Source organism: uncultured Streptococcus sp., from assembly GCF_963536705.1.
Classification (GTDB): domain Bacteria; phylum Bacillota; class Bacilli; order Lactobacillales; family Streptococcaceae; genus Streptococcus.
In genome coordinates, this window is sequence record NZ_CAUTAP010000020.1 from 1 (window position 1) to 42,811 (window position 42,811).

At 41.8% G+C, this 42,811-nt stretch carries 43 protein-coding genes, 1 tRNA gene and 1 pseudogene; 7 read left to right on the forward strand and 38 right to left on the reverse strand.

What is annotated here, in order from left to right:
• The 11 genes from fusA to RWX26_RS10200 form a co-directional block, all read right to left on the reverse strand.
• Positions 1-1,901, reverse strand: a 1,901-nt coding sequence (fusA, locus tag RWX26_RS10150) for an elongation factor G (RefSeq protein ID WP_314581442.1), incomplete at its 3' end; no start/stop codon positions are given.
• Positions 1,902-2,142: 241 nt separating this feature from the next.
• Positions 2,143-2,613: a 30S ribosomal protein S7 gene (gene rpsG / locus RWX26_RS10155; RefSeq protein WP_002893865.1), complete on the reverse strand. Its 471-nt coding sequence runs from the start codon at positions 2,611-2,613 to the stop codon at positions 2,143-2,145.
• Between the two features lie 19 nt (positions 2,614-2,632).
• Positions 2,633-3,046, reverse strand: a complete 414-nt coding sequence (gene rpsL, locus RWX26_RS10160; protein WP_002893867.1) for a 30S ribosomal protein S12 — start codon at positions 3,044-3,046, stop codon at positions 2,633-2,635.
• 215 nt (positions 3,047-3,261) lie between these two features.
• Positions 3,262-3,726, reverse strand: coding sequence for a hypothetical protein (locus RWX26_RS10165; RefSeq protein ID WP_314581449.1), 465 nt, complete (start codon positions 3,724-3,726; stop codon positions 3,262-3,264).
• A 21-nt stretch (positions 3,727-3,747) separates the two neighbouring features.
• The gene (gene purR, locus RWX26_RS10170) at positions 3,748-4,563 is read right to left on the reverse strand and encodes a pur operon repressor (protein ID WP_223312124.1); all 816 of its coding nucleotides are present in this window, start codon (positions 4,561-4,563) and stop codon (positions 3,748-3,750) included.
• Positions 4,564-4,655: 92 nt separating this feature from the next.
• Positions 4,656-5,600, reverse strand: a complete 945-nt coding sequence (locus RWX26_RS10175; protein ID WP_314581452.1) for a 3'-5' exoribonuclease YhaM family protein — start codon at positions 5,598-5,600, stop codon at positions 4,656-4,658.
• Positions 5,590-6,846: a DNA recombination protein RmuC gene (gene rmuC / locus RWX26_RS10180; protein WP_011837560.1), complete on the reverse strand. Its 1,257-nt coding sequence runs from the start codon at positions 6,844-6,846 to the stop codon at positions 5,590-5,592. Before rmuC ends, RWX26_RS10175 begins: the two co-directional genes overlap by 11 nt.
• Position 6,847: 1 nt before the next feature.
• The gene (locus RWX26_RS10185) at positions 6,848-7,480 is read right to left on the reverse strand and encodes a thiamine diphosphokinase (RefSeq protein ID WP_314581508.1); all 633 of its coding nucleotides are present in this window, start codon (positions 7,478-7,480) and stop codon (positions 6,848-6,850) included.
• On the reverse strand, positions 7,473-8,132 hold the full coding sequence (rpe, locus tag RWX26_RS10190; protein WP_049552868.1) for a ribulose-phosphate 3-epimerase: 660 nt from the start codon (positions 8,130-8,132) through the stop codon (positions 7,473-7,475). Before rpe ends, RWX26_RS10185 begins: the two co-directional genes overlap by 8 nt.
• Before the next feature lie 11 nt (positions 8,133-8,143).
• Complete coding sequence (gene rsgA, locus RWX26_RS10195) at positions 8,144-9,022, reverse strand: ribosome small subunit-dependent GTPase A (protein ID WP_314581458.1); 879 nt, start codon at positions 9,020-9,022, stop codon at positions 8,144-8,146.
• 234 nt (positions 9,023-9,256) lie between these two features.
• Positions 9,257-13,939 (reverse strand): Cna B-type domain-containing protein, encoded by a 4,683-nt coding sequence (locus tag RWX26_RS10200; protein WP_314581460.1) that lies wholly within the window; start codon positions 13,937-13,939, stop codon positions 9,257-9,259.
• Positions 13,940-14,124: 185 nt separating this feature from the next.
• Between RWX26_RS10200 and RWX26_RS10205 the strand changes: the two genes are divergently transcribed.
• A tRNA-Leu gene (locus RWX26_RS10205) sits at positions 14,125-14,207 on the forward strand.
• Positions 14,208-14,336: 129 nt separating this feature from the next.
• Here the strand turns inward: RWX26_RS10205 and rsmA are convergent.
• The 6 genes from rsmA to RWX26_RS10235 form a co-directional block, all read right to left on the reverse strand.
• Complete coding sequence (gene rsmA, locus RWX26_RS10210) at positions 14,337-15,209, reverse strand: 16S rRNA (adenine(1518)-N(6)/adenine(1519)-N(6))-dimethyltransferase RsmA (protein WP_314581464.1); 873 nt, start codon at positions 15,207-15,209, stop codon at positions 14,337-14,339.
• Positions 15,210-15,221: 12 nt separating this feature from the next.
• Positions 15,222-15,986, reverse strand: a complete 765-nt coding sequence (locus tag RWX26_RS10215) for a hypothetical protein (RefSeq protein ID WP_042763043.1) — start codon at positions 15,984-15,986, stop codon at positions 15,222-15,224.
• The gene (rnmV, locus tag RWX26_RS10220) at positions 15,976-16,560 is read right to left on the reverse strand and encodes a ribonuclease M5 (protein WP_399558539.1); all 585 of its coding nucleotides are present in this window, start codon (positions 16,558-16,560) and stop codon (positions 15,976-15,978) included. Before rnmV ends, RWX26_RS10215 begins: the two co-directional genes overlap by 11 nt.
• Entirely contained in the window at positions 16,553-17,323 is a 771-nt protein-coding gene (locus RWX26_RS10225) for a TatD family hydrolase (RefSeq protein WP_314581469.1), read from the reverse strand. Before RWX26_RS10225 ends, rnmV begins: the two co-directional genes overlap by 8 nt.
• 95 nt (positions 17,324-17,418) lie before the next feature.
• Positions 17,419-18,660, reverse strand: coding sequence for a hypothetical protein (locus RWX26_RS10230; protein WP_314581472.1), 1,242 nt, complete (start codon positions 18,658-18,660; stop codon positions 17,419-17,421).
• 130 nt (positions 18,661-18,790) lie between these two features.
• Positions 18,791-19,873, reverse strand: coding sequence for a winged helix-turn-helix transcriptional regulator (locus tag RWX26_RS10235; RefSeq protein WP_314581474.1), 1,083 nt, complete (start codon positions 19,871-19,873; stop codon positions 18,791-18,793).
• 206 nt (positions 19,874-20,079) lie between these two features.
• On the opposite strand from RWX26_RS10235, the gene RWX26_RS10240 reads away from it, so the two are divergent.
• From RWX26_RS10240 to RWX26_RS10250, 3 genes are read left to right on the forward strand one after another with little or no spacing between them, the layout of a single operon-like run.
• Positions 20,080-20,556, forward strand: coding sequence for a DUF2975 domain-containing protein (locus RWX26_RS10240; protein ID WP_149565810.1), 477 nt, complete (start codon positions 20,080-20,082; stop codon positions 20,554-20,556).
• 8 nt (positions 20,557-20,564) lie between these two features.
• The gene (locus RWX26_RS10245; protein WP_002899126.1) at positions 20,565-20,783 is read left to right on the forward strand and encodes a helix-turn-helix transcriptional regulator; all 219 of its coding nucleotides are present in this window, start codon (positions 20,565-20,567) and stop codon (positions 20,781-20,783) included.
• A gap of 2 nt (positions 20,784-20,785) precedes the next feature.
• The gene (locus RWX26_RS10250) at positions 20,786-22,201 is read left to right on the forward strand and encodes a DUF4153 domain-containing protein (protein WP_314581478.1); all 1,416 of its coding nucleotides are present in this window, start codon (positions 20,786-20,788) and stop codon (positions 22,199-22,201) included.
• 131 nt (positions 22,202-22,332) lie between these two features.
• Here RWX26_RS10250 and RWX26_RS10255 read toward each other — a convergent pair whose 3' ends face one another.
• Both RWX26_RS10255 and RWX26_RS10260 read right to left on the reverse strand, forming a co-directional pair.
• Positions 22,333-22,893: a DNA-3-methyladenine glycosylase I gene (locus tag RWX26_RS10255; protein ID WP_011837569.1), complete on the reverse strand. Its 561-nt coding sequence runs from the start codon at positions 22,891-22,893 to the stop codon at positions 22,333-22,335.
• An 11-nt stretch (positions 22,894-22,904) separates the two neighbouring features.
• Positions 22,905-23,369, reverse strand: a complete 465-nt coding sequence (locus RWX26_RS10260; RefSeq protein WP_314581481.1) for a pyridoxamine 5'-phosphate oxidase family protein — start codon at positions 23,367-23,369, stop codon at positions 22,905-22,907.
• Between the two features lie 23 nt (positions 23,370-23,392).
• Between RWX26_RS10260 and RWX26_RS10265 the strand changes: the two genes are divergently transcribed.
• Positions 23,393-24,010, forward strand: a complete 618-nt coding sequence (locus tag RWX26_RS10265; RefSeq protein ID WP_314581482.1) for an HTH domain-containing protein — start codon at positions 23,393-23,395, stop codon at positions 24,008-24,010.
• A gap of 61 nt (positions 24,011-24,071) precedes the next feature.
• On the opposite strand, the gene rpmH is transcribed toward RWX26_RS10265, so the two are convergent.
• The 14 genes from rpmH to RWX26_RS10335 all read right to left on the reverse strand — a co-directional run bounded on the left by rpmH (position 24,072) and on the right by RWX26_RS10335 (position 36,630).
• Entirely contained in the window at positions 24,072-24,206 is a 135-nt protein-coding gene (rpmH, locus tag RWX26_RS10270; RefSeq protein ID WP_002893904.1) for a 50S ribosomal protein L34, read from the reverse strand.
• 138 nt (positions 24,207-24,344) lie between these two features.
• Positions 24,345-24,977, reverse strand: a complete 633-nt coding sequence (locus RWX26_RS10275) for an HI_0552 family protein (RefSeq protein WP_314581485.1) — start codon at positions 24,975-24,977, stop codon at positions 24,345-24,347.
• Between the two features lie 49 nt (positions 24,978-25,026).
• Entirely contained in the window at positions 25,027-26,052 is a 1,026-nt protein-coding gene (gene jag / locus RWX26_RS10280; protein WP_314581490.1) for an RNA-binding cell elongation regulator Jag/EloR, read from the reverse strand.
• Between the two features lie 21 nt (positions 26,053-26,073).
• A complete protein-coding gene (locus tag RWX26_RS10285; RefSeq protein ID WP_314581493.1) occupies positions 26,074-26,889 on the reverse strand; it encodes a YidC/Oxa1 family membrane protein insertase in 816 nt (271 codons plus the stop codon).
• Positions 26,873-27,232: a ribonuclease P protein component gene (rnpA, locus tag RWX26_RS10290; protein WP_002917781.1), complete on the reverse strand. Its 360-nt coding sequence runs from the start codon at positions 27,230-27,232 to the stop codon at positions 26,873-26,875. The genes RWX26_RS10285 and rnpA overlap by 17 nt, the downstream gene beginning before the upstream one ends.
• Positions 27,233-27,380: 148 nt before the next feature.
• Entirely contained in the window at positions 27,381-28,766 is a 1,386-nt protein-coding gene (argH, locus tag RWX26_RS10295; RefSeq protein ID WP_314581495.1) for an argininosuccinate lyase, read from the reverse strand.
• 14 nt (positions 28,767-28,780) lie between these two features.
• The gene (locus tag RWX26_RS10300; protein WP_314581496.1) at positions 28,781-29,980 is read right to left on the reverse strand and encodes an argininosuccinate synthase; all 1,200 of its coding nucleotides are present in this window, start codon (positions 29,978-29,980) and stop codon (positions 28,781-28,783) included.
• A gap of 176 nt (positions 29,981-30,156) precedes the next feature.
• Positions 30,157-30,792, reverse strand: coding sequence for a DUF6287 domain-containing protein (locus tag RWX26_RS10305; protein ID WP_314581498.1), 636 nt, complete (start codon positions 30,790-30,792; stop codon positions 30,157-30,159).
• Positions 30,793-30,881: 89 nt separating this feature from the next.
• On the reverse strand, positions 30,882-32,498 hold the full coding sequence (gene gltX, locus RWX26_RS10310; protein ID WP_314581500.1) for a glutamate--tRNA ligase: 1,617 nt from the start codon (positions 32,496-32,498) through the stop codon (positions 30,882-30,884).
• A 106-nt stretch (positions 32,499-32,604) separates the two neighbouring features.
• Positions 32,605-33,384, reverse strand: a complete 780-nt coding sequence (locus tag RWX26_RS10315) for an alpha/beta hydrolase family protein (protein WP_002916601.1) — start codon at positions 33,382-33,384, stop codon at positions 32,605-32,607.
• Between the two features lie 74 nt (positions 33,385-33,458).
• The gene (locus tag RWX26_RS10320; RefSeq protein ID WP_124764993.1) at positions 33,459-35,126 is read right to left on the reverse strand and encodes a ribonuclease J; all 1,668 of its coding nucleotides are present in this window, start codon (positions 35,124-35,126) and stop codon (positions 33,459-33,461) included.
• Between the two features lie 264 nt (positions 35,127-35,390).
• Positions 35,391-35,552, reverse strand: a complete 162-nt coding sequence (locus RWX26_RS10325) for a hypothetical protein (protein WP_002908616.1) — start codon at positions 35,550-35,552, stop codon at positions 35,391-35,393.
• Positions 35,553-35,766: 214 nt separating this feature from the next.
• Positions 35,767-35,907, reverse strand: coding sequence for a hypothetical protein (locus RWX26_RS10330; protein WP_172633372.1), 141 nt, complete (start codon positions 35,905-35,907; stop codon positions 35,767-35,769).
• Positions 35,908-35,928: 21 nt separating this feature from the next.
• Positions 35,929-36,630: a hypothetical protein gene (locus RWX26_RS10335; RefSeq protein WP_268697476.1), complete on the reverse strand. Its 702-nt coding sequence runs from the start codon at positions 36,628-36,630 to the stop codon at positions 35,929-35,931.
• A gap of 1,212 nt (positions 36,631-37,842) precedes the next feature.
• On the opposite strand from RWX26_RS10335, the pseudogene RWX26_RS10340 reads away from it, so the two are divergent.
• Positions 37,843-38,905, forward strand: a pseudogene (locus tag RWX26_RS10340) (TIGR00341 family protein).
• 112 nt (positions 38,906-39,017) lie between these two features.
• On the opposite strand, the gene RWX26_RS10345 reads toward RWX26_RS10340, so the two are convergent.
• The 5 genes from RWX26_RS10345 to RWX26_RS10365 form a co-directional block, all read right to left on the reverse strand.
• Positions 39,018-39,221, reverse strand: coding sequence for a CsbD family protein (locus RWX26_RS10345; protein ID WP_002908609.1), 204 nt, complete (start codon positions 39,219-39,221; stop codon positions 39,018-39,020).
• Between the two features lie 76 nt (positions 39,222-39,297).
• Positions 39,298-39,888, reverse strand: a complete 591-nt coding sequence (locus RWX26_RS10350) for an Asp23/Gls24 family envelope stress response protein (RefSeq protein WP_002907890.1) — start codon at positions 39,886-39,888, stop codon at positions 39,298-39,300.
• Positions 39,889-39,905: 17 nt separating this feature from the next.
• Positions 39,906-40,076: a DUF2273 domain-containing protein gene (locus RWX26_RS10355; RefSeq protein ID WP_002899156.1), complete on the reverse strand. Its 171-nt coding sequence runs from the start codon at positions 40,074-40,076 to the stop codon at positions 39,906-39,908.
• A gap of 11 nt (positions 40,077-40,087) precedes the next feature.
• Entirely contained in the window at positions 40,088-40,669 is a 582-nt protein-coding gene (gene amaP, locus RWX26_RS10360; RefSeq protein ID WP_002899157.1) for an alkaline shock response membrane anchor protein AmaP, read from the reverse strand.
• A 55-nt stretch (positions 40,670-40,724) separates the two neighbouring features.
• A complete protein-coding gene (locus RWX26_RS10365) occupies positions 40,725-40,964 on the reverse strand; it encodes a GlsB/YeaQ/YmgE family stress response membrane protein (RefSeq protein WP_002899160.1) in 240 nt (79 codons plus the stop codon).
• 293 nt (positions 40,965-41,257) lie between these two features.
• Here RWX26_RS10365 and RWX26_RS10370 point away from each other — a divergent pair, with 293 nt between their 5' ends.
• The gene (locus tag RWX26_RS10370) at positions 41,258-42,739 is read left to right on the forward strand and encodes a M protein trans-acting positive regulator PRD domain-containing protein (RefSeq protein WP_314581506.1); all 1,482 of its coding nucleotides are present in this window, start codon (positions 41,258-41,260) and stop codon (positions 42,737-42,739) included.
• Positions 42,740-42,811: the final 72 nt, after the last annotated feature.

Genomic DNA, 42,811 nt, shown 5'->3' on the forward strand with positions numbered 1-42,811 from the left:
GCTTCCATACCATCAACACGTCCACGACGAGCTGTTACGTGACCCATAACGTCACCAAGGTTTTCTTCAGGAACAGTGATTGTTACCAACATCATTGGTTCAAGGATAGCTGGTTGTGCAGTCTTAGCAGCTTCTTTCAAAGCAAGTGATGCAGCAACCTTGAAGGCTGTTTCAGATGAGTCGACATCATGGTATGAACCATCGTAAAGTTTCGCTTTCACGTCAACGATTGGGTAACCAGCAAGGACACCGTTCGCCATTGACTCAACCAAACCTTTTTCTACTGCAGGGATGAATTCGCGTGGAACCACACCACCGACAATAGCATTTTCAAACTCGAAACCTTTTCCTTCTTCGTTTGGTGTAAATTCGATCCAAACGTCACCGAATTGACCTTTACCACCAGATTGGCGTTTGAAGAATCCACGAGCTTGAGTAGAAGCGCGGAATGTTTCACGGTAAGATACTTGAGGAGCACCTACGTTTGCTTCAACCTTGAACTCACGACGCATACGGTCAACAAGGACATCCAAGTGAAGCTCACCCATACCAGAGATAACTGTTTCACCAGTTTCAACGTTTGTTTCAACACGGAAAGTTGGATCTTCTTCAGCCAGTTTTTGCAGAGCAACGCCCATCTTGTCTTGGTCAGCCTTAGACTTAGGCTCAACCATCAATTGGATAACTGGTTCTGGAACGTTGATAGACTCAAGGATGATTTTAGCTTTTTCATCTGTCAATGAGTCACCAGTAGTTGTATCTTTCAAACCTACGGCAGCAGCGATATCACCCGCATAAACAGTTTCAATTTCATTACGGCTGTTAGCGTGCATTTGCAGGATACGTCCGATACGCTCACGTTTACCTTTAGAAGTGTTCAATACGTATGAACCGCTGTTCAGAACACCTGAGTAAACACGGAAGAAAGTCAAACGACCTACGAATGGGTCAGTCATGATCTTGAAGGCAAGAGCTGCAAATGGCTCTTCGTCAGATGCTGGACGAGTTTCTTCTTCTTCTGTATCTGGGTTGATACCTTTGATCGCTGGGATGTCAAGCGGGCTTGGCAAGTAATCAATAACTGCATCAAGCATCAACTGAACACCCTTGTTCTTAAAGGCAGAACCACACAATACTGGGAAGAACTCAACGTTGATAGTCGCTTTACGGATAGCAGCTTTCAATTCTTCGTTAGTGATTTCTTCACCTTCAAGGTATTTCATCATCAAATCTTCATCAGTTTCAGCAACTGCTTCCACCAATTTTTCACGGTACTCTTGAGCTTGCTCAAGGTATTCAGCTGGGATATCTTCTTCCAAAATATCTGTACCAAGGTCGTTAGTATAGATTTCAGCCTTCATCTTGATCAAGTCAATAATTCCGCGGAAGTCATCTTCTGAACCAATTGGCAATTGGATTGGATGAGCGTTTGCTTGAAGACGATCATGCAAAGTGCTTACTGAGTAAAGGAAATCAGCACCAATCTTGTCCATCTTGTTGGCAAATACGATACGAGGAACTCCGTACTCAGTTGCTTGGCGCCAAACTGTTTCAGTTTGAGGTTCAACACCTGATTGTGAGTCAAGAACGGTTACCGCACCGTCCAAGACACGAAGAGAACGTTGTACTTCGATTGTGAAGTCCACGTGTCCCGGTGTGTCGATGATGTTTACGCGGTGGTTGTTCCATTGAGCAGTTGTCGCAGCAGATGTGATAGTGATACCACGTTCTTGCTCTTGCTCCATCCAGTCCATTTGTGACGCACCTTCGTGAGTTTCACCGATTTTGTGGATTTTACCAGTGTAGTAAAGAATACGCTCAGTTGTTGTTGTTTTACCAGCATCAACGTGGGCCATGATACCGATATTACGAGTTTTTTCAAGTGAAAATTCGCGAGCCATTTGGTTATTTCTCCTATTAATTTATTTTACAGTTTATTATAACATTATTTAGCAAAAACGGATAGGCAGGACCTACCCGTTCTCAATGTTTATCTTGTTTTTGTTGGTCTCAACTTGTAGATGAGTTGAATTGAACTCGGGCTAAAAGCTCGGAAAATAGATAAGCTTTTCTAGAATCTTTGATTCTGCGTCAAGTTTCCTAATTTTCAGTCGCTTTTTTAACGCCCTTAGTATCTTATTCTTACCAACGGAAGTGTGCGAAGGCACGGTTAGCTTCTGCCATACGGTGAGTGTCTTCACGTTTCTTAACAGCTGCACCAGTGTTGTTAGATGCATCCAAGATTTCTTTTGCAAGGCGGTCAACCATTGTGTGCTCACCACGTTGACGAGCAATCGTTACCAACCAGCGAAGTCCAAGTGTTGTACGGCGTTCTGGACGAACTTCAACCGGAACTTGGTAGTTTGAACCACCGACACGGCGAGCACGAACTTCAAGTACAGGCATGATATTTTCCATAGCTGTTTCAAATACTTCCAGCGCATCGTTCCCAGTTGCTTCTTTGATTTGATCAAAAGCTCCGTAAACGATAGAAGCCGCTGTACCACGCTTACCATCAAGCATAACGCGGTTGATAAGACGAGTAACTAATTTTGAATTGTAAAGCGGATCTGGCAATACTTCGCGCTTAGGCGCTTGGTTTTTACGACTCATTTATCTTTCTCCCCTTTCCTTATGCTTTTGGTTTTTTAGTACCGTATTTAGAACGGCCTTGTTTACGATCAGTAACACCTGCTGTATCAAGTGCACCGCGGACGATATGGTAACGTACCCCTGGAAGGTCTTTTACACGTCCACCACGAAGAAGCACCACGCTGTGCTCTTGCAAGTTGTGTCCGATACCTGGGATGTAAGCAGTAACTTCGATAAGGTTGCTCAAACGTACACGAGCAAATTTACGAAGGGCAGAGTTAGGTTTTTTAGGTGTCATAGTTCCAACACGAGTTGCTACACCACGTTTTTGTGGTGAAGAAACGTTTGTTTGAACTTTTTTATGACTGTTGTAACCAACGTTCAAAGCTGGTGATTTAGATTTTTCTACTTTTGATTTACGCGGTTTGCGAACCAATTGGTTAATTGTAGGCATCTACATTCTCCTGTATTTTTTTAATTTTGGTGATGATACACTTGGTGACAGCTATCATCTGCGTGTACTTTTGCAACATTTGTCAGCACGTCTCTGTACACTTTTGAGAGACCAAAAGTAAAAAGTACCGTCTATCATTATAGCACGACGATACTTTTCTGTCAATACATTTTTTCTATTTTAAGCCTATCTCTGTTTATTAGATTGCTGCTAACTTATTGCTGCGGCTGAGCCACTGCTTCTTCTGATACAGCAGCTGAATTTTCAGAAACAGCTACCTGAGCTGCTTCCGGATCAATCAAGACTGCTATCGCCTGAATACGGCTTTGGAATCTAGCCTTCGTCGCTGCATCCTTGACCTTCTCTACTGTAGTCTTAGCCAGCTGCAAATCTTCCAAAGTTTGCATGGTTTCAAGCTGTTTGACTGCTTCTTCTGCGGCCTGAACTGCTTGCTCCTCTTCCTGAATTTCTTTTTCCTGTGCTTCTTTTTGAGCAGAAGATAGCTGTAAGGAAGAGCTGCTTGATGCGATGCTGGCAGCTGAACTAACTGAATTTCTGGTGGAATTAGACTGACCTTGTACAAAAACCATGCCGGTAATCAGAATTCCAAATAAAATCGACAATACTCCTAAACGAATCCACAGCGGACTGTGGTCAAACTTTTCTAAAACTATTTTCATCTATAATCTCCGCCCTTTTCCCTAATCAAAAATATTTCCAATTTCCACATCAATGGTATTCGCCTTGACATCAATATTGGTTACTTTCAAGAGCGATTTATAGTCCAGATAATCGCGATTGGCCTGCGCGTTGTCCGCAAAGACAGCTACACCTGCCAACTCAGAGTCGAACTCAGATAAGAGACTAATCATCCCTGTAATAGTCCCCCCACCTTTGAGGAAGTCATCCACAATCAAGACGCGACTGCCAGCCTTGAGACTGCGCTTAGACAAGAACATCTTTTCAATACGATCTCCGCTGGAGCCCGATACGTAGTTGACACTGACCGTTGATCCTTCTGTAATCTTTAAATCCCGACGAACGATGACAAAAGGCACATTGAGAACATTGGCTACTGCATTAGCCAAAGGTACTCCCTTAGTCGCAACCGTCATGACAGCATCAATCTGTTGACCTTTAAAGCTTTTGGCAATGATCCGTCCGATATTATTCAAAATGGATGGAGTGCTGAGCAGATCAGATAGGTAAATGTAGCCCCCCGGAAGAATCCGATTGCTTTCAGATAGCTGATCACAAAGACCTTGCACAATGGTCTTAGCTTCTGCATCGGAGATGGACGGGCTGAAAATCACTCCTCCACCGGCACCCGTAATCGTTTCGATGGTCCCAATTTCAATCTCTTCAAAGGCTCGCTTAATAATGACAATATCTTCTGAAATAGAAGATTTGGCAGATTCGTATTTTTCTGCAAATGTATTTAAGCTCGTTAATTCATAAGGATGGTTAATCAAATAATTAGAAATAACCACCATACGCTCACTTCTTCTTAATTTCATTTTTTCACCAATTAAAGTTATTTTATTCATTATACCATAACAGAAACAAAAAAACGAACATTCTTTTCCAAGTAATGTCCATTTTTCGTATTTTACTGTTCAAGTTTTGGTTTGTAGAAGGAACGGCCTTCAAGAGCGAATATTTTATTGCTCATTTGACCTGGATCAACAAGTCCCAAGGCAGCAGTCATCATCATCATTTCCGCATCCAGATTATCAATCATGTGCAGAATTTCTGCCTCCATAATCTTAGGCCGGACAGGACTACCGTATTCCATGAGACCGTGGTGGCTGAGAAGGACATGCCGCAGGACGATTACTTCTTCTTTGCTGTCATCAATTTTCAGCTCCATCAAGGTCTTGGTCAGTTCCTCATCAATCAAAGCGATGTGCCCAATCAGATTGCCTCGCACAGTATACTCGGTATTTTCCGGACCGCTGAGCTCAATAACCTTGGCCAAGTCATGAAGCATAATCCCTGCGAATAACAAGCTTTTATTAAGCTGAGGATAAATGTCTCCGATAGCATCTGCCAGCTTGACCATAGTAGCTGTATGAAAAGCTAGACCAGACTCAAAAGCATGGTGATTGGTCTTAGCTGCTGGATAAGAATAAAACTCTTTGTCATACTTGCTATAAAGCGAACGCACCACGCGCTGCCAGACCGAATTCTCAATCTTAAAAATCATCTGAGATAAATAGTCTCGAATTTCTTTCTGGTCAACTGGCGGTTTTTCCTTGAAATCCGCTGGATCATTGGGCTCTCCAGCCTTAGGAAGACGCAGGGTCAGTTGATTTACCTGGGGTGTGTTATTGTAGACTTCTCGTCGGCCTTGCATGTGCACGACCTTGCCAGCAGTGAATTCTTCAACATTATGTGGCTGAGCATCCCAGAGTTTGCCTTCAATTACCCCTGTATCATCTTGGAACGTAAAGGCCAGATAATTTTTTCCAGCCCTTGTCTGACGGACTTCTGCTGACTTGATCAGATAGAAACCTTCAAACAGTTCATCTTTTTTCATTTGATTAATCTTCATTGTTTTCCCTTTCTTCTGAAAAATCAAGTAAGTTTAAATCGAGGTCTTGGTCAGACAGCTCAATATGGCGTAAGGTTCTTTCGATAGCTCCTGTCCTACGGGTTAAGAGTTCATCAATATTGCCCGAAGCATGCTGCAAGTGTTTTTGTGCCTTGGTCAGAATGCCACCGAACTTGTTAAACTCGGATTTGACAGAACCCAGAACCTTGCTGATGTCGTCGGCACTTTTTTGGATATTGAGCGTTTTAAAGCCGACAGAGAGCGAGTTGAGCAAGGCAGACAAGGTCGATGGACCTGCCACCACAATCTGCTCCTCTCGGCGCAAACTATCAAAAAAGGCTGGATTGCGGACAACTTCCGAATAGAGACCTTCCGTTGGCAGAAACATAATTCCAAAATTGGTCGTAGCTGGTGGTGCCAGATATTTACTCTTAATATCCTTGGCAAAGCGTTTAACACTTGCTAAGAGAGACTTGCGATAGAGCTCAATCTCTTCCTTGCTGCCAGATTCATAAGCATCTTCCAAACGGTAGTAATCAGCCAGAGGGAACTTAGAATCAATGGGCAGATAGACATATTCATGCTCTGTCTGTCCCGGCAGTTTAATGGCATATTCGACCCGCTCACTGGAGCCGGCCACCGTCACAAACTCTCGCTCATACTGACTAGCCGTCATGATGTCCTCGATAATCTGGCCTAGTTGCAACTCGCCTAGAATCCCTCGGGTCTTGGTGTTGGAAAGGACCTTGTTCAAGGTGCCGACATCTCGAGCAACACTCTGCATTTCTCCCAGACCGCGATTGACAGACTCCAACTGCTTAGAGACCGTTTCAAAAGAAGTCTGAAGACGAGTCTGAAGTGTCTTTTCCAGTTTTTCTTCAACAGTCTGTCGCATCTGCTCTAGACGGGTTTCATTGGACTCTTGAATCTGCCGCATACGCTCGTCAGTTTTATCCCGATTCTTGGTCAGGTTGTCACTGATTTCCAAGCGCAGCTCTGTCAAGTTGCGGTGCAAGTCTGTCCTGACCTCGCTTAAGCGATCTCCCAGAGCTAATTCCAGCTCTTTCTGAGCCGTTTGCTTTTTCTGGCTTTCTTGCTCCAAGCGATAGTCCAACTGATCCGATAGATGATCTGCCTGATTTTCCAAGACTTGCTTTAGCGTCTCGGTCTGCTGACTGAGCTTTTGCCATAGGAGAAAAGTCAGCACTAGGTTTCCCAAAAGAATGAGGATAATTATAAACTCCATATCAGCTCCTGTCTTTGCTGTAAATGACGACTGTATAGCCGCTATCAAAGTCCAAATAAATGGGCTTATCTATAAATTCGTTAGAAGCATACACTTTTTTGAAAAAAAAGTTATCTTTATTGAGCGGATATTTGGCGCCCTCAATCGTTAAGGCAGCATCATCCGACGGCAGAAAGGCTAGATAGCGCATACCAGCTACCGGTTTGATTTCATGGCGACCCTTGGGAACATAGGTCAGCAGATTCTGTTCGTCTTCCAGAAAAATCTTCTCCATATATGGTGCAATTTTTTCATTACTGGGCAGGAAGACATTAGCCAAGGCATGATCCAGACGGCCGCCAAAGGCGCCGAAAATGGTCAAACGGGCATCTGGATACCGTTCAAAACAAGCCAGAACAGCTAACTCCAGGTCTGTATCATCCTTTTCAGGATGGGCCTGAACGACTTCCTTGGCACTATCTTTTATACGCAGCAACTCCTCCTTGGTCACAGAGTCAAAATCCCCGACAGCCAAATCAGGACAAACTCCTTGCTCAAGCAGAAAAAGGCTCCCACGGTCTACTCCGACCAACACATCAAAATCTAAGCTAAAATGCTCCAAGTTTCCGCCAGCAAACAGCGCAACCTTAGTCATGTAGGGCATCCCGTAAGGTTTGGACTTGATGATTGACATCACCTTTGAAGACATAGCTGCCTGCTACGAAGACATTGGCACCGGCTTCTTTAGCAATACCAATGGTCTTATCGTCAATACCGCCATCCACTTCAATATCAAAATTCAGCTGATTGACTTCGCGCAGAACGACCAGTTCACGAATCTTATCCATGGTTTCTGGCAGAAAGGCCTGGCCGCCAAAGCCTGGATTAACTGTCATCACAAGGACTTGGTCAACCAGATTTAAAACATTTTTGACTGCTTCGACTGGTGTTCCCGGATTAATCACAACACTAGGCTTAACTCCTGCTGCCCGAATCTTCTGCAGTGCTCCGTGGATATGAGGTGTCGCTTCGGCATGGATGCTGATAATATCTGCACCGGCACGAGCGAATTCTTCGATATGGTGCTCAGGATTGGAAACCATCAGATGGCAGTCAAAGACTAGCTTGCTGTGAGGACGCATACTGGCAACAACCCCAGCTCCAAAGCTGATATTTGGTACAAAATGACCATCCATAATATCGATATGGGCATACTCAGCACCTGTCGCTTCTAATTTCTTCAATTCTGCTTCAAAATTAGCATAGTCCGCACTTAAGATTGAAGGGGCGATTTTGAACGATGTCATAGTTCTTCTCCTTATTTAGAATTTTTTTTGGCAACTTTTTTATAAGTTTCCCGACGATTCTCAATCTCGCTGAGAAACTGCAGATAATTGTCAAAGCGGAAGGACGCTATCTTGCCGGTCTCAACAGCTGGCTTGACTGCACAAGCTGGCTCGTGAGTATGGGTACAAGTACGAAATTTACAGAATTGGCTGAACTCAGCAATCTCAGGAAAAGCTTGATTGAGATCTTCAGCTGTACTCACCTCGTAATCCAAAGACGAAAATCCTGGCGTATCGGCAATCTTACCGCCGTTTAGATTGTAAAAGCTGACGACCCGTGTCGTATGGCGGCCACGACCCAAACTTTCGGAAATCTCTCCTGTTTCCAATTGCAGGTCTGGAGCGATTTTATTGAGCAGAGTGGACTTTCCAACCCCGGTCTGTCCCATAAAAACAGTGATTTTCCCTGTCAGCAGCGGCAGCAACTCTTCAGTAGCCTTAAGGACCTCATAACCGATGGCCTGATAGGTCTGTACATAGACATCCAAGCTCTGCTCATCTTCAAGTAGGTCTAACTTGCTGATGTAGATAATAGGATGAATCTGTTTATGCTCTAAAAGCACCAGAAAACGATCTAACAGATTGGCATTGAAATCCGGCTCCCTAGCACTCATGATAACAACAGCTTGGTCAATATTGACAATCGGAGGGCGTACAAGACTGTTCTTTCGCTCTGCTATTTTTAAAATATAACCTTCCGAGTCTTTTTCAGCTGAAAATTCGACTTCATCACCGACATAAGGTGTCTGCCCTTTTTTGCGAAAATTACCCCGCGCTCTGGTTTGATAAACCTGTCCGTCCGACTCTACATAATAGAAACCAGCCAGAGCCTTAATGATTTTTCCTTGCAAGATTGCTCCTTAAAAGTTAATACACTCATTATAACAAAAAATGCGAGATTTAGCTTGCTTGTTTTGCATAGAAGGCATTTCTTAAGATTGGCTTCTTTTTTCATAGAAAGTAGCTGCTTTAAAATACTTGGGATGAAACTAACATGATAAAAGCGAACAAGTCCAAAAGAACCTGTTCGCTTTTTTATATCGAATGAGATGCCCACTGTAATTTTCAGTAAGTATCAAAACAAATTAGCTGCGTTTCGCCTTAGCCATCAGCATTCCTCCTGCGAGAAGAGCTGTTAAGAAGCCAAGAATAGTAACAAGAAGACTTTCTTCCTGTCCAGTACGAGGAAGAGTTTTCCCTCCGACTTTCGGAGCTTGAACGCCTGGCTTATTATTTACCGCTCCTTCAACAGCATCTTTCTTAGCAGGGATATGACTGAAGGTCAGCTGAGTACCGTTGATCTCAAGCTTGTAGCCATCAACTGGATCAGCCGCAACACTATAGACAATTTCCTTACCGTCCTTGTACTTAGGAAGGTCGCTAAAGTTATACTGCCAACCATTTTCTTCTGACACAACCTCTTCTTTAATTGGTTTGCCATCTGCCAAGAGGCGAACAGTAATTTTGGAAGGTCGTACCTTATCTTGATTTTCAGCATCTGACCATACCGCAGTTCCCTTAACAGCAATCTGTGTTGGTTTATAGCTGTTAGTCAAAGTGAAGCTGCCATCTGTTGTTTGTTCTTGGCTGCTGCTATAACCCTCAACCGTCACTTCTTCAAGGACTGTATAGTTGATTTTCTTGCCCTTCTTATTCTTAGGCAGATCTTTGGACTCAAACTTCCAGTCAGTAGCAGCTGTCACTTCCAGCTCATCTACCACCTTATCTCCGTCCAAAATCTTGACCTTGATAGATGCCGGGCGCTTGCCATCTTGATTATTAGCATCATCCCAAACCTTTTGACCAGAGACTTTAACGGTTTCTGGAGTATAGGAGTTGGTAATGGTGAACTTATCAATCTTAGTTTCATATTGAGCAACTGACACTTCAGAAAGCGTGTAAACAATCTCTTGACCATTTCTATATTTAGGCAGGTCTTTAGATTCAAACTTCCATCCATTAGCAGCTGTTACTTCAAGTGTATCAACAATAGTGCTTCCATCCATTACCTTAACTGTAATAGATGTTGGGCGTTTGCCGTCTTGATCGTCTGCATCATCCCAGACTTTCTGACCAGAAACTTTAACCTGCTCTGGAGTATGAGAGTTAGTGATTGTCTGACCTTCTACTTTCGGACTGTAACCTTTTTCTTTCAAAGCGACTACTGTTGCATCATCCTCTTTGACGGAGTAGGTGATCTTCTGTCCCTTGTCAAACTGAGGCAGATTAGTGAAACTTGCTTTCCATGTGTTGGCATCTGCCTTATCAGCAACTGTCAATGTTAATGTCTTACCTGCGACAGCAACTGGCTCTTCACCATTTACTGAGCTATACAGTTGCACTGTGATAGAAGCTGGACGCTTGCCGTCTTGGTTATCAGCATCATCCCAGACCTTCGTAACAGCATACTCCGTACTTTGAGGAGTGTAAGAATTAGTAATGGTGAACTTATCAATCTTCGTTTGATATTCCGCAACTGCTTCTTCAGTAACAGTGTAGGCAATCTCTTGACCTGCTGCATACTTAGGAAGAGCTTTAGACTCAAACTTCCAATCGTTAGCAGCTGTTACTTCCAGCTCATCTACGATAGTATCGCCATTTTTCACTTTAACCTTAACAGAAGCTGGACGCTTGCCGTCTTGGTTATCAGCGTCATCCCAGACTTTTTGACCGGAAATCTTGATCATCTCTGGTGTATAAGAGTTGGTAACAGTGAAATCTTTGATTTCTTTAGTGTAGCCAGCTACATCATCTTCCTCGATAGAGTAATCAATCTTCTGACCATTTTCATAGACTGGCAGATTTTCAAATTTGGTTTGCCATTGATCAGCAGCCGTCACTTCCTTGCTAGCGACTTCTGTCTTGACACCGCCGACTGTCTTCATCAGCTTAATGCTAATCTTAGTTGGACGCTTGCCGTCTTGATTGTCGCTGTCATTCCAGGTCTTTCTGGCAGTGATTTCTGTCTTTTCTGGTGTATAAGAGTTAGTGATATTGTAGCCGTTGAGATTGGTTGAATAACCCGGTACAGCTTCTTCTGTCACTGTATAGGTGATCCGTTGGCCATCCTTATAGACTGGCAAGCCAGTAAAGTTGTAAGACCAACCTTCTGCCTCACTGACTGTTTGGGTATTGACTTTTTGACCGTCAGCTAGCAGATTAACTGTGATAGAAGCTGGACGTTTGCCATCTTGGTTATCGCCATCCTCCCAAGTCTTGCTTCCAGACACAGTCGTTGTCTCTGGAGTGTAAGAATTAGTGATGTTGTAACCCTCTACCTTGCTAGTATAACCTGGTACAGCTTCCTCACTTACGGTATAAGTGATTTCTTGGCCTGCTGCATATTTAGGTAAAGCCTTAGACTCATACTTCCATTCGTTAGCGGAAGTCACATTTTGCTCATCAACAACCGTATCACCATTCAGAATTTTAACCTTAACAGAAGCTGGACGCTTACCGTCTTGGTTGTCCACATCATCCCATCTCTTCTGACCAGAAATCTTGACCGTTTCTGGAGTGTAAGAGTTGGTGATGTTGTAGCCGTCCACCTTGCTCGTGTAGCCTGAGACAGCTTCTTCTGCAACAGTATAAGCAATTTCTTGGCCTGCTGCATATTTAGGAAGAGGATTAGATTCATATTTCCAACCGTTAGCAGCAGTCACTTCCTGTATATCGACAATATCTTGGCCTTTCAAGATCTTGACTCTAACAGCATTTGGACGCTTGCCGTCTTGGTTTTCCGCATCATCCCACTTCTTCTGACCGGAAATCTTGATGGTTTCTGGCTTGTAAGTGTTGGTCACTACAAAGCCGTCAGCAGCATTGCCAGTTACCTGAGATTGATAGTGAGGGACCGCATCTTCTTCAATAGAATAAACAACTTCTTGTCCCTTTTCATATTTGTTCAAGTTGGTGAACTCGGTTGCCCACTGGTCAGCTTCGGTCAGAGTTCGATTCGCAACTTCTGATTTCTGACCACCAACTTCTTTATAAAGTTTTACAACAACATTGGCAGGACGTTTGCCGTCTTGATTTTCAGCGTCATCCCATTTTTTGCTAGCTTTGATAGCGATTTTCTCTGGCGTACGACTATTGGTAACAGTGAGATTTTCCTGATCTACTTCTGGAGCATCGTAGCCATCAAGCTGATCTTCACCGATTGTATAGGTGATTTTTTGACCATTTGTATCAAAGATTGGTAAATCACTTGTCTGAGCTGTCCACTCCGCATCAGTACTGCCACCAGTTACGGTCACTGTCTTATCAGCCAGTTTTTGACCGTTAGCGTAGACATCTACAGCAATAGAAGCTGGACGCTTGCCATCCTGATTGCTTTCATCTTTCCAAACTTTCTTGACTGTCAGCTTTTTGCTGGCATTTGGATCCACCGTATTCTTGACTGTCTTAACCGCTCCATCAGCCTTGATAGTCACCTTCATCGGATTGCTGTCCAGTACATAGCCTTCCGGAGCTGTTACTTCTTCTACTGTGAATTGACCTTTCTTGATTTCTTCACTTGAGAAAGGCTGTGTAGAAACCCGACCGTTAGCATCTGTCGGCGGCAGAGTAATCTCTTCACCGCTAGGAGTTGTCACCTTAAAGACAGCACCTTCCAGCATTTTGCCAGTCTTAGAATCTTGCTTGTAGAGAACCAGACTGTTGCTGATATCCGCTGTAATGACACCGCCTTCTGTAATCCGGCTGCTACGCTCTACTGTAGAACTCGTCTGACCAGGACGGTCATCTCTGAATGGCAGTTTTTCATTATTAACTTCCATCTCAGCCGTATTGGATACTAAAGAACCATCAGCTGGTGAAGTTGTCATATAGTTCAACATAAAGGCATGGTTGTCTGGATTAAGAATGGTCAGAGTAAACTCTGTATAGGTCTCATTATAAATAACCGTGTAATCTTGACCTTCTTTCAAGATAACAGAATTCGCAATACTTGATAAACTCTGTGTGTACTCCCCTTGGCGAAGGACAAATTGCTCCGGAACGAATTGCATTGGCGCACTGCTATCTGGAATTACATCCTTGATAACAATCGGAGAATTATAAGTCTTTTGCTGAGTATTGATACGAACAGTCCAGTTATGGGAGTAGTCTCCGCTCTTGCCAAGAATAGCCGAATTATATGGCTTCTTAGCAATGACCCCTCCAATCTTAGCGTAGTTTTCACCGGCTGTTGAAAAACTGCTTTGTTTGCGCTCGTTAATGGTTACCTTATGGCTCATCGCGCCTTGAGTTTCCTCGGGATTATAATTCCAGTCCTGATCAGCGCCTACTGTCGTCGCCTGAAAGTCAAAGAAGAAGCTTCCTCTTACGCCAGTAGCAGTTGTTTTAGCCTTGTAATCTGCTAAATTTTGAATAGTGACTGTAATAAGGCCACCCTTGGCTGATCCATTTGAAGTCATCTTGGCTGATCCAAGCTGGACCTGCGTTTCATTATCCGTCAGGGTAAAGGTTGTACCATTAGCAATGGTTGCACCGTTTGGTACTGTAAAGGTAAAGGTGTCCCCATCCTTGAGCTGGCTATCGTAAGCTGACAAATCAAAAACTAGCTCATAACGATAATTTCCCCCTTGAACCAAATTATAAGCACCGTTAACCTTGGTTGCTTCGCGGCCATTAGAATGATCCCAGATTTTAATATCCGTGATGGCATTCTTCAAAACATCTGCTTGAGCCGTTGCTGTAAAGAGCTTTAAATCCAGCAAAAACAGAAGGGGCAGCATCAAAAATAGCAGCCATTTTTTCAGTTTCATAACATTCTCCTTTTTTATTTTGTTACCTAAATAAGTAATTAATCTTATTGTAACAAATACTTACTATAATGGCAATATTATAGAACTATTTTAGTAAAGAAAAAATAGAAGCTTTTTCGTAGTATGAAAAAATTTCACATTCTCTATTGGCATTTTCACAAAAATAAGTTATAATAGAATCTCAAGCGGAGGTGGTGGAACGGCAGACACGCATGCTTCAGGCGCATGTGCCCGTACGGGTGTGAGGGTTCAAATCCCTTCCTCCGCATAAAAAGTAATCCTATCATGATTGATAGGATTTTTTGTTATTATGAAAATAGAAATTGACGTTTCACTTTCATATTTACCTCATTAGCAAAATAGAAGACCAGCTATATAGAGCAGATCTTCTATTTTTTTATAATCCCTCAGACTTCAAAGCGTCTGCCAAGCGAGCAAATTCTTCTAAACTAAGAGCTTCTCCCCGAACACTTGGAGATAATTCAGCTCGTTCTAAAGCTGCTGTCAGTTTGCCTTTAGTCTCCTCTGACTTCCCAAAATAACTGGTTAGGTTATTCCAGAGAGTCTTCCGGCGGTGGACAAAGCTGGCCTTGGAGACCTTGAAAAAGAATTTCTCGTCCTGTACCGCAACTGCAGGCTGGTCTCTGCGAACCATCTTGAGAATAGCTGAATCCACATTTGGCGCTGGCACAAAGACTGTCCGCGGCACGATAAAGGCAACCTTGGCCGTCATGTAATACTGGACCGCAATCGACAAACTACCATAGGCCTTGGTATTCGGCTGAGCCGAAATCCGATCCGCTACTTCTCTCTGCATCATCACGACAAACTCACTAAAAGGAATCCCGCTCTCAATCAAATGCATAAGAATCGGCGTCGTGATGTAGTAGGGCAAGTTTGCCACTACCTTGATAGGCAGGTCTGGATTCTTAAACTCTGCTATGTACTGGGCCAAATCAACCTTGAGAATATCCTGATTGACCACTGTCAAATTATCAAAATCGCGCAGAGTATCCGCCAAAATGGGCACCAGACGATCATCAATCTCAAAGGCCATGACCTCCGCGGCACTTTCGGCCAAAAATTCTGTCAATGCCCCAATACCAGGACCAATTTCGATGACATTGACCTTTTTATCAATCTCGGCTGTATCCACAATCTTCTGGAGGATGTTGGTATCAGTCAGGAAATTCTGACCGAAAGATTTTTTAAAAGTGAAACCGTGACGCTCCAGAATGGCACGGGTCACACTATGGTCTGCAATTCTCATCTTCTCTCTTTTCTATCTCTTAACCATCATATAAAAAATCAACCTAATTACTAGTGCCAATAAAAGCAAATATATGACGCCATTAACTCGCTTGTTCTCTTTTGCATCGACCCCAGTCTCATCAAGCCCTTGATCATCTTCTTGGACTTGTACCAGCTCTTCTTGCCTTTGCTCTTGTTTAGCTTCTTGGCCTTGCATTTTCTTCAACTCATTTTGATATGCAACCGAGTCGAGAATATTGTCTTCTGGCAATAATTCTGAGGCATAATAATCAGGAAACCCCATAGCAAGAGCAATTAAGTCCTTACCTGTTAAAGAAAAATCCAAATCTTTTGCTTCACTTTCCTGAATAGCTCGGATATTTTTTAAAAGTTTATCAGAAGCTATAGACAACTCGTCCATAAAAACAACTTCTAAAACATAGAATCCTAGCATATCACCATCTTTAGCATTTACAAGAATATAGCGAACAAAGTCATCATACAGTTGCAGGGTCTGAGGAGCATACTGTTCTAAAAAAGACCGATTTTGGAGAGCATTTTTCTGGAATTTTTCAATAGGAATTAAGATATCCACATTCTGCTCTTGGTAAAATCTTTCTGCCTCATCATCATCTTCTTCTTCGAGCTGTTCCGCTTTTTCCCATATAGGAATAACTGATTGCAAATCTTCTTCATCCCAAAATAATTGCCAAAAACAAGGAATTGTGTAAACTCCCTCCGTTAGAATACGTGCCTCATCGCCGTTTTTTAAATAAATATAGCTTCTATTTGCCATGTTGTTTCCTTTCATAATCTTTTATTAAAGTTTCCACTTCCGCCAAGGTCACGCCAAACAGTTCCAAACGTTTTAGCAGTTGCTTGCCGTTAGAATAGCCGATACGGAGTTGCTCTCCCAGATACTCTCGGCGCTGACGGCTGTCGCTTCCCATAAGCAGACCTAGTCGCACAAGATCGCTTTTGGTGATATCAAAATTATCCTCATCATCGAAATATCCGACCAGCCCAGCTAACGCCTGCTGTAAATCCTCAAATGAAGCGTGTTCCACTCCGAGCGATTTACCCTTGTTTTTAGACTTGGGAGCCGCCTCATCTCGACGGAGAAAGGCATGTTGAGCAGTTGGCACGGCTTCCATAATCATTCGACGGATACGCTCGCCATTGTAGTCTGGATCAGTAAAGACAATAACCCCACGCAGCTGGTGCAGTTTCTCAATCCGCTCTAGGTCTTCTTCATTGATAGCGGAACCTCTCGTCTCGTAAGTGTCAACTTGGTAAAATCGTTGCAGATTGGCTGTATCATCCTTGCCCTCAACGACGATTACCTGGGGGATTTTTATCTTCTCAGTCAAGCCCAAACACCTTCTTTGCATTGGCATAAGTCGCCTGCGCTACTTCTTCGACAGTCAACTCACGAAGCTCAGCAATTTTCTCTACCACATAGCGGGTATAGGCTGTTTTGTTTTCTCGTCCACGCTTGGGAACGGGCGCCAGATAAGGTGCATCCGTCTCAACGAGGATTTTGTCCAAAGGCAGGCTCTGCGCAGCCTCCTGAATATCCGTCGCTTTCTTAAAGGTCACAACTCCAGAAAAAGAAATCATCATTCCTAGCTCGATAAAGCGCTCTGCCATTTCCAAAGAACCCGAATAAGAGTGCATAATGCCACCTCTTGGTCCCACACCCTCACTCTTGATAATCTCATAAGTGTCTTCTAAAGCATCACGTGTGTGAACGACAAAGGGCAGGTTCAGCTCTTTAGAGAGCTGGATTTGGCGTCGAAACACCCGCTCCTGAACATCCTTGGGCGCAGTCATCCAGTGATAGTCCAGCCCAATCTCGCCCAGAGCCACCACCTTGGGGTGACGAAGCTTGTCCAGCAGATAGGCTTCCACCGCCTCATCATACGTCCCAGCCTCAGTCGGATGCCAGCCAATCGTAGCATAAAGCTGATCATAGCTGTCGGCCAACTCCAAGGCGCGCTTAATGGTCGGTCGGTCAAAACCGACAATATTTATTTTGCTGACGCCCATTTCTGCAGCCAGCTGGAGCTCCTCTGCCTCTCGACCAGCAAATTCTTCCACATTTAAATGCGTGTGTGTATCAAAAATCTTCATGGTTTACTTCCTTGTATTTCCTGTCCTTTATTATACCAAAAATGACCTAAAAAATCAGAAGTCTCTTCAAAGCAGAAAAATAAGATAGCTGCCATTCAACAGCTATCCGAATCTGCCTTCAAGTTCTCCATTGGAATAATTAAGTAGAAAGACAGTGCCAGCATTAACACAAGCGGGAGGAGAATATAAATAACCCCCAAACTGCTAGCAAGAGCTATCAACAGCATAGATAAAACACTCGGAACAGCCATGCTAAATAGATTAATAGCCGACTGGATAGCTCCCATTGCTTTTTCTGGAATCATACTGAATACAGATTTCTGCAATCTAGGACTCAGCAGACCGACTGTAACAGAGCAAGCAAAGCTTGCTATCAGGACAAGTAAAAAGTTTTGCCAGAAAAAACCGCAAAGAATAAAACCTTCACATACTTGGCTACTATACATAGCAAGCTTAGTCGAAAGTTTTTTCAGCAAACTGCCACTCAAAATATTCCCTAAGATCAGACCAGCGGAACTTAGAACAATTAACACGGCAATGGACTGACCAATCTGCAGATTCCAAAAAGGCCTTTTCAGCAATAAAAGAGTCGCCACTGGCGTCAGAATATTCAGAGTGACCTGCCCAAAGGTTGAAACCAATAACAACCTCACAACGTTTTTCAATCCCAGCAAGACTTTAAGAGAATCCAATAAATGCTGCCAATAATTCTCTCTATTTAGCTTCTTTGCATTACCTAGCTCTGGTTCTAATTCCTGTAAATTTTTACTAATATGCCAAAAGCCAAGGTAAGCTAGCAAGAATGTCAGAGCATTCAGACCTGCCAAAGCTCCAATACTCATCCAAGCAATGAGAAAACCGCCAGCTAGATTCCCCAAAATATGAACCAGACTCATACTAGCCTGCCGAAAGCCCATAGCAGAGGTCATATCTTGCTCAATCACCTTTACATAAACTGGGGTCAGCATGGCACCTGAAAAATAACTCAGACTATCCGACAGAAAGTTAATCAAGCAAATCAAAAGCAGAATCAAGAAAGAGAATTCTTGTCCAAGCAGCAAAAACGTTACCAAGCTATATAAAAGCACCTTACTAAACTGTATAAGCAGGTATTTATGAATACGATTCTTCTGAAAGTCCGCCGCAACTCCAGTAAAAACCTGAATTAACTGGGGCAGCGTTTCAGAAAGGGAAATCAATAAAACCGCAAGTGGAGCAAAGGAATAGGCGGAAACATAGTCCATCAAAGCCAAATAAAAAACAATGTCTCCAAAACCTGAAATCCATTGATTGATGAGTAACTGGCGAAAATTTTTGTTTTTTGCAAAAACAATCATACGACATCTCCTTTACTCTTGTTAGATTTTTGTTTAACAAATCATAACAATTAATTAGTCGATTGTCAAATTTTTATTAGATTATTATTTTACAAAAAGAAGACCTAGAATGAATCCAGGTCTTCTGAAACTATGTTAGGTCCTGTTTGAACTTCTCTATAATTTTTTGAATCAGTTCTTTATTGACCGTGTATTTAACCGAATCATCATCCACCACAAGCTCCAGCAAGCCAGAATTTAGGAGCTTTTGCGTATGGAATGAGATAGAGGCTCTTGTAAGCCCCAGTTTTTTAGCTATATCTTTATTCTTGGCATGCGGCTGAATCAATTCAATCAAGACTTTATAGCGGGTTTCATCTCCAAGAGTTTTGAAGGTCAGAGCCAATGTTTCATCGTTAAGCTCCGATTCCGCCTTTGATAACTGGGAACTTCTCGTCGAAAGGACTAAGGAATAGGAGGTGAAACCAGGAACCTTTTCGAGAAAAGAGTCAATAAACATGGGTGACAGAACAAATACTTGTGTGCCCTTTTCAAGGAGCTTGGCATTCTGCTCTTCATCATCCATCACATAAGATAGGTTAAATTCTTGTTCAAAAGCTAGTACTTCCTGCTCAAACTGCTCATAAATAGGCTGATAGAGCTCGAACACTCGTTCCAGCAAGGAAACCAATTTGTCCCGAAGCTTCTCTGGATGCTGAATAGCTTGGTACCAGTACCATTTGTTTTCCGGAGACTTGTCACTATTCTCTATAAAATCCAGCAGATCTTCAGGATATCCCTTGGTAACTTCCCCTTTAGAAAGCTTAAGTGATAAGCAATAGATGATTTGCTCCGCATCTAGTTTTTTCAGACATTCTAACAAGTCATGCGGATTGGCCGGATCTTCTCCTTTTTCTAGTAAGTAGAGGTAGAAGAGCGGAGCCAGTCCCACCGTAGCTCCTTCAAACAAACTAACCGCAACAAGCTCGCTTTTCAAAGGAAGTAAAGCCTGATAGAGCTTATCATAGTGCGGCTGTACATCAAGAAGCAGCTCCTTTTGATTCTGCCGTAAATCCTTCCACATATGTTTATCATCCCTTGAAACGATGGCAGGCACCATGAGAAATTCATATAACTTACTACGATAATGAACAAGCTTTACACCCACAGACTCTTCCCTCCTTACACATACTCCGCTTCTGACCAGAAATAGTATACAATTCCTGTTTTTCATTATACCAAAAATCAGGCGAAATATTCATCGTCTTCTACTCTGTTCATCTCCAGACAAGAAATCCATCTCTATAAAATAAGAACTTTTTTAGAAACTTTCATCTAGTCCTTAAGACCGATTTTATCTTTTTTCGATATTTTCTTATTGATTATCGATAATATTCGTGTTATAGTTACTAAGAAATGAAACGTTAGTCGGAGGAAATTATGACAGACAAAATGAAAAAGACTGCTGAAGATATGAGCATTACTCTTACAAAAATCAGTATCAGCCTTTTATTTATTGCTTCCATTATCCTGATAGCCCTAGGACCTTGGGTCGTCAACCTAGTTATTGAATTTCCCTCTCCTTTCTTTCAAGGAGAGACACGCTTTTGGATCTTGCTGCTGTTTGGCTATGTCCTCGGCTGCCTAGCACTGGCCTGCATTGTCCATCTCTATCGACTCCTGAGCCGCATCGGTAAAAATCAGGTCTTTATCACACAAAATGTTCAGTACATGCGCTACCTTGGCTGGGAAGTGGGTACTGTGGCTCTTATCTCCCTCTTTATGGGACTGACAGCTTATTTCCCTATGCTCTTAGTCACTGTTTCTTGCAGTATCTTGACCCTGATTATCCGTGTCATCCGCAACGCCTTTGGCAAGGCCATTGAGCTGCAGGATCAAGTGGACTACACTATTTAGGAGGTCTTATGATTCAGATAAATTTAGACCTTGTCATGGCGCAAAAGCGCATCAGCGCTGGCCGTTTAGCAGAGTTAATTGACCTAACACCAGCCAATCTATCTATCCTAAAAAATAATCGAGCCAAGGCTGTCCGCTTTTCAACACTCAACGCTCTCTGCCGTGAATTAGACTGCCAGCCTGGCGATATTTTGGAGTATATCCCTGACGATGAGGAGGAGAAATAATTATGGAATATCCAGCACCAGATCAGATGAATGTCCAGCCTTGTCTGCCCGCAGAGGAGGAAAGACAGACCATCTTCACTGGCCTAGAGGACAAGCAACTGCGATTCTTTAAAATCAGCTATCTAATCCTCTATCTTTTAACCTACTTTTACTCTGCAGTATTTTTTAATTATCAAACTGCATCCTTTTTCCCTTTTGCAATCGGCCTTATATTATTAAGCGAGGCCTTAATCAGGAAATTAGCCTATCCATCTCTGCAGATAAAAAATCTTGACAGCAGATTAGAGGCTAGAAGCTTTCTGATCATGACGCTAGCTCAAGCTCTGGCTTTAAGTCTCTGGGGGCTTTATCGTCAGCTAGAATTTTTCCAATTTCTAGCCATCCACATCTCATTCGCCTTCTATATTCTGTCTCGCACCGGCTGGTTAAGCCAGGGGCGTTTGGGGATCCTGGTCTGGTTTGATGCCATTCAAGCCTTCTGCATCCTGCCCTTTAAAAATTTCATTGCTGCCATTCTAGTCTTTATAGAAGGCAAGCAGCAGGACTCTTCCGAAAGCTCTGACAGTCTGTCTTCAAAGAAAGCCCAACAGCTCGCGATTATCGTCAGCAGCTTCTTTGTCGCAGGAATCTTGGTCTACTTTGTCTGGTCCCAACTGAGTCAGGTTTCAGACAGCTTTGCCTCTTTCTTCAGCAATACCGCTGATTTCATTGAGAACCTCCTTGACTCCCTCTTTTCAAGTCTTGATAGCAGCATGATTCTCTTCAAGGCCTGCCTGGCTGTTCCTGTCAGTCTGTACTTGTACGGCCTCCTAGCCGGCAGTCTGTTAGGCAAAAAAGATACTAAACTTAGCTACAAAAAATTCCAAGCAAGCATCCGCCCTTTGCGAGTAGCACCCGCTTTCGCAGCCTACATTATCATCGGCAGCCTCTGCCTGACCTATGCGCTCTTTTTCCTGACGGGTCTGGGGGAACTCGGTCAGCTCCTAAGCGCCGGAACAGTAGCTCAGGCTATTTCTCCCCAGAATGCCTCAACTGTTGCCGTAGCTGGCTTCTGGCAGCTGGTTCGGGTGTCTATCCTTAACTTTGCAGTCCTAGGTGTCTTCTATCTGATTGCCAAAAAACCGCTCTGGGATCAGAAAGGGACGCGATTCGCAGCTACTATTCTCTTTATCTTTACCGGTCTGCTAGCTTTACTAGCTGGCTGGAAATTATTTGGAATCTACATCTATCTCTACGGACCAACACCACTGCGCTTGATTTCAGCTTGGTTCATCCTAGTTCTCTTAGTCTGGTGCATACTGACTCTGATTCGCTTCTACAAACCTATCCAAGCTATCCGCATCGGCATCTTTTACGCCTTGATTAGCTTTACCTTGCTCTGCTATCTGTATCCAATGCTTTTACCAGTGGCAAAATAAGCAACTGTACTTAACTATACACAAAAAACCAGAAAGAAAAACAGTTTCTTTCTGGTTTTATTCTCCTTTTTTACATCATTTACCAGCATTCAATAATAGACCGCTCACCTTTCCAATTCAAAGAAAAATGATTATATCCTAAAATCACAGGTCAGCAAATGATCATTGACCATGCCAATGGACTGCATAAAGGCATATACAGTCGTAGAACCAACAAAAGAAAAACCTTTCTTTTTGAGTTCTTTACTAATTTTATCGGATAGATCTGTTCGAGCGGGCACCTCTTCAATACTGGACCATGAATTAAGAATCGGTTCATTATTTACAAAAGACCAAATATAAGAATCCAAACTACCATATTCTTCTTTTAGTTTTAAATAGACTTTAGCATTTTTTATAACTGCCTTTATTTTCAGCCTATTTCGTATCACTCTTTGATCACTAAGCAATTCTTCAATCTTCTGCTCGTCATAGTTGGAGACTATTTCAGGATCGAAGTTTTCATAAGCCTCTGTCATAGCATCCATTTTTGACAAAATAGTTTGCCAGCTCAAGCCCGCCTGCTGACCTTCCAAAATCAACATTTTAAAGAGTTTATGCTCGTCATGCACAGGTCGCCCCCAGTCATGGTCATGATAATTTCTCTCAAGCTCACTATTTTCAGCCCAATCGCACCTTTTTATCTCAACCATCTATTTTCTCCTTATAGTTTGATTTTCTCAACTTGATTATTATCTAAGACCAAGAAGGCATCAGAAAAAGATACCTCAAAAAGTTGCAAGGAGTTGCTGTGTTGCTCAATAATAGCTTGATAATAAGGATACTTCTGAATAAAAACGCTTTTTATATCCTCAATAGAAAGCTGGCTTTCTTTGACTCTCCCTTGAATCCGGATATACCTCCCATCACCTTTCGGGATTGTTGTAAGAGCAATACGATTATTGATTGCCAGCTCTTGGATTTTATGACTATTTTTAAATGATATAAAGAACAATTTCTTTGTCTCCTCATCATAGTAAAAATTGACAATTCTTACATTTGGGATATCCTTTACAGAAGTAGCTAGAGCCATTTCTGTCTGTTCTGCCAATAAGGCCTTAAAATATTGATTCATATTTGACTCCTTTATTATTTTCTCTAAAACTAGTATAATATAAAAAGGTATCATTTTTTGAAACCATTTAATAAAATATGGAGTTTCTCATGAATAAATCTCAAAGAATTAACGATATGCTTATTTTTCTCAATAAGAAAAGACAATTCAATCTAAAAGATATTATGAATCGATATCATATTTCAAAAAGCACTGCCCTTCGTGATATTGCCAGCCTTGAAACGTTAGGCATTCCAATTTATTCTGACTTAGGCCGGAATGGCAGTTATAAAATTCTTAGCAACGACTTGTTATCTCCTATTATTTTCTCCATAGATGAAATTTCTGCCTTATATTTTTCCATGCTGACTCTGGAAAACTACAATATGTGTCCTTTTGATATAGACCTGCAAAAATTAAAAGAAAAATTTGAAAACTCGATTTCAGAACAGCAGTTAAGCAAGATCACAAAAATTGAGAAAATCCTTCAACCAGAAGTCAGGAAAACAATCAACAACTCTCAGTTGCGAATAATTCTCGATATTTTATTACATAGGCAGGAAGAATTTTTTCCAATTAAGTATGAACAGCAGTCTCTTCAGGTTCAATTTATCAAACTATTTAGCTACAAAGGAGACTGGTATGTAGAAGTCATAAATAAAGACACTGGCCAAAAAGAGGAGCTTTCCTGCCAGTCTATCAACTTTAGTCAATAAATTTAAGGCAAAAAAACCAGCGGTCTCGAGTCTCCGCCGGTTTCTTGATAAATCGTTTGGATTAAGCAGCCAAAACTTTGCGTCCTTTACGACGGCGAGCTGCCAATACACGACGACCGTTTTTAGTTGACATACGGTGGCGGAAACCATGTTTACGCGCACGACGGATTTTACTTGGTTGATAAGTACGTTTCACGATGAATACCTCCTCTTAGATTCTTGTATTCGTTTAGCCGGCTAGTTGTGATCAGTTACTAAACATACTTTACTATTCTATATGATTCCGAGGCTTTTGTCAATACTTACTTAAATAACTTTCTCTTTGTAAACGTAATCATAAAGTCCGAGTCGCTTCATAAAAGGGAATTAAGGCTGTCATGGCCGCCTGCAGCTGGGACAGCACCTGCTCTCTTGAAGCAGCCAGAGAAAGGGGAACATCGTATTTGACTAAGACCTTACGAACTTGACCAACCGTCAGCTGCTGAGTAAGAAGCTGACGATTTTCCTCAGTGCCTTCAAAGCGCTGACTCACACCATCTATCTGAGCAAAATAGTAAGCTGGCGGCTGAATAGGTGGCTCCAAGACCCGATTTTGCTTGCTGAGGCTGTGCTCATCTTTCTTGCGCTCCATGAAGCTCACCTCCAGCGACACTCCGAAATCTTCTGCACTTCCATACAAGCGCAGAGCAAACATTGGTTCTGTGATTTCCCCATAGCCTTTAAGATAATTCCAAAAATGGGGCCGCAGTATCTGCGCTTGATTCATCCACTGGCTGGTTCGCTCCAAGGTCAGCTTAGGATAGAGGCTCTGAAAATCCTTGACCAAGTCAGCAAACTCTTTGCGTGCTGCCTGACCCTTAGCTCTCAACTTCAACATAGACTCACGCAGCTGCCCTGCCTTGTCTGGAGATATATACTTAGCCCCTTGATGAGGCAGATAACTTTCAATAGCTGGAAAAAGTGACATAAAAAATCCTTTCTATATGCAAAAACCAGCATCTCTGCTGGCTTTCTTTTTATTCGCTGTCAATATCCACAACGACATAGCGGTTTGGCTCGTCGCCTTCGGAATAGCTAGTCACGCCATCAATGCGAGAGATGATGCGGTGGATAATTTTGCGCTCGCTGTTAGACATAGGGTCAGTGTGCTGACCGCGTCTATCTTCCAAAGCTCGCTGAGCCAGTTTCTGCGCATAACTTTGCAGCACTTCAGCCCGATGCTCAACATAGTCATTGACATTAATGGAAATATAGAAGCTCTTAGAATATTGGTTATAAAGATAGTTTTGTGCCAATAGCTGCAGAGCTTTCAAGACTTTTCCGTGGTATCCGATCACGCGCCCCGGTTCATTGGTATCAATCTGCATGTTAATGGTACGGCGGTTGTGGCTGCTAGAAATGCCCGCTTCAACATCCATCTCATCAACGATTTTCTGAACATAGTTCGTTACATTCTCAACTACTTCTTCAATATCATAGTCTGCTTCGACTTGGATGCCTAAGTCAGCAAAAGAGCTTTCTTCTGTTTCTGTCGGCTCAGCCTTGTCTTTAGCTGCTTGGTCAAAAGAGATAACCTTGCTATCGTCCGCTTCTGCTTGAGCAATTGACTCATCAATAGCTTGATTGGTCTTGAGAAGATCAATGGTGCCCGTCTCTTCTAAAATCGTATTAGCTTGCTTGTCATTTTTAAGAATTTCAGCCTTGACCTCGTCTGAGATAACTTCGCCTTCTCCTTCGACCTTCTTGATAGCAGCCACCACACGGCCCAAATCAACCGTCGCTTCACTGACAGACTGCACAGGTTCATTCTGAGCGTTAATCTCTTCGGGAACACCTTTTACAGCCTTTTGATTGGCCTTGACAACTGTCGTCTCAGCAATAGGCTCGACATCCACCTGAGCTGGCTTCTTGCCAAACAAGCCTAAAAAGCCTTTTTTCTCACGAGAAATAACAGTAATATGCGCTCTCATCCGTGGAATATCCAACGTTTTTAAACCATTTTGAATGGCTTCTTCAACACTTGCTCCTGTAAAAATAACCATTGCAAGAGTCCTCCTTCTTACTTACTTTTTCTTTTTCTGTGCTTTTTTCAGGGCACGTTTCTTTTTCTGTTCCAATTGACGCTCTGACCGTTCCTTGGCTTCCCGCTCAGCAATGATTTTAAAAGGATTGCTCAACAGCAAAGTCTGAACCACCTGATAAGCATTGGAGACCGCCCAGTAGAGGGCTACCCCGCTCGCCGCATAAAGGGCAAAAAAGAAAATCATCACTGGCATTAGGTACATCATGACTGTCATCCCCCCATTTCTCTCAGGCAAGGCTTTATTTGAAAGCCACGTACTGAAGAAAGTGAAGAGAGCCGCCAACAGCGGAAGAATAAAGGTCGGATCTGTCGCTCCTAGATTGAGCCAGAGGAAGTGACCTGTTTTCATAAAATCAACCCGAGTCAAGGCTTGAAACAGAGCCAAAAGCACTGGCATCTGGATAAAGAGCGGAATGAATGAGGCATAAGGATTGACACCCTTTTCTTTGTAGAGCTTTTGAGTTTCCTCAGCCAAGGCTGTTCTGCTCTCCATATCCTTACCAGGATACTTTTCCTGCAGCTGCTTGATATGGGGCTGTACTTCCTGCAGCTTGCGCGAAGAAGTGGTCTGGAATTGGAAGACAGGCAGGAGAACTGTCCGGATAATCAAGGTAAAGAGAATAATCCCAATTCCCTTGCTTCCACCAAAGGATAGAAACCGAATGGTGTCCGCAAAGAAATAGACCAGCTTCTCCCAAAAGCCATGTGAATCGGCCGTTACTTGACTGGTTCCGCAGGCTGTGAGAAAGAGCAGCGAGACAACCAGCAAAATCCCTAATTTACTTTTCTGTTTCACAAATGAATCCTTCCTGATAAAGTTTAGCAATTTTTAATACATGCAATAAATTTTGTTCAACTTGGTGGTAGTCCAACTCTTCCACTCCTTTACGAGCGATAACGACGAAGTCTGCCTGGACTAACTGTTTCTGATGCTGCATCAAGACATGGCGAATTTTTCTTTTAATACGATTGCGAACCACTGCATTCCCCAGCTTTTTACTGACAGAAATTCCTACTCGAAAATGCTTTTGCTCTTTTTCTAACATGTAAACGACAAATTTTCGATTAGCAAAACTCTGTCCTCTTTTAAAAATCGCATTAAAATCTTTTTCGCTCTTGACGCGATAGTTTTTTCTCAAAACTCAACTCCATCCACCAAAATTATATCTATTATACCATATTTTTCGAAAATGCCAATAAGTCCTGCTATGACGCTGTTTTTGCAAATATTTAAAAGGTCAATTCACTTAAAAAACACCGCAATTCCCTTGCGGTGTTCCCTATATCTTATTTCTTTTCCAGCTGTTTCTTAGCTCTTTCCAACTCCTGACGAATCTGTGCAAATCCTGTCCCGCCAAGGGAATTCCGCTTTTGTACAGCCGTTTGTGATTCAAGCGCTTGATAAATATCCTCCTCAATCAGCGACGATACTTCCTGATAGCGACTCAGCGGAATATCCTGTAGATAATAGCCTACCTTGCTACATTCTAGCACCAACTTCCCGACAATCTCATGGGCTTCCCGGAAAGGCAGTCCTTTCTTGGCCAGATAGTCAGCTAATTCTGTCGCATTGGAGAAATCCTGCTGAGTTGAAACCAGCATTTTTTCTTTGTTTACTGTCATACTAGACAGCATACCCGCCATAATATCCAGCGATTTTTGGATGGTATCTACTGTATCGAACATGCCTTCCTTATCTTCCTGCAGGTCCTTATTATAGGCCAAGGGCAGGGATTTCATAACCGTCAGAAGGCTGAAGAGATGGCCATAGACCCGGCCGCTCTTCCCCCGAATCAGCTCCGCCATGTCCGGATTTTTCTTTTGCGGCATGATAGAAGACCCAGTACTAAAGGTGTCTGACAGACTGACAAAGCCGTATTCATAGCTGCACCAGTTAATCAGCTCCTCACAGAGACGAGACAGATGCATGATGAGAATGCTGCTGTTAGATAGAAACTCCAGAATAAAGTCTCGATCACTGACCGCATCCAAGGAATTGTGGTAAATGCCTTTGAAGCCCAATAATTCAGCCGTCAGCTCCCGGTCAATTGCAAACGTCGTCCCCGCTAGAGCTGCTGCTCCCAAAGGAGACAAATCCGTATGCTCCAGATTAAAGGCAAAGCGCTGACTATCACGGCTGAACATCTGATAATAGGCCAGCAGATGATGGGCAAAGCTAATCGGCTGGGCATGCTGCAGATGGGTATAGCCTGGCATGATAGTCTCTACATGCTCCTCAGCCAAGTCCAGCAGCACCTGGCGCAAATTCAAGAGTTTATCCGCAATCTGGCCGAGCTGATCCTTGAGATAGAGGTGCATGTCTGTCGCCACCTGGTCATTACGGGAGCGAGCCGTATGAAGCTTACCAGCCACTGGCCCAATCTCCTCGGTCAGAAGAGCCTCCATATTCATATGAATATCTTCATTCCGCACATCAAACTCAAGCTCTCCAGATTCATAACGCGCCAACAGCTTTTCCAAGCCTGCCTGAATAGCAGCTGCTTCCTCTAGAGCAATGATTCCTGTCTGACCCAGCATTTTGACATGGGCTAGGCTACCCTGCAGATCATAGGGAGCCAGACGATAGTCAAAGCCAATGCTGGCGCCAAATTCCTCTACCCAGCCTTCCAGAGAGGCTTCAAAACGTCCGCCCCACAGTTTATGATTCGCCATAGGAAATCCCCTTTCTATTTGTCCTTGTGAGCCTGAACCTCTGCGTGAACCTTAGATGGAAGCCCCCATAGCTTGATAAAGCCAATCGCGGCATCCTGGTCAAAGGTATCTGCACTGGTATAGGTAGCCAGACTTTCATCATAGAGAGAATTGTCAGACTTACGCGCTACGACTGTCGCAGACCCCTTATAAAGCTTCACCCTAGCTGTGCCATTGACCACCTGCTGGGTGGACTTGAGATAGGCAATCAGAGCTTCTGTCGCTGGATTAAACCAGAGGCCATTGTAGATGAGATTAGACAGCTCGTTTTCGATAATCGGCTTGAAATGGGCCAGTTCTCTGACTAGAGTCAGATCCTCGATTTCCTTGTGGGCAGCCAAGAGAGTCACTGCCCCAGGGCATTCATAGATTTCCCGAGACTTAATCCCTACCAGACGATTTTCCACATGGTCAATCCGCCCGACTCCGTTCTGTCCTGCCAAGTCATTCAGCTCAAGAATCAAGTCCGCCAGCTTCATCTTTTTGCCATCTAAAGCAACTGGCACGCCAGCCTCAAAGTCAATATTTACATAGACTGGGCTGTCTGGCGCTGCTTCTGGCGCAACTGTCAAATCATAGGCATCTTCCGGGGCTTCATTCCAAGGGTTTTCCAAGACACCACACTCATTGGCTCGTCCCCAAAGGTTTTGATCGACTGAGTAGGGGCTATCCAGATCTGCAGGAATTGGCACACCATTAGCTTTAGCGTAATTGATTTCTTCTTCCCGAGACCATTTCCACTCCCGAACTGGAGCGATGACCTTGAGACTGGGATCTAAGGATGCGATAGCGACTTCAAAACGAACCTGATCATTTCCTTTTCCGGTACAGCCATGGGCAATGGTTGTCGCCCCCGTCTTGTGAGCAATTTCAACCAATTTCTTAGAAATCAAAGGTCGGCTCAGAGCGGACACTAGAGGATATTTTCGTTCGTAGAAGGTGTGTCCTTGCAGAGCAACCAAGACGTAGTCTTCCGCAAACTCGTCTTTAACATCAATAACATGTGATTCGATAGCGCCAACTTTCAGCGCCTTGTCATGAATGAAATCCAGATCATTTCCTTCACCTACGTCCATGCAGACCGCGATTACATCATAATCCTTGTCCAGCCAAGTAATAGCCACCGAAGTGTCCAAGCCGCCGGAATACGCTAAAATGACTTTCTCTTTAACCATGCGATTACCTCTATCCTTCTACATTTTATTTTTAAACATTCTACTGTATGAAAATGCGAATGTCAAGAGGAAATTTAATATTTATTAAAATAAAAGCGTTTTATCAATTTTTATTCAAAATCAATATATTATATACTGGACTCAAAATAAGAAAAAAAAGAGTCTGTCAAGACTCCTTATTTTACGCGGTAAAAAACATCGGGATGTTCGGAAACACTCTGGGTGATGATGAAACGATCTTGACTGATATCAGTCGGATCCGTCCCATTGACAGTCTCCCCAGCTGGCAGACTCTTTCCTGCTGGAATTATAAGAAAGGCAGCACCGGTTTGGTTTTTCCAACGAATCCCTGCTCGGTAAATCCCATTTTCATCTGGCCCAGAGTAATCTCCTGTCTCAAGCTTGGCAACTTCCGACTCGATACCTGATGCATCGAATGTATAACTGTTCCCTTTGGCATCCTGCCAAGTACCAATCATGCTGGAAAAATCCCCAGAAGCAATAGCCTTCATATCCAAACTAGAAGTTGATGCCGTCTCTTTCTCTCCTTTGCTAGTTTCCTTGGCAGACTTTTCAGCTTCAGTTTCCGAATTCTGCTGAGAGCCTGTATCAGAAGTTTCCTGATTGTACGCTTGACCATCAAGTTCGCTCGAATCGGCCCCTCTTTCAGACTTTTTAGAAGATTCAGAGCTAGTCGAACTTACTTTAGAATTGTTGGAAGCAGGATTCGTCTGCTCTTTCTTTTGGTTACAGGTTACTAGTACGAGTAAGGCTACCAGCCCTCCAATCAAGATGATGATCCATTTTTTCATTTTTCTCTCCTTAAGGTATTTTCTTATTACAATTGTGACATAAAAATAAAAATTTGCAAAGTAAAAACCAGCTTGAAAGCTGGTTTATCTTATTGAATTTGATTCAGCATGTTTTCGATATGCTGGATAGATTTTTCGCGGCCTAATAGATAAATGGTATCTGGCAGCTCTGGTCCATGCATTTCACCAGAAACGGCAATCCGAATCGGCATAAAGAGGTTTTTGCCCTTGATCCCTGTCTCTTTTTGGACAGCCTTGATTTGTGGGAAGATATTCTCCGTCACAAAATCTGCATCAGACATCGCTTCTAGCTTTTCTTTGAAGGCTGTCAACACGGTCGGTACCGTTTCACCAGCCATGACCTCACGCTCCGCATCTGTCAACTCTGGAAAGTCCGCAAAGAAGAGGTCTGTCAGCGGCACGATTTCGTCTACAGACTTCATTTGTGGTTTGTAGAGCTCTACAAGCTTTCTTGCTTTCTTAGTAGTCTTAGTCATATCAGTAAGAATTGAATCTGAATCAGGCAGTTCATAATTAAACAATTGATTGACCGACATAAAACCAAGCGTTCCGAATCCAGAATTGTTATTAGCTTGACGCAGTCCTCTATTTTTAGTTTGTGGCAAAGTTTCTGGCTCTTCATAAAGACGTCCTGCTTTTTCAAGGAAAGGCTTAGCCAGTTCAAAGATCCTTTCAAAATCTGCATTCTTGATGTATTCGTTGTTCATCCAGTCCAGCTTCTTCTGGTCAAAAGCAGCAGGGGACTTACTGAGACGTTTTTCATCAAAGAGCTCAATCAACTCTTGGCGAGAGAAAATCTCATGCTCGCCACCAGGATTCCAGCCCAGCAGTGCAATAAAGTTAAAGACTGCTTCTGCTAGGTAGCCCTTCTTGCGATAATCCTCGATAAACTGCAAGGTATTGGTATCGCGCTTGGACAGTTTCTTACCTGTTTCAGAGTTAATAATCAGGGTCATGTGGCCAAATTCTGGAGCTTCCCAGCCCAGAGCTTCATAAACCATGAGTTGCTTAGGTGTGTTGGCAATGTGATCATCCCCCCGAATAACGTGCGAAATTTCCATCAGATGGTCATCAATAACCACAGCAAAGTTGTAGGTTGGGTAGCCGTCTTTCTTCTGGATAACCCAGTCGCCACCGATATTGCCACCCTCGAACTCAATTTCGCCCTTAACCATGTCACTCCACTTGTAGACACCAGCTTCATTGACAGCCAGACGAACCGTTGGAATGATGCCCGCTGCTTCGCGCTCAGCGATGTAGGCTGCCTTCTCGTCCTCTGACATACCTAGAAACTCATTGATATAACGCGGTGTTTCACCAGCTGCCTCCTGACGTTCGCGTTCAGCCGCTAATTCTTCCTCAGTTACATAGGACTTGTAAGCTAATCCTTTGTCCAAGAGTTCATTGACGTATTTTTGGTAAATATCCAAGCGCTCAGACTGACGGTAGTTTTCGTGAGTCTCAGGACTTTCATCCCAGTCAATACCCAGCCAGCGCAGGTTTTCTAGCTGAGAGCGTTCCCCGTCTTCTACATGGCGCTTGCGGTCAGTATCCTCGATACGGATAATGAAGGTTCCACCATGATGACGAGCATAGAGGTAGTTAAAGAGCGCAGTCCGCGCATTTCCGATGTGTAAAAGTCCAGTCGGACTTGGTGCATAACGCACTCGAATCGCTTTTGTCAAAGTTCCATTCTCCTATTTGTATTTCGGGGAATCATTCCCACTCCGATTTTCAAACGTAAACATTATATCATACTCTGAGGGCAGAATACGACTTTTCAGTCTATTTTTACGACAGGCGCTCTTCCAGCTGGAAGTCGATAGGAAGCCAGGCCAGCACATTCTCCAACTGCTTTTCCCAGTAATACCACTCATGCTTACCTGGACTGTGGCTGTAAGTAATCTCCAAGCCCAAGTCTTGCAGGTTTTTCACTGCCTCCTGATTGGCCTTGTAGAGAAAATCCTCTTCGCCACACCAAGCCCAAAGCTTGGTCTTTTTATCAGATTGCTTGGCTATACTTTCCAGCGAGTGAGGGCTGCTAGTCCAGTCTTTATAGTCTCCAAAAACTCCTCGCCAATAGGCTGGCGTTGCCATTTCAGCATTATCCGGACGAGCATCAAGAAAACTCAAAGCGCCAGAAAGACTAGCTGCGTATGAAAAACGGTTAGACTTGAGAGCCAGCTTAAAGGCTCCGTATCCGCCCATGGAAAGACCAGCGATAAAATTCTTCTCCCGCTTATCTGACATATTTGGGAAAAAGCGCTTGAGCACCCGAGGCAGCTCCTCAGCGATGGCTTCGTAATAGTTAAAGCCGTACTGAGTATCGGTGTACCAGCCATTGCTGGTATTAGGCATGACAACAATCAGATTAGTCGAGCGAACCAGACGCTCAATATTTGAGCGTTTGAGCCAGCTATTGTGATTCCCGTTCATACCATGAAGCAGGTACAAAACAGGAATGTCCTTATCATCCGGCTTGTCCACACGAGCTGCGTCCGGATAGAGGACATTGACGCCCCATTCCATCTCCAAAGCCTCAGAATAATACTCTATTTTCATCACTGCCATTCGCATTTCTCCTTCGTATCTTCCTGACAAGAAAAAGCCGAAGCCCGACTTTTCTTGTATTTGTGTTCAGATTTTTACCGCACTTCCATAACAACCGGCAAAATAGCTGGACGACGCTTGGTTTGGTCAAAGAGATATTTGGCCAGACTGTCACGGACAGCACCCTTCAGCTCACCCCAGTCAAAGCTATCCTGCGCCAGATAATCTTCCACTGTTTTATTGATAATGTCAGAGCTTTCACGCAAAATATCTCTGCTCTTCTTGACATAGACAAATCCACGGGTGTGTACTTTAGCCTTGGAAATGATTTTCTTTTCCTTCCGGTTAACCGTGAGTGCCACGATGAAAATACCATCTTCAGACAAGACCTTGCGGTCGCGCAGGACGATATTGCCTACATCACCAATCGCATTTCCATCAATCATGACATCTCCAGCTGATACTGCACCAGCCGGCACAAAATCACCATGGTCGTATTCCATGATGCTGCCACGCTTAGGAATAAAGATATTTTCCGGCAGCATGCCGACTTCCATGGCAGCCTTGGCATGAGCATCCAAGCCGCGGTACTCACCCTGAATCGGGAAGAGGTACTTAGGCTGCAGCAGGTTAATCATGAGCTGCAAATCACGCGCATTTGCGTGACCTGAAACCCGCAGGTTTTGGGTAATCAGCTTGACAATGCCCCCCGCCTGATAAATCATATTTTCCACGCGAGCCACGACCGCTTCCTTGGCAATTGACGGCGTCGTGACGATGTAAATCAAATCGCCTTCCTTGATTTCCACATAGCGGTGGCGGCCGATTGACATCTTACGCAAGCCATTGATAGGCTCACCCATCCGGCCAGTCTCTAAGATAATCAGCTCATGATCTTCAAACTTGGACATTTCCTTAGGCTTGATCAAGAGGCGTTCGTCCACCAAGGACAGCTTCTTGAGCCGGATCGCTGTACGGACGATATTTTCAATGTCAAAACCTGTCAAAACCACTCGGCGGCCAGTCTCAGCAGCTGCATCAAAGACCTGCTGGATACGAGACAAGTTGCTGGCAACCGCCGCAACAATCACGCGGCCATCCCAGTCAGCAATCGTATCTTCGATTTCCTTGCCAACCTCGCTCTCACTAGCCACTTGAACGCTACTGTCCGCATTGGCTGAATCACTGAGCAAGGCCAGAACGCCCTCACGGCCAATCTCAGCCAGACGGCCAAAGTCTGTCGCGTAGGACGGGTTGGCAGACTGATCAAACTTGAAGTCACCTGTATAAACGATGCTGCCTTTTCTGGTCTTGATGACAATTCCCAAACTCTCAGGAATCGAGTGAGTCGTCCGGAAGAAAGAAACCACGGTTTTGCCAAATTCAATCTCGGTATTTTCATCAATCACATGGAAATCATTGAACTTCTTAACTGCATCGTTATTCTTGACAAAGAGCTTAGCCAGCTCAATCGTCAACTCTGATCCAAAAACCGGCACCTTAGCATCTGCCAAAAGATTAGGTAGAGCACCAATCGCATCCGCGTGCCCGTGTGTCAGAAAGACACCCGCAATTCGCTTCTTGTTTTCAAACAAATAGTCCATGTTGGGAACAACATAATCCACGCCCAACTGCTCATTTTCTGGGTACTTCAGCCCAACATCCAATACAAAAATGGAATCATCCACTTCGGCAACGTAGAGGTTTTTACCATTTTCACGTACGCCGCCTAAAGCAATCAGTTTAATATTGCTCTTGCTCATTTTTTCTCCTATTCAATTTTCAGAACCTCACTTTTATCAAAGATTCTTTATTTTATTACTAACGGTCCTTGGCTAGCCAAGTCGAATTACAGTCTTGCAAACCTATGGTTTGCATATCTAACCTATTATAGCATTTTTTCATGTTTTTTCAAAACAAAGAAAAATTGTTTTTCCATTGTCACTTAGAATGAAGCTATTTTTCTAACCACGAAAAAACACACCGACAGCAAAAAAGAAACAGCCGCAAACTGTCCCTTTTTAGGGTTAGGCTTTGCCAGTCAGATTAAAACGGACAAAATAAACCATTATCGCAGCTGTAACCAAGAAAGCCAGCCCGACCGTTGCCAGAGCATGAGCAGAAAAGAACAGCAGGCTAGCTATCAAGCTTAGAATCGGAAGCGCTACCTCTATAAGCAGAAACCTCATTGAAAATCTACGTTCTAGCTTATTACAAGTAGTGTAGGACAGACAGGGGGGAGAAATTTTCATTACCGAAATGCTCGGAAAGCCCAATCAACTTCTACCCAAAAGTGATAATGTCCAAAAGAAACAGCCGCTCAATCAAATGAGGAAAATCGATAGGGCTGAGATCAACCGAGACAAAACTGTGATTGGGATTACTGAGAAAGCCGGGCAGGATTTAGGTCGTCAAAATTCCAATCACTGCTACCCAAAGACCGATATGGCAAGGAAAGATCAGAGGCAGAAAGAGGCAGGCCGTACAAATGACATAGTCGGATTCATAGTCAAACAGTTGGTGGCGGCATTTTTCTTTTTTCATATTCATACTCTTTCATAAATCCTAAAAACGATTCACCCATATAGCCAAGCGCTGGTAGAAAAAGAGCCAGCAGTCTGCAAGAAAATTAAGGCCCAGCACAATGTAGAGGCCGCGAAGATTTTCCTTAGCATAGACCGCGCTAGCGTAAATCAGTTCCTGACCACCTAAGTGATAATTCAACAAGTCCATCTCTTCTAAATAAATAAGCTTACTCCAAAATTCACTGCCTAGATAAATTAACAGAATATAATTTGCTACTCTGATTACTGGATACAGATATGATGCCAAATAGTAATGTGCATGCTTTTGAAGATGCCAGCGTCTCAGCCATTCTCGTCTATCAAGCTGAGGTCCTGCAAGAATAAAAGTGAGGACGGCCGCTGTCTCTACAACATCTTTGAAGGGGTAGAAGCTCCGTTTGAGAATAGGCTCAAAAGAATCAATACCTGTAATCCCGTAGCTTTTAATCACTAAACTATCCAAGAATTGATAATTGAAGATAATGAATAACATTAAAAATAATATTAAAAACAAGAAAAAGAAATAACCTTTTTTCCACCTTAAAAATCTTTTATACTTCCGACTCCGCCGAATCATCTGCAGCTTGAAATTGGGATTATTCGGTATATTCTCCGCAATAGGCTCACCGCAGGCCGGGCAGATGACATAGTCGGCCTCATAGTCAAACAGCTGGTGCCGACATTTTTCTTTTTTCAGCTTCATTTTCTCTTTACCTTTCCAAAAACCCGAATATCAAGCTGTATGATATTCGGGTTTCTCACCTTTTATTGGCTCACATGGTCTTGCAAATTGCTTATCACCAGTCAACACCATAGTATCGGAGCATCCGCTTGCTGACCCGCATGCCATTGTACTGAATCAGCGAAATCCAGCGGTATTTGTCAATCAAATCTTTAGACACCATTCTGCCACTATTCCGCAAAGACAATCTGACTTGGCAAGACACTGTTCAAGGAGAAAAACAGAAGCAAAAGATACACTTGAACTTTTCTTATAATCGGCATAATCATACCCTCCTAACTGCTAATTGTTTTCCAATCATCATCCCTAATATAAATATACAATGAAAACCCTTTCCCGTCAACGGTATCTTATACTTGCAAAGTGCAAGAAAAAAGGCCCCAGAGGGCTCTCACCCCAGATACACGGCATGCCAATCGTAGCAAAAAACGACCTCTAGCTTTACTCGGCTAGAGGTCTGGTTTACTTCGCTGGTATGAGAGCAATCAGTTCATCCAAGGTGTAACTGAATAACAATTTTTTATTTATTGTTTTTATTATTTTTTATAAACTTTTAATTCCTTCAACCGCTAATGATTTTCTTTTTATCTTAGCATTGGAAATCTCTATAACATAATAAAGCACTATTGATTGAATTCTCGAAGTTTGAAAACCATCTAAAAGCTTCTACTTTCTATACTATCGTTACAATCAGGCAAGCTAAGCAGGCCTGTCTGACAATTCAACCAATATGTCAAGTAAAGCAACTACTTATGTATTACAAACAACTATACCAACAAAGTAAACTTAAAAGCGAATGAATTTGGCTTCCTTTCTTTCTATTTCCTTAACTCTATTATAGTACTCTATTTAGATTTTTGCAAGCGTTTACACATTAAAAATACAAAAATATTTTAAGTTTTTTGAAAAAGTAGTTACACAAAGAAAAAAGGCCGTGACAAACTAATGCTGTTTTGTTATTTGGTTAATAATTCAGTATATGTTGCTTTTTTAATCCAGCAAGAATGTTAAGAAACCTCTTCTCAGAAATTAGATTCTAATCGTAATATTTTTATGTTAAAATAAATAGCGGTTATATACCTCTTACGGTATTTTATTTGGAATATTACTTATTTCATTCATTGCTTTGCATGAATTTATAATTTAGAGGACTTTAATAAGGGGAATACTATTATGAGAAAAATTTTAAAAGAGGATAAACTTTATTCTTTAGTTGAATTTAGAGATAGGCTCTACGATGATTTAGATTTATCAAGAAGCGATTTAGCTACCTTGTTATGTGCAATGTTGATTGCATCTATTGGCTTAAACATGGATTCCACTCCAGTTATCATTGGGGCAATGTTGATTTCTCCATTAATGACACCTATTATTGGAATTGGTTTTTCATTAGCAATACTAGATATGAAACTGCTCAGAAAGTCGTTTAAAATTCTTTCTATTCAAGTTTTGTTAAGCCTCTTAGCATCTACGATTTATTTTTTTATTTCTCCAATTTCTTATGCAAGTTCAGAAATTATTGCCAGAACTTCACCAACAATTTGGGATGTAGTTATAGCTTTTGTGGGTGGGGTAGCTGGAGTTATTGGAGCACGAAAAAAAGAAGCAAATAACATTGTACCTGGAGTTGCTATCGCAACAGCTCTTATGCCCCCAGTATGTACTGTCGGCTATGCTATAGCAACAGGAAACTTTGAGTTTATGTTAGGAGCATCCTACTTATTTTTCATTAACTGTAGTTTTATTATGCTTGCTACATACATAGGGACGAGCTTAACTATGGTGAAAAATCATTACATTAAACACAATCAAGAAGCCTATAAAATGCGAAAAATATTAATTCTAGTTTCGCTTATTCTTATTATTCCAAGTTTGGTTTCAGCGACTACCTTAGTGAGAGAGACCTTAATCAATGAATCTATAAATAAATAAATACTTATCTGATCAGTTTAAAGACAACACAATCCTAAAAAAGAACTATGATAAAGAAAATAATACTTTAAAGTTAACTATTTCAGGAAACTATCTTTCAGATGAGGAATTGAAAGAAATTCTTAGTAAACAAAACGATTATGGCTTGAAAAATCTTTCAATTCAAATTTCTCAATTATCCAATGATCGCTTGACCGAAAAAGACATAGTCGAGTATATTATTCAATATAAAAATGACCATGAACTTCAAAAAATTGATAAGGAGAAGGAGAAGAAAGAAACTCCAACTAAAAACAAGGAATAGGAACAATTTTCCTAGCCAAATACACAAAAAAGAGAGAACAGGATTAAATGTTCTCTCTTTTTAGTTACTATAGTTAACAAAGACTTTTTATAAGGAAAATCAACTATTGGTTTTATTTTTCGTCTTTTTTAACCATATTTTTAACGCCTTCGATTGCGCCTTCAACAGCATCTTTGGCATCTACTGCAACTTCTTTAACTTTAGAAACTACTTTTTCAGCAGCTCCTTCTTTTTCTGTTTTTTTATCACCAGTTAATTTGCCAAGGCCTTCTTTAACAGAACCTTTAGCTTGGTTGAATTTTTCTTCTGTAGACATATTTGATACCTCCGTTGTTAGTTTCCATTTTTAAAGCAATGAAAGAATATAAGAATTCCTAATCTTGGTTAGAGAATTAACGAACGCGAGCTTTTTCATTTGATGCAGCATCTTTAACAGCCTCTACACCATCGCCAACTTTTTCTTGAACAGCTGAGAAGCCACCGCTAATGCCAGATTTTGCTTTTTCGAATTGCTCTGAAGCAAATTCACCTGTTGATTCAGCAACATCTGTCACTCGGTCTTGAAGGCTTACTGAATCCGCTTCGTGTTGTTCTTTCGTTTTAATATCAACAACATTGACATTTACTTCAACAACTTCCAAATCAGTCATCTTAGAAACTTCTTCTACAACAACTTTCTTGATTTCTTTGTATAAAGCAGGAACATTCTTTTGATATTCTGCAACAACATTCAAGTCAACAGCTACTTGTTCTTTACCAACTTCAACATTGACACCATGAGTGACATTGTCAGAGTTGACCAATTTATCTTTTATGTTAGAGAAGAAGCCGCCGTCAACAGCCAGCAAACCTGAAACTTTCTCTAAAGAGAGACCGATAATTTTTTGAATGACCTTATCATCGTAAGTCAATTCACCTTTTACTTCATGAGCTGCTTGAGCAACTTCTTTTTTTGCAACATCTTTAACATCTTTATTTGACATGTTAAACTCCTTTATTCTTATTTAAATATATTTTTGTTTTGAATATAATATCCAATTCCTGCCCCTAGAGTAGCGCAAATCAAGACAAATAGAGTCTTAAAGAAGCCAAAGGATAGGATAAAACACGCTAGAATAATGCCTGCTAATCCAGACAAGATTGGATATTGATATTTTTTAAACCATTCCATTTTTTACTTCCTTACTTTACACGACTAGTAGTTTTTTTAGCCGCTTCTTTTGGCTTGAAGTCTGAGACAGAGATTTTAAGCTTGACATTATGATTGATTCCGAAGAATTCTGTCAATCCAGACGCAATTTCTTCTTGAATCAACTGACTTCTCTTGATGATGTTTTCCGAAGGAACAATTGCCCCTTTAACAGAAACCATACATTTGTTTTTACGGCTATTTACTGAAACTGTAGGATCTTTAATTAAACCGTGTTCTGTTAACAGACTACGAACAAACCCTTCAATGGCTGAATTTTTCAGCATCAGTTTTCCATCCGCATCAGCTAGCTGAATTTCCAAACGTCTCTTAGGATAAAAAACTATCACTAACATCAGTAATAAGATTAAGCTTGCTAAAACCACAGTGCCCCAGAAAACATACCTAGAAAGATAGTAACCCACAAAAGGAATCTGCTTCCAAGTGAATAACTTCCAGCTAAATAACTGGAGCCCCAGACCGCTGACTTTATGAAAGTCTAGCAAAACAGGAATCAAAATTGTCAAGATTAAAATACAGAAAATAAGGGAAAGTATTTTTCTTGATTTTGACATATTGAATCCTCACATCATTAAATTTTAAATTGTATTTTGAAAGTAAAAAGACAATTTATGCCTTTTTACCTACAAAAAATGATACAACAGCTACTACAATAACTGCACCAATGATAGAAGGAAGCAAGGCCATACCAGCCAAACTAGGACCCCAAGTTCCCAAAAGTGACTGACCGACAGCAGAACCAACTAAACCTGCAACAACGTTTGCAATAACACCCATTGAGCCGCCTTTTTTAGTGATTGATCCAGCAATAAGACCAATAACACCTCCAACAATAATAGACCAAAGCATATTGATTCTCCTTTCTAATTTTTTCTAAATCAAAATTGTTTAATAATATTTTTTACTATTATTTTTTGATTAACATAATTATATAATTTTCCAACTTGGAAACATAATAATTCAACTTAGTTTTCTTTCCGTTTATATGTACTATAGATACGCAAAGATAAGAATTCCTTGTTCTATAGGCTTTTATCAGCATTTTTAGATATATTTTAGAGTTGTTAAACGAGGTTAAATGCATAAAATATGGTATAATTGCCTGATAATAAAAACACTATATAAAGAAAGATAATATTTTAATGCGAGAATTACTGTCTAAAAAGAGCCACAGGCAATTAGAACTATTAGAACTACTATTTAAAAACAAACGCTGGTTTCATATTTCTGAACTGGCTGAACTATTGAATCGTACAGAACGTTCAGTAAAGGATGATTTATCCCATGTCAAGTCTGCGTTTCCTCAATTGATTTTTCACTCGTCCACTAATGGCATACGTATCATTAATACCGATGATAGTGATATTGAGATGGTCTATCACCATTTTTTTAAGCATTCAACCCATTTTTCAATTTTAGAATTCATCTTCTTTAACGAAGGATATGAAACTGAGGGTATTTGTAAAGAGTTTTATATAAGTTCTTCATCACTCTATCGTATAATCAGTCACATTAACAAAATTATAAAAAAACAATATAATTTTAAAATTAGTCTCAATCCAGCTCGGATTATTGGAGATGAGATTGATATCCGTTATTTTTTTGCACAATATTTTTCGGAAAAATATTATTTTCTTGAATGGCCCTTTACAGATTTTTCAGTAGAACCTTTGTGTAAGCTGTTAGAACTGGTCTATAAAGAAACTGCATTTCCTGTCAATTTCGCAACTCAAAGAATGTTAAAATTGCTCCTGGTTACAAATTTATATCGAATAAAGTTTGGTCATTTCTTGGAAGTTGAGAAAGATTCTTTTAATAATCAATTGTTAGAATCTTTCATGCAGGCAGAAGGAATCGAAGACATTGTAGCGAGCTTTGATTCTGAATATCATATCTCTTTGAATAAAGAAGTGATAGGTCAATTATTTGTCTCCTATTTTCAAAAAATGTTTTTCATTGATGAAAATCTATTTATGAGCTGCGCAAAAACAGACAGCTATGTAAAAAATTCGTATCAATTATTAAGTGATTTAATTGATCAGATAGAAAGCAAATATAATCTAAAAATAGACAATAATGACAATCTTATTTGGCATTTGCATAATACAGCACATCTGCACCGTCAGGAACTATCTACAGAGTTTATTCTATTTGATCAAAAAGGGAATACAATCAAGAACTTTCAAAATATTTTCCCTCAATTTGTTTCAGATATTAAAAAAGGGATTGAACATTACCTAGAGACTTTGGATATCTATAGCACACCAATGAAAGTCAACCATCTATCCTATACTCTTATCACTCACAGCAAACATTTAGTGCTGAATCTTTTACAAAATCAGCCTAAATTAAAGGTTTTAGTCATGAGTAATTTTGATCAGTATCATGCAAGATCGGTAGCAGAGACACTTTCTTATTATTGCAGTAATAATTTTGAACTTGAAGTTTGGAATAAATTAGAATTATCAATCGATTCTTTAAAAGAATCACCTTACGATATCATCATTTCTAATTTTGTTATTCCTCCCATTGAGAACAAGAGACTGATCTATTCCAATAATATTAATACGGTCGCACTCATCTCCTTACTTAACGCAATGATGTTTATTCGATTAGACGAGTGATTTAGACTATTTTTACCATAAAAATAGCATAAAAATCTAGTTATCCGCATAAAAACTGGACTTATCACACTT

What these genes read in the sequence shown, in the direction of transcription:
- rpsG (WP_002893865.1), bottom strand. Translation starts at nt 2,613, where the DNA reads ATGAGTCGTAAAAACCAAGCGCCTAAGCGCGAAGTATTGCCAGATCCG.
- rpsL (WP_002893867.1), bottom strand. Translation starts at nt 3,046, where the DNA reads ATGCCTACAATTAACCAATTGGTTCGCAAACCGCGTAAATCAAAAGTA.
- RWX26_RS10165 (WP_314581449.1), bottom strand. Translation starts at nt 3,726, where the DNA reads ATGAAAATAGTTTTAGAAAAGTTTGACCACAGTCCGCTGTGGATTCGT.
- purR (WP_223312124.1), bottom strand. Translation starts at nt 4,563, where the DNA reads ATGAAATTAAGAAGAAGTGAGCGTATGGTGGTTATTTCTAATTATTTG.
- RWX26_RS10175 (WP_314581452.1), bottom strand. Translation starts at nt 5,600, where the DNA reads ATGAAGATTAATCAAATGAAAAAAGATGAACTGTTTGAAGGTTTCTAT.
- rmuC (WP_011837560.1), bottom strand. Translation starts at nt 6,846, where the DNA reads ATGGAGTTTATAATTATCCTCATTCTTTTGGGAAACCTAGTGCTGACT.
- RWX26_RS10185 (WP_314581508.1), bottom strand. Translation starts at nt 7,480, where the DNA reads ATGACTAAGGTTGCGCTGTTTGCTGGCGGAAACTTGGAGCATTTTAGC.
- rpe (WP_049552868.1), bottom strand. Translation starts at nt 8,132, where the DNA reads ATGACATCGTTCAAAATCGCCCCTTCAATCTTAAGTGCGGACTATGCT.
- RWX26_RS10200 (WP_314581460.1), bottom strand. Translation starts at nt 13,939, where the DNA reads ATGAAACTGAAAAAATGGCTGCTATTTTTGATGCTGCCCCTTCTGTTT.
- rsmA (WP_314581464.1), bottom strand. Translation starts at nt 15,209, where the DNA reads ATGAGAATTGCAGACCATAGTGTGACCCGTGCCATTCTGGAGCGTCAC.
- RWX26_RS10215 (WP_042763043.1), bottom strand. Translation starts at nt 15,986, where the DNA reads ATGGCAAATAGAAGCTATATTTATTTAAAAAACGGCGATGAGGCACGT.
- RWX26_RS10225 (WP_314581469.1), bottom strand. Translation starts at nt 17,323, where the DNA reads ATGAAGATTTTTGATACACACACGCATTTAAATGTGGAAGAATTTGCT.
- RWX26_RS10230 (WP_314581472.1), bottom strand. Translation starts at nt 18,660, where the DNA reads ATGATTGTTTTTGCAAAAAACAAAAATTTTCGCCAGTTACTCATCAAT.
- RWX26_RS10235 (WP_314581474.1), bottom strand. Translation starts at nt 19,873, where the DNA reads ATGAAAAACAGGAATTGTATACTATTTCTGGTCAGAAGCGGAGTATGT.
- RWX26_RS10240 (WP_149565810.1), top strand. Translation starts at nt 20,080, where the DNA reads ATGACAGACAAAATGAAAAAGACTGCTGAAGATATGAGCATTACTCTT.
- RWX26_RS10245 (WP_002899126.1), top strand. Translation starts at nt 20,565, where the DNA reads ATGATTCAGATAAATTTAGACCTTGTCATGGCGCAAAAGCGCATCAGC.
- RWX26_RS10250 (WP_314581478.1), top strand. Translation starts at nt 20,786, where the DNA reads ATGGAATATCCAGCACCAGATCAGATGAATGTCCAGCCTTGTCTGCCC.
- RWX26_RS10255 (WP_011837569.1), bottom strand. Translation starts at nt 22,893, where the DNA reads ATGGTTGAGATAAAAAGGTGCGATTGGGCTGAAAATAGTGAGCTTGAG.
- RWX26_RS10260 (WP_314581481.1), bottom strand. Translation starts at nt 23,369, where the DNA reads ATGATACCTTTTTATATTATACTAGTTTTAGAGAAAATAATAAAGGAG.
- RWX26_RS10265 (WP_314581482.1), top strand. Translation starts at nt 23,393, where the DNA reads ATGGAGTTTCTCATGAATAAATCTCAAAGAATTAACGATATGCTTATT.
- RWX26_RS10275 (WP_314581485.1), bottom strand. Translation starts at nt 24,977, where the DNA reads ATGTCACTTTTTCCAGCTATTGAAAGTTATCTGCCTCATCAAGGGGCT.
- jag (WP_314581490.1), bottom strand. Translation starts at nt 26,052, where the DNA reads ATGGTTATTTTTACAGGAGCAAGTGTTGAAGAAGCCATTCAAAATGGT.
- argH (WP_314581495.1), bottom strand. Translation starts at nt 28,766, where the DNA reads ATGGCGAATCATAAACTGTGGGGCGGACGTTTTGAAGCCTCTCTGGAA.
- RWX26_RS10300 (WP_314581496.1), bottom strand. Translation starts at nt 29,980, where the DNA reads ATGGTTAAAGAGAAAGTCATTTTAGCGTATTCCGGCGGCTTGGACACT.
- RWX26_RS10305 (WP_314581498.1), bottom strand. Translation starts at nt 30,792, where the DNA reads ATGAAAAAATGGATCATCATCTTGATTGGAGGGCTGGTAGCCTTACTC.
- RWX26_RS10315 (WP_002916601.1), bottom strand. Translation starts at nt 33,384, where the DNA reads ATGGCAGTGATGAAAATAGAGTATTATTCTGAGGCTTTGGAGATGGAA.
- RWX26_RS10320 (WP_124764993.1), bottom strand. Translation starts at nt 35,126, where the DNA reads ATGAGCAAGAGCAATATTAAACTGATTGCTTTAGGCGGCGTACGTGAA.
- RWX26_RS10325 (WP_002908616.1), bottom strand. Translation starts at nt 35,552, where the DNA reads ATGAGGTTTCTGCTTATAGAGGTAGCGCTTCCGATTCTAAGCTTGATA.
- RWX26_RS10330 (WP_172633372.1), bottom strand. Translation starts at nt 35,907, where the DNA reads ATGAAAAAAGAAAAATGCCGCCACCAACTGTTTGACTATGAATCCGAC.
- RWX26_RS10335 (WP_268697476.1), bottom strand. Translation starts at nt 36,630, where the DNA reads ATGAAGCTGAAAAAAGAAAAATGTCGGCACCAGCTGTTTGACTATGAG.
- RWX26_RS10345 (WP_002908609.1), bottom strand. Translation starts at nt 39,221, where the DNA reads ATGTCTACAGAAGAAAAATTCAACCAAGCTAAAGGTTCTGTTAAAGAA.
- RWX26_RS10350 (WP_002907890.1), bottom strand. Translation starts at nt 39,888, where the DNA reads ATGTCAAATAAAGATGTTAAAGATGTTGCAAAAAAAGAAGTTGCTCAA.
- RWX26_RS10355 (WP_002899156.1), bottom strand. Translation starts at nt 40,076, where the DNA reads ATGGAATGGTTTAAAAAATATCAATATCCAATCTTGTCTGGATTAGCA.
- amaP (WP_002899157.1), bottom strand. Translation starts at nt 40,669, where the DNA reads ATGTCAAAATCAAGAAAAATACTTTCCCTTATTTTCTGTATTTTAATC.
- RWX26_RS10365 (WP_002899160.1), bottom strand. Translation starts at nt 40,964, where the DNA reads ATGCTTTGGTCTATTATTGTTGGAGGTGTTATTGGTCTTATTGCTGGA.
- RWX26_RS10370 (WP_314581506.1), top strand. Translation starts at nt 41,258, where the DNA reads ATGCGAGAATTACTGTCTAAAAAGAGCCACAGGCAATTAGAACTATTA.